This window comes from Fictibacillus sp. BK138 (assembly GCF_004216955.1).
In the GTDB taxonomy this organism is placed as follows: domain Bacteria; phylum Bacillota; class Bacilli; order Bacillales; family Fictibacillaceae; genus Fictibacillus.
In genome coordinates this window covers 229,387-285,757 of record NZ_SGXL01000001.1, presented here as the reverse complement: position 1 = coordinate 285,757, position 56,371 = coordinate 229,387, and the positions used below count along the sequence as shown (strand labels likewise).

The following is a 56,371-nucleotide window of genomic DNA, read 5'->3' as shown; positions in this document are numbered from 1 at the left end:
CACGCCAAGCACGATCATCGGGAATGTCATCACGCCTGGTGATTCGTGAACGCCTTTTTGCTCATGTTCTTCGCCGCGTGCTTCCCCTGTAAACACGAGGAAAAACAAACGGAACATATAGAACGCCGTCATGAATGCAGCGATGACAGCGAGCCAGAACAGCCCGTACTTGCCGTCTGCATAGGTGCTTGCCAAAATCTCATCTTTTGAGAAGAATCCGGATAAAAGCGGAACACCTGAGATCGCGAGTGCCCCGATCAAGAAGAGCGGTCCCGTTACCCGAAGCTTCTTCCAAAGTCCGCCCATTTCTTCGATGTTTTGTGTATGTACAGCATGAATGACACTTCCTGCTGCTAAGAACAGCAATGCTTTAAAGAAAGCATGTGTCGTCAGATGGAAAATTCCAGCCACATAGCCTGATGCTCCGAGCGCGAGCATCATGTATCCTAACTGGCTGACAGTAGAATATGCTAAAACGCGTTTGATATCTTTTTGCATGAGACCGATCGATGCTGCGAATATCGCTGTCAATCCCCCGACAACTGCAACAACCGTCAATGCTGCTTCTGATGCTTGAAAGAGCGGATACATCGCTGCTACTAAGTACACCCCAGCTGCTACCATCGTGGCAGCGTGGATGAGCGCCGAAACGGGTGTCGGACCTTCCATCGCATCCGGTAGCCATGTGTGAAGCGGCAGCTGACCTGATTTCCCGACCGCTCCTACAAAAATACAAAGCGCCGTGAGTGTCAGCATCCCTGATGAGATGTCGCCATTTTTTACAGAAGTAAAAATCTCGTCATATTCGAAACTGCCAACCTGCCAAAATAGCAAAACCATCCCGATAAACAGACCAACGTCCCCGATACGGGTCATGACGAAGGCCTTTTTCGCAGCGGCCTTTGCTTCTGGCTTAAAATAATAGAATCCGATCAATAGAAACGAACCGAGTCCGACTAGCTCCCAAAACATATATAGCTGTAATAGATTAGGAGATAGAACCAGTCCGAGCATCGCGAATGAAAACAATCCTAAATAGGCGAAGAATACCGGGAACCGTTCGTCCCCGTGCATGTACCCTTTCGAATAAAGGTGTACTAAAAAACTGACGAGTGAAACGATGACGAGCATGAGCGCGTTCAGTGGATTTACCTCAAATCCCATTGTGATCGCCCGCTCGCCGATCTGAAACCATGTTCCTTCCGTCTTTATCCCCTCACCTTGCCAGACAGCTAAAAATACGCCGACAGACATGACGAGCGAAACTCCTGTTAAAAGCACTCCAATCCAAGCGGTGCTTTCACTTTTGGATTTTCTGAACAGCAATAAAAGAATGAAGGATAAAAGCGGGAACAACGGTATAAGCCAACTCATCTGCAACATAATTGTCCATCTCCTCTCTTATCGCTTCATCGTATCCATTTCATCCACATTTACCGTTTGACGGTTGCGATACAGCGCGATCAGGATCGCAAGCCCGACTGCCGCTTCTGCAGCCGCTACCGTAATGGTGAACAAGGAGAAAATCTGTCCGGTAAGTCCCGGATTAATCGAGTATTTCGCAAAAGCTACTAAATTAATATTTACGGCATTCAGCATCAATTCTATTGAAATAAGCACGATAACCGCGTTTCGTTTTGTAAGTGCACCGAACAAACCGATGCAGAACAGAATCAAGGCAAGCATCAAGTAAGCTGTTAAAGGTACAGCGCTCATTTTTTTGCCTCCTTCTCATCATCGGCGCGTTTGGCGAGGATAATGGAGCCGATCAGTGCTACCAAGAGCAGAACTGATGTTAGTTCAAAAGGGATGACGTAATGGGAATACAGCTCGATCCCGATCTTTTTCGTATTATCAACGTGCAGTTCCACGTCCTGCTGGCCGAAGTTTAAGTCCTTGATCTTTCCGTACATGATCAGAAAGAAAAGACCGATCGCAAGGCCTGTCAGTATAATTTTCAGCCGCGGTGCCCGTTTCTCTTTTTCCTGATGCCTTGTCAGCATGATTCCGAACAGCATGATGATCGTAATGGCACCAGAGTAGATCAGCACTTGAACAACTGCTACGAATTCAGCAGACAACGTAATATAAATACCTGCAATCGCAATAAAAGTAAAAATAAGAGCGACAACCATGTGTACGACATTTGTCAGGTTGATCAGAAGAACACCGCCGGTAATCGCTGTCAGCGCTAGCAGGAAAAAAGCTATCATTTCACCGGTCATGCTTTGTTCTCCTTTCTGACGTTCTCATCGTTTTCGTCCAGCCACTCCAGATTCTTAAACAGATCGTCCCGGCTGTACTCGGCGAGTTCAAACTGGTTTGTCATGACAATCGCTTCTGTCGGACACACTTCCGTACAGAGATCACACAAAATGCATATTTCAAAGTTGATATCATACGTATCAATGATTTTTCCTTTTTTTGCTGGATCCGGATGCGGCTTACCCGTTAACTGGATGCAGTCTGTCGGGCAGATCTGTGCGCATTGGTTGCACACGATGCACTTTTCCGGATAAAACTTTTGGATACCGCGGAAACGGTCAGGCATTTGGATCGGCACGTCCGGGTAACTTGTCGTTACGTTTTGCTTCGTCAAGTTCTTAACGGTGTAGCTTAAACCTTTCACAAGACCTTTCATCCTGAGATCACGCTCCTTATGCTTTGGTCTATCTATTGAGTGGGCGATTTTGTTGAAGATGCTTCGCTGCTTTTGAAAGTGTTGATTTCCGCTCCAGGTTGCTCGCTTTCCGGGGGGTGTGCGGTGAGCCCACTCGTCGCTTTGCGACATTGAATGGTCTCACCTGTCACACTGATCCCCCAGGAGTCTCGCACCTTGCGCTCCAATCAACTTTTCAATGAAGTTGTTTACAAAACCATAACTTGCAAGGTAAATATGATAGATTCAACCTCAAACTAGCAAAAGCGAAGTCCTCTTTTTTATAAAAATAGTTCCTTTACTGCTGCACTTACGAAGATATTCAGCAGTGCTAGCGGTAGAAGGACTTTCCATGCAAAGCCCATCAGCTGATCAGCACGGAGTCGTGGAAGTGTTCCGCGAATCCAGATCATGAAAAATACTACTAGACTGAATTTCAAGCCGAACCATAACATGCCTGGTATGAATCCTAAGAACGGGATCGGCATCCATCCTCCGAGAAAAAGTACCGTTGTGAGTGATGCCATCGCGAACAGGTACACGTACTCTGTCAGCATGAAGAACGCCCAGCGGAAGCCGGAGTATTCTACGTGGTAACCGGCAACGAGCTCTGATTCTGCTTCTGGCAAGTCGAACGGCGTACGGTTCAGCTCGGCGATCGAGGAGATCAAAAAGACGAAAAATCCGATCGGTGTCAGAAAGATGTACGCGATATTTTCTTGTCCTCGTACGATGTCGTTTAAGTTCAGGCTGCCTGCAAAAAGGATAACTCCGATCACCGAGATAACGAGCGGGATCTCATACGAAATCATCTGTGCCGCAGCACGCATGCCGCCGAGTAATGAGTATTTATTGTTAGACGCCCAGCCGCCCATCAGGATTCCGATCGTTGATATCCCTGAGATGGCTACATAATAGAGCAGGCCGACGCCAAGATCTGCGAACTGCATGTTTTCCGAGAACGGAATCGTCGCGAGCACCATGAACGCCGGTGCGAACGCGATGACCGGAGCCAGTATAAACAGCGGACGGTCAGCAAGTTTTGGAATGGTATCTTCTTTTATTAAAAGTTTAAAAACGTCAGCAACGGTTTGCAGGAGACCGAATCTTCCCCCAACCCGGTTCGGTCCTGTACGCATCTGCATGAATCCGAGCACTTTACGCTCGGCTAAGATCGCGTAAGTTACAAATCCCAACACGGTCATAAGCAAGGCTGCACCGAGTGCGAAGAAGATGGCCACATGCGTCCAGCCAGGCTGTGCGTATAATATATCCTCCATCATCAGCCATCAACCTCCCCGAGCACAATGTCGATTCCGCCTAAAATCGTTATCAAGTTGGAAATGTTTTCGCCGACTAAAAGCTTAGGCAGAATCTGCAGGTTGTAGAAAGAAGGTCTGCGGAACTTTAAGCGGTAAGGTTCTTTTTTACCCTCGGACGCGATGTAGCAGCCAATCTCTCCCCGCGGCGATTCAATTCGGACGAATGCTTCACCTTTTGGCGGCTTGATGATTCTTGGCACTTTTGCCATGACAGGACCTTCTTCAGGGAATTGTTCAACAGCTTGTTCTAAAATCTTTAATGATTCTTCTATTTCCTGCATGCGGCACTGATAACGCGCCCATGCATCGCCTGTATGAAACACCGGGACATCAAAATCAAATCGTTCATAGATCGAATAAGGCTCATCTTTTCTTAGATCCCAACTCGTGCCGGTGCATCTGAGGTTCGCTCCGCTCAATGAATAATCGAGTGCTTCTTCCTTCGAGTAATAGCCGATTCCTTTTACACGGTTCAAGAAGATTTCGTTTCCTGTCACTAGATCGTGATAGCCTGCGAGTTCTTCTCTCATATATGGAATAAAATCGCGAACCTTCTCGATCCAGCCATCCGGCGCATCCCATTTCACGCCGCCGACACGCATATAGTTGAACGTTAGTCTCGCGCCGCAAATTTCGTTCAGCATGTTGATGATTGCTTCTCTTTCACGGAACGCGTATAAAAACGGGCTCATCGCACCAATATCGAGTAAATATGTACCGAACCAAACGAGGTGGCTCGCGATTCGACCGAGTTCCATCACAATCACGCGCAAGTATTCGGCACGTTCAGGAATCTCGAGACTCATCATCGTTTCAACGGCATGGCAGATCACATAGTTGTTCGTCATCGCCGCCAAATAATCCATTCGGTCTGTGTACGGGATGATCTGTGTATATTGCAAGTTTTCAGCAAGCTTTTCAGTCCCGCGGTGCAGATAGCCGATTACAGGTGTTGCTTCAATAATCGTTTCACCGTCGATCTTTAGTACGATCCGGAATACGCCGTGTGTACTTGGATGCTGAGGTCCAACGTTGAGGAGCATCTCTTCTGTTCTGATCATTGTCTACACCTCCACGTCATGCGGTTCGTAATCTTTTCTGAGCGGATGGCCAACCCAATCATCTGGCAGCATGATGCGTGTTAAGTTCGGATGACCTTCAAATTGGATGCCTAAAAGATCATACGTTTCACGCTCTGGCCAGTTTGCGCCTGCCCATAACGGGGTAATAGATTGGGTAACGGCACTATTTCTGTCTATTTTTACTTTTAACGCAACCGATTGGCGGTTTACATACGAATATAGATGGTTATACACTTCAAAATGTGTTTCAAAATCTGTCCCATGCATTTCAGACAGATAATCAAAACAAAGCTGATCGTTGTGTTTTAAAAACTCAGCGACTTTGTAATAAGTATCGGGTTTTGCGACTAATGTCGGCACGTCTTTTGAGAGTCTGTTGATGTAAGCATCTTCTAACGTCTCTTCTCCTAAGTGCTCTTTGATGACTTTTATGTAGGTATCGAGGATCGGCTGGTTTGGAGATGGTTTTTCTTCTTCTGCTGGTTCTGCTGCAGCACCTTTTGCGTTTGCTGCGGCACGCGCTTTTGCAGCGGCAGCGGCCTTTGCTTTCGCGGCGGCGATGGCTTTTGCTTTTTCATCGTCACCGGCTGGAGCTTCTCCGCCCGCTTCTCTTGCTGCTTTTGCTTTCGCGGCTGCGGCTGCTTTCGCCTTTGCTGCTGCAGCGGCCTTCGCTTTTGCTGCTGCTTTTGCTTTTTCGTCGTCGGATGCTGGTTCTCCACCCGCTTCTCGTGCTGCCTTTGTCTTCGCGGCAGCTGCTGCTTTCGCCTTTGCAGCTGCAGCGGCCTTTGCTTTTGCTGCTGCTTTTGCCTTTTCGTCGTCGGAAGCTGGTTCGGATGCTGTGTCTCCACCTGTTTCTCTTGCTAGTTTTGCCTTTGCGGCAGCGGCTGCTTTGGCTTTCGCAGCTGCGACAGCCTTCGCTTTTGCTGCTGCTTTTGCCTTTTCGTCATCACCGGCTGGTTCGGTTGCATTCCCTTTTTCCGACTGGCGTTGTTTTGCGAGTTCAAGCGCCTTTGCCTTTGCTTCTGCAGCGGCCTTCTTTTTAAGTTCTTCTTTTGTTAATTCTGGTTCTGACGTTTCATCAACTTTCGCCTTTTCCGCCTGACGTTGTCTTGCTAGTTCAAGCGCTTTTGCCTTCGCTTCAGCTGTTGCTTTCTTTTTCAGCTCTTCTTTTGTTAATTCTGGTTCTGCAGCTGGTACGGTTGCTTCTTCAGCTTTCGCCTTTTCCGCCTGGCGCTGTTTCGCAAGCTCAAGCGCCTTTGCCTTCGCTTCAGCTGCAGCCTTCTTTTTCAGCTCTTCTTTTGTCAATTCAGGTTCTGCAGCTGGTTCGGTTGTTTCTGCTGCTTTTGCTTTTTCTGCCTGACGCTGCTTTGCGAGCTCAAGCGCCTTTGCCTTCGCTTCAGCTGCCGCTTTTTTCTTTTGTTCTTCTATCGATAACCCCTCATTTGGGTTTTGCTCATTTTTGTCGGTCATTCGCTCATCACCTTCTTGCCGGTCTTCGCTTCATAACGGATTTTTTCCTGAAGCTTGTTGATGCCGTAAATAAGCGCTGCTGGATTTGGCGGGCAGCCTGGTATGTACACGTCAACAGGGACGATCTGATCGACCCCTTTTACAACGGCATATGATTTGATATATGGACCGCCTGCGGTTGCACATGAACCCATCGCGATAACCCACTTCGGCTCAGGCATCTGCTCATACAATCTTTTTAAAACAGGTGCCATTTTTTTCGTAACCGTTCCGGACACGATCATCACATCAGATTGACGCGGTGACGTACGGAAAATACTCCCGAATCGATCTAAGTCATAATGCGATGACCCCGTTCCCATCATCTCGATCGCACAGCAAGCGAGTCCGAATGTCAGTGGCCAGAGCGAGTTGCTTCGTGCCCAAGCTTTGACTTGTTCGAGTGTTACCATGAAGACATTGCGTTCCAGCTCTGAACGTTCTTCTGCCGTAAGCTCCCATTTTATGTCCATTTAAGCACCTTCTTTTTCCAAGCGTATACGAGACCTAACGTTAAAAGAACAACGAATATTCCCATTTCTATCAGGGCAAATACACCTAGCTCTTCATAAGCGACCGCCCATGGATATAAAAACACGGTTTCAACATCAAAAATTACAAATATAAGCGCAAACAAATAATAGCGGACATTGTATTGAACCCAGCTTTGGTGAAAAGGTTCGATTCCGCTTTCGTAAGTGGTGTATTTTTCTGCCGACGGTTTATACGGACGCAGAATACGACCCGCTGTCAAAGCGACTACCGGCAACAGGATCCCTAAAAAAAGAAATACAGCCACGATGAGGTAATTGTTCTGATATAAATTGTAAAAATCCATTCTGACTACCCCCATAAAAACTCAGAATTTTTCAAATTGTGTAACCGCTTCAATTATAACAAATTCCATTTTTTGTGTCGATGATGCCTTTTGTGACTTACCTATGAACTATAAAAATGTTGTATTCTTATTTTTCTATAGAAATGTTCATAATCCTGTAAATTTTTGCATGTGAATCGCTGAAAGTTAGGAGTATGATAAAAGTGAAAGAGGAGGTTGATTGAATATGGACTTTTGGTGGATTGCTTATTTCTTAATTGTTGTGATTTCAATAGCAGGATTAGTGGGAACAATCATGATCTCCAGAACGCAGGATGAAAAATACGGAAGTTCCACAAAACAGAACCTCGTTCGTTTAACAGCCATTTACGCTGTATTGATTCTTGTTTCATTAGTGGCGCTTGCTCTGTACGTCTATATTTAATAAAATGCCTAAAAAGAGGATGTGATCTCGATTTTGAAAAAAGAGACCGAACTGCTTTGGGCTAGTGAAAAGTATTCTGTGATGGCCAAGGGCTATAATTACTATAAAGATATTCAGGGAAAAATGAGAGAAGCACAATTTGAGAAAGATTATGACGAGATCCAAAAGCTGATCTCTGAATATAAGTTAAAACGTTACGATAAAAAAGCACTTATCAATACATTGGAACATATCTGGGGTTACTTTAAAAAAGAGGCAGAAGAAGTTGATAAAAAGCACTTTTTTTCACTGTTGGATGAGTTGAAGCGAGTTGAGGAAGAGCACTTTGAAGAGATTCCTTATGAAATTCAGCTATATTTGCAATATCTGCTTCAAAAATACCCGTCAGACTACTTAAAACAATCTACTTTTATAAAATAGTAAGGATGCTGCCCGGCGTTTTAAGGCTGCATCCTTTTATTATGTAAAAAGTGATGCAATTTTCGCTGACTGAAACTGTTGTAGTTATATACCCAAACTGGTATCCATCCCAATAATCCCACGTTAGATCAAAAAATCCCACATTAAATTGATTTTTCCCACGTTAAATGAAATAATTGCACGTTATTTTAAAAATAACCACGAGTCGACATACCACGACAAATTTCGCCGGCTATAATACCGCTATATACCCTCCCACACTCACCTAACCACCACCTATACAAACAAAAGAGCCACCCCGCATTCAAACGGGATAGCTCTCAACACAACTTTATTCGTTAACCGGCTCAACCGATAATCTCAGCTGCTCTTCAAATTCTGCTGCGTAATCACGCTTCTGTTCGTCATTCCAGCCTAATTTATCTGCCATGCAAATAATTACGTTTTCCTTCCACTTGTACACCGTATCGATGTCAAAGTATAGAGCGGAAATACGGCGGATCAAGAAGTCAGATGGAGTTGAAGTCATCTCGTACTCCAGCGCATATAGAAGAGATGCGTATAGACTCTTCGGCAAGTTATATTTTTTCGCTTCCTCACCGTGCTCTTTCATAAATCCATAAACTACATCAATATTCGTTCCGTAACGCTGAACTAGTTCACTAGCTTTTGCTTCATCAAGTCCTAATCCTAGACCCTCTTGCACTTTCGTACGTAAAAAGTCTCCGAAGTTCACGCTGCCGCCCATTTTACCCCCGGACAGTTCCAGGTGCTGTGTTCTGCAGTCTGGGAACTTTGCATCCTCTTCGTCTGCAAGCTGGTCACGAACGATATCGACTACTTTTTCCGCCATTTTTCGGTATCCTGTAAGCTTTCCGCCTGCGATCGTCAATAGACCTGACGGAGAGTGGAAGACTTCATCTTTTCTCGAAATTTCAGATGGGCCTTTTTTCGGCTCATGAATCAACGGACGCAGCCCTGACCATGAGGACTCAACATCATCACGGGTAACCTTCACTTCTGGGAACATAAAGGAGATCGTGTTGAGGACGTAATTTAGATCTTCTTCAGTCATACCTGGGTTTGCAAGGTCTCCTTTATAGTCCGTATCTGTTGTTCCGACATACGTTTTGCCCGCTCTCGGAATCGCGAACACCATGCGGCCGTCTTCTGTGTCGTAATAAACAGCCTGTTTGAGCGGGAACTTCGACTGATCGATAACAAGGTGGATCCCTTTTGTATGGTGGATCTCTTTTCCTGTTTTCGAGCGGTCTTCCTCGCGGAGTTCATCGACCCAAGGGCCAGTTGCATTCACGATTTTCTTTGCATAGATCTCATGCACTTCGCCAGTCAGCTGATCTTCAACTTTTACGCCGACTGCTTTTTTTCCATTATAGATAAAACTTGTAACCTTCGAATAGTTAACCGCTGATGCACCACGGGCAACGGCCTCTTTCATGATCTCAAGAGTCAGGCGAGCATCATCTGTTTTGTATTCTACATAATAGCCGCCGCCTAGAAGACCGCTCTTTTTCAATAATGGTTCATGCTTCAATGTATCTGAAGCTGAGAGCATTTTTCTTCTTTCTTTTTTCTTAACGCCTGCTAAAAAATCGTATACTTTTAAACCGATCGATGTGGAGAATTTACCGAACGTTCCATTTTTATAGATCGGCAGAAGCATCCATTCTGGTGTTGTGACGTGCGGGGCGTTCTCATACACAATAGCGCGCTCTTTTCCGACTTCTGCTACTAGCTTCACTTCGAATTGCTTCAGATAACGCAGTCCGCCGTGAACGAGTTTCGTTGAACGGCTTGAGGTTCCCGCTGCAAAATCCTGCATCTCAACGAGCCCAACCTTCATTCCGCGCGTCTGGGCATCGAGCAGTATACCTGCTCCTGTAACACCGCCGCCGATTACGAGCAGATCGAGCTTTTGTTTTTTCATATTATCCATGATTGTATCTCTATTATAGGTTGAAAATGCTGCTGTCATTTTCCTCTCACTCCTTCTGTTAGAACCGCCGGACCTGTAAGGCTATGGGTAGTTTTCCCGTAAATTTGCGCTGCAACACGCAGAATTCAAGATCGATGCGTTTTTTGGCGCAAAAAAAGACCACAAGAACCCCGCAAGTGTTTACGAGGTTTTGTGGTCTCTCCTGATCTCCAACCGGTTCAATATCAACTTGGTTTTAGTATAACGCAAATTTGAACTTTTTCAAGGATTAAGCCTTAGGTTTATAAGCAATCGTTGCTTCAACAGCTTTTTTCCATCCGCCATAAAGTTCGTCGCGCTCTTCTTCTTTCATGTTTACGTCGAAATCTTTGTCCACTTTCCACTTATCTGCGATTTCTTGACGGTCACTCCAGAAACCTACTGCAAGGCCTGCTAGATACGCTGCTCCAAGTGCCGTCGTCTCATTAATCTTTGGACGTTCAACTGGAACATTTAAGATATCACTTTGGAATTGCATCAAGAAATTATTCTTAACCGCTCCGCCATCAACACGCAGCTTTTTCAGCTCGATCCCGGAGTCGGCTTCCATCGCAGTGAGTACGTCTCTCGTCTGATAAGCAAGTGATTCAAGAGTTGCACGAATAAAGTGCTCTTTCTCTGTACCGCGCGTCAAGCCGAAGATCGCTCCTCGCGCCTCAGAATCCCAATAAGGCGTGCCAAGGCCTACGAATGCTGGCACCACATACACGCCGTCAGTTGACGAAACGCGATCCGCATATGCTTCACTGTCTGCAGCATCTTTCAGCATGCGCAATCCATCACGAAGCCATTGAATCGCAGAACCTGCCACAAAAATACTACCTTCTAGTGCGTATTCTACTTTTCCGTCGATGCCCCAAGCGATTGTTGTAAGAAGCCCATGTTCTGACGGTACTGCCTTCTCACCCGTGTTCATGAGCATAAAGCAGCCTGTTCCATACGTGTTTTTCGCCATTCCTTTTTCATAGCACGCTTGTCCGAAAAGTGCAGCCTGCTGGTCTCCGGCGATTCCTGCGATCGGAATGTTTTGGCCAAAGAAATGATAATCGATCGTTTCTCCATAAACTTCTGAAGAAGATTTTACTTCTGGAAGCATGGATTTTGGAACGCCTAAAATATCGAGCAATTCATCGTCCCATTTCAAGTCATAGATGTTGTACATCAGTGTTCGTGATGCATTTGAATAATCGGTCACGTGAGATTTTCCGCCAGTCAGCTTCCAAACGAGCCATGTATCGATCGTTCCGAAAAGAAGATCCCCTTTTTCCGCTTTTTCTCTTGTTCCGTCAACGTTATCAAGAATCCACTTTACTTTTGTTCCAGAAAAATAGGCATCGATCAATAGTCCAGTTTTGTCGCGAAACTTGTCATTATGACCTTGTTTCTTCAATTCGTCGCAAATATCAGCTGTCTGGCGTGATTGCCAAACAATCGCATTGTGAACAGGCTTCCCTGTGTTCTTGTCCCACACAACAGTCGTTTCACGCTGATTCGTGATTCCGATCGCCGCGATCTCAGCAGGATCTGTATCTGTTTTATGAAGAACTTCTGCAACAACCGCTAAAATCGTTCCCCAGATTTCCTGTGCGTCATGTTCCACCCAGCCTGGCTTAGGAAAGTGCTGTTTGAATTCTTTTTGAGAGATTTCAACGATTTCTCCAGCTTGATCAAATAGAATAGCTCTTGAACTTGTTGTTCCTTGGTCGAGTGCGATAATATATTTTTTTGCCATTTCTAAAACCCTCCCGAGTGTCTTTTTATACTTTATAGTTTAGTTTTCGATTCTATCTCCGTGCGGTATTGCATGTGTTCCTTTTTGTCCTAGCATGAATGTGATTGCCAATACTCCTGCACATACCACGGTCCAGATCCAAAATAGCGAAGTAACTTTCCCTGTGAAAACAGCTTGATAGAATAACGCTCCAAATACTCCTCCAAGTACTGGTCCTACAACCGGAATCCATGAATATGTCCAGTTCGAGCCACCTTTACCTGGAATCGGCAAGATCGCGTGTGCGATTCTTGGTCCTAAGTCACGTGCAGGGTTGATCGCGTAACCAGTAGTACCACCGAGTGATAAACCGATTGCCACAATCAGGAATCCGACGATCAGCGGATTGAGTCCTTCTGAAAATTTATTCGCCCCGATCGATAATAATCCTACCAGCAAAACAGCTGTTCCAATAAATTCTGAGAGCAAGTTCGAGAATGTGTGCGGGATCGCCGGGTCTGTTGAGAATACCCCGAGCTTAACCGCTTTGTCTTCAGTCGCTTTCCAATGCGGCAGGAAGTGGAAGTATACAACAATTCCTCCAAGCATTCCGCCGATTACCTGAGCGGTAATGTACATCGGTACATCGCTCCAAGCAAATTCACCGATTGCGGCAAGCCCAAGTGTTACAGCCGGATTAATGTGCGCACCGCTGAAACTTCCGACCGCGTAAACTGCTACTGCTACGGCAAGCCCCCAGGCTAAAGCAACAACAATCCAGCCGCCGCCTTGTGCCTTGGATTTATTCAAGGAAACGTTTGCAACAACGCCCCCTCCAAAAATAATGAGAATCATTGTACCGATTAATTCTCCCATAAATGTAGACATCATTTTTTCCTCCTTTATGCTAACTGACAAGATGATTTTGTATAATAGCTTTTTATATCGTGAAGGAAGCAAACAAAAAAAGACCCAGCAAAAGATACCTATAGTTTTGCTATAAGTTACCCCTTGTGGATCTCCATGTTCTCCGTCACGTTTATGAACTTGTCTCTATTATAGCAAGGATGTAAACGTTGTCAAACGTTATTCAGGAAAAATATTAGATCCACAAATCCGGGTTAGATGTCGTAACAGCTTCTGCCCCTGCCTCAAGGGCTTGGAGGACATTCTCTTTCGTACGGATAAGTCCGCCAGCAATTATTGGTATTTGAGCTTGCTCTCTCACTTCTTTAATTATTTCCGGCATGATGCCAGGCAAAACCTCTAAATAGTCTGGCTGAGCACGTTCGATTACCTTGTAACTTGTTTCTAGTGCTAATGAATCTAATAAAAATAAGCGCTGTACAGCAATCATGTTCCTCTTTTTCGCCCGGATGATACAGTTTGAGCGTGTTGATATAATCCCCGCCGGTTTCATTTCCTGAGCTAAAAAATCTACGGCATACTCATTCGCTTTCAGGCCATTGATCAGATCCAGATGAACCAGAACTTTTTTATTTCTCTCGTTTGCCATGGCGATCATAAACTTCAGCTGGCTGATATGCGTATCCAAACAAACGATGTATGTATATTTGCTTTTTAGCAGCTTCTCAAAATCCTTCATTTTTCGGGCAGCAGGTAAAACTTTTTGACCATGAAAGCTCATCGTGCACACTCCTCTTATACTTCTTATCATTTTCATTTCATTGTAATTTTATTGCTGTGTAGCCCTTTTTTATATTCTGTGATATTAACACATACGAACTGCCGCGGACGAGCATTTAATGTGGTATGGCTTCTTAAAAGCAGCTGCTTTATGTAAAGGAGATGATTATGATGATATATAAAAGAATAAAACATCAATTCGTTCCTTACAGCATGTTTCCAAACCCTTATGGAGACGAAGTTGCTGAAAAAGCGGAGTTAGAAGACGCTGATATGATTTTAGATGAAAACGGAGAACAGATCTGGCTAAAAAAGAAAAATGACCTTCCATCGGTGTTCGGAAAATCCTGAATCTGATCCTCAAAATAGTATTTCTTCATTTCAACCTCCCTCAAATGAAATGAACGTGATGTATATGTCCCTTCTGAGTTATTTTCAGAAGGGATATTTCAATTTTCCGGGAGAAAATGAGGTGATTCTTCAAAAAAATAAGCTAGACGGGATGGACCAGACTTAAAATGCTTAAATCAGGTGCTGTTTCGGGTGCCGAAACAGTTAAAAGATGATACCTAAAGGGGTATTTCAGCTTGTTCAAGTGGTCGAATCCAGACAAAAAGCGCACCAATCCAGAAAATTGGGCAGTTTATCCACGAGTTTATGCCCTCAATCCAAAAATTTTAGTTATTTATCCACGAGTCTACATTCCTCGACAAATTTCGCACCCCCCATATACCCACTTATAACCTCTTATTCCCGCAAAAGAAAGCTGAATACCCTCACCCACCACATCAAATAACAAACAAAAAAAGCCTCCCAGCTCATAAAGAGCTGAAAGGCTTGAAAAATTAACGTTTTGATGCGATGTCGATACGGTTGATTGCACGTTTAAGTGCAAATTCCGCACGAGTTGCGTCAACGTTATCTTGCTTGTTGCCTGCAAGACGCTTCTCGGCACGTTCTTTTGCTGCACGTGCGCGATCCACTTCGATGTCGCCAGCAATTTCAGCAGCTTCTGCTAAAATAGTGACTTTTTCAGGTCGCACTTCAATAAATCCACCGCTAACGGCCACGTATTGTGTTTTCCCATCAACGTCGTGAACACGCACGGCGCTGATCGTTAAAGGAGCTACAAGAGGGATATGGCCTGGAAGAACTCCAAGCTCCCCGCTTTTTGCTTTCGCGCTGACCATTTTCGCATTTCCTTCAAACACAGGACCATCAGGGGTTACTACGCTGACTTGAATGGTTTTCATCCAATCTTACCCCTTTCAGGCATTAGGCCAAAGTTTTTGCTTTTTCAATAGCATCCTCAATAGAGCCTACGAGATGGAACGCTGATTCCGGAAGATCATCGTATTTTCCTTCAAGGATTTCTTTGAATCCACGAACTGTATCTTTAACAGGAACGTATGAACCTTTTTGTCCTGTAAATTGTTCTGCAACGTGGAAATTTTGAGATAAGAAGAACTGGATACGACGCGCACGGTGTACAACTAGCTTGTCATCTTCAGAAAGCTCGTCCATACCAAGGATCGCGATGATATCTTGAAGTTCTTTATAACGCTGTAAAGTCGCCTGAACTTTACGCGCTACTTCGTAATGCTCTTCTCCAACGATCTCAGGAGAAAGTGCACGAGAAGTTGAAGCTAGTGGATCTACCGCTGGATAGATACCCATAGCCGTTAATTTACGCTCAAGGTTTGTTGTTGCATCTAAGTGAGCGAACGCTGTAGCTGGAGCCGGATCCGTATAGTCATCGGCAGGTACATAGATCGCTTGGATAGATGTTACAGAACCTTTTTTCGTAGATGTGATACGTTCTTGCAGCTGACCCATCTCAGTAGCTAGAGTCGGCTGGTAACCTACCGCTGATGGCATACGGCCAAGAAGGGCAGATACTTCAGAACCTGCTTGCGTGAAACGGAAGATGTTATCTACGAAGAAAAGAACGTCTTGTCCTTGTTCATCACGGAAGAATTCAGCCATTGTCAAACCAGAAAGAGCGATACGTGCACGTGCTCCAGGCGGCTCGTTCATCTGTCCGAATACCATTGCCGTTTTCTTGATAACACCAGAGTCGCTCATCTCGTGGTAAAGGTCATTACCTTCACGAGTACGCTCACCAACACCTGCGAATACGGAGATACCACCGTGCTCTTGTGCGATGTTGTTGATTAGCTCCTGGATAAGAACGGTTTTACCTACACCCGCACCACCGAAAAGACCGATTTTTCCACCTTTTACGTATGGAGCAATAAGGTCAACTACCTTGATTCCTGTTTCTAGGATCTCAGTTTTTGTTGTTAATTCATCAAAAGAAGGTGCTGAACGGTGAATTGGGTCACGGCGAACATCTGCCGGTACTGCCTCACCAAGGTCAATGTGATCACCTGTTACGTTAAATACACGTCCAAGTGTTGCTTCACCTACTGGTACTGAAATCGGCTTACCTGAGTCAGCGATTTCCATCCCACGAACAAGACCATCCGTTGAATCCATTGCGATTGTACGAACCATGTTATCACCAAGGTGAAGTGCTACTTCTAGTGTTAGATCAACACCCTCAGCGCTAACAGTTAAAGCGTTAAGCAATTCTGGAAGCTGGCCTTCAAACTTTACGTCAACGACCGGTCCAAGAATTTGAGTAATATAGCCTTTATTCATCGGTTTCCCTCCTATCTTACTTTGCACATGATGCACTTCAATCAACTTTTATAAAGTTCTATTCAAGTGCTGCTACACCGCCGACGATTTCCGTAATTTCCTGAGTGATAGCTGCTTGACGCTCACGGTTATAAGAAAGTGTCAATTGGCCGATCAGTTCATTAGCGTTATCCGTTGCATTTCTCATCGCAGTCATACGAGAAGCATGCTCGGCTGCTTTCGCATCAAGTAAAGCACCATAAATCAAGCTCTCTGCATATTGAGGAAGAAGCACTTCAAGGATCTCATCCTCTGAAGGTTCGTACTCATAAGAAGATTTTGATTTCGTTTCAGCGATATCCGTTAACGGAAGAAGCTTCTTCTCCGTAAGATCGCTCTGAATGGCACTTACAAAATGGTTGTAATACATGTAAAGCTCATCAAACGTACCGTCTGCATAAAGGCTGACTGCCTTAGATGCGATCGCCTTAATTTCAGCAAAGGATGGCTGGTCTGCCACACCTGTGATGCTGTCCAATATAGACATCTTACGGCTCTTGAAAAAGTTTACACCGACTTTACCGATGACGATCAATGCGTACTCATCAGGTGACTTGTGACGCTGTTGAATCGTGCGGTAGACGTGACGTAAAACATTTGAGTTATAAGCTCCTGCCAATCCACGGTCAGCTGTGACGACGAAGTAACCCGTCTTCTTCACTGGACGTGTTAAAAGCATGGAATGTTTCGCGTTGCTACCAGACGCAATGCTTCCAACCACTTCTTGGATCTTGTCCACGTAAGGGCCGAAAGATTTTGCATTCTGCTCAGCACGGTTTAGCTTTGCAGCTGAAACCATCTCCATCGCTTTCGTGATCTGCATCGTCTTTTTAGTAGAATCTATTCTAGCTTTTATGTCTCTTAATGCCATTCATTTTCACCACCTTTATGGGTAGTTTAAAAATCGGTAATCCTCATTTTAAACATAGTAAGCTGGTTGCACGGTTCTAAGCCTCATTTGTCTTAGAACCGTACTTAATTTAATCTATAAAATCTTACGCGAATGTCTTTTTGAATGCTTTGATCGCTTCGTCCAGGCTGTCGTCGCCAGGAAGTTTTCCAGATGTCTTGATTGCATCAAGAACGTCTTTAGAGTTAGCTTCCATGTGTGCGTAAAGCGCTTCTTCAAAGCGGCTTACATCTTCAACAGCTACATCATCGATGTATCCGCGAGTCAATGCATAAAGGATCGCAACTTGGTGCTCAACTTTTAGTGGCTTGTGAAGTCCTTGCTTAAGTACTTCTACAGTACGTGCACCACGGTTAAGTTTTGCTTGAGTTGCTTTATCAAGGTCAGATCCGAACTGAGCGAATGCTTCAAGCTCACGATATGAAGCAAGATCCAGACGAAGTGTACCAGATACTTTACTCATCGCTTTGATCTGGGCTGCTCCCCCTACACGAGAAACGGAGATACCTGCGTTGATCGCCGGACGAACACCGGAGAAGAACAAGTCAGATTGTAAGAAGATCTGTCCGTCTGTGATAGAGATAACGTTTGTCGGGATGTATGCAGATACGTCAGATGCTTGCGTTTCAATGAACGGAAGCGCTGTGATAGATCCGCCACCCAACTCGTCGTTTAACTTCGCTGCACGCTCTAAAAGGCGTGAGTGAAGGTAGAAAACGTCCCCTGGATAAGCTTCGCGGCCTGGAGGACGGCGAAGTAGCAAGGAAAGTTCACGGTATGCAGCAGCTTGCTTAGAAAGATCATCATAGATGATCAATACGTGCTTGCCAGCCCACATGAATTCTTCAGCCATAGAAACTCCAGAGTAAGGAGCAAGGAACAACATTGGTGCAGGTTGAGAAGCAGATGCTGATACAACGATTGTGTAATCAAGCGCTCCGTGTGAACGAAGTGTTTCTACAACGCCCGCAACTGTTGATTCTTTTTGTCCGATCGCTACATAGATACAGATCATATCTTGATCTTTTTGGTTAAGGATCGTATCGATCGCTACAGCTGTTTTACCTGTTTGACGGTCACCGATGATAAGCTCACGCTGTCCGCGTCCGATTGGCACAAGTGCGTCAATCGCTTTGATACCAGTTTGAAGCGGCTCATGTACTGATTTACGAGCCATTACACCTGGTGCTTTTTGCTCGATTGGGCGAGTCTTTGTAGTAGCAATTGGACCTTTGCCGTCGATAGGCTGTCCAAGTGGGTTAACTACACGACCAAGAAGCTCTTCACCTACAGGAACTTCCATGATGCGTCCTGTACGTTTTACTTCGTCACCTTCACGAATTTCTTGGTAAGGCCCAAGAATGATGATACCTACGTTGTTTTCTTCAAGGTTTTGGGCCATACCCATTACACCGTTAGAAAATTCAACTAGCTCACCAGCCATTACGTTATCTAATCCATGGGCACGGGCAATACCGTCACCGACCTGGATAACTGTACCCACATCATTCACTTCGATCTCAGATTGATAGTTTTCAATCTGCTTTTTTATTAAAGCACTGATTTCTTCAGCTTTAATGCTCATGAATTTCACCCCTATCCTCTCAGCTTCCGTTAGAAGCTAATTGACGTTCCATTCGATTCAACTTTCCGCTGATGCTTCCGTCAAAAATACGGTTGCCGATGCGGATCTTGATTCCTCCAACTAATGAAGGATCTACAATATTATTAATGCGCAACGCTTTTTTGCCGACTCGGGCAGCAAACGTCTGCTCCAGCTTCTGTATTTCTGTGTCAGATAAAGGACGAACAGAGAATACATTTGCGTCAGCAATGCCTTGTGCCTCATTTGCTAATTCAATGAACTGCGCTGCCATCTCTGTGATGTATGTGTAACGATTGCGGTCTACCATCAAGTAAACAGTGTTCATTACAGCAGGAGAAAGGTCAGCTCCAACGCTCTCTTTGATCAATTCTTTCTTTTGATCTTTAGATACTTTTGGATGTGCTAAAACTTTTTGAAGATCTTTGTTCATCTCCAGAACGTTTTTTACAAGACGCAATTCTGAAACTGTTTCTTCAAGTTTCGTAACACCAACTACTTCAAATAGTGCTAATGCATAACGTTTTGCTACGATTGCTTGATCTTTGCTCATCGAGACTCGCCTACCTCTTTGAGGTATTCGTTAATAAGCTTCTCTTGTGAGTTTTCGTCAAGTTCTTTTGCAATAACTTTAGAAGCGATCTTAACGGATAGAGCAGCAACTTCTTGACGAAGTGTAGCAACTGCTTTTTCTTTTTCAGAAGCGATCTCAGCCAATGCAGCTTCTTTCACGCGCTCAGCTTCGTCACGGGATGCTTTAATAATCGCTTCACCTTGAGCTTCGCCTTGCTTTTTCGCATTGTCGATAATTGCTTTTGCTTCTTCACGGGCTTTCTTCAACTCTTCAACTTGAGTCTCAAGATAAGTCTTAGCTTCTTGACGGGATTGTTCAGCCGCATCAATTTCGCTGTTGATATGTGATTGGCGCTCTTTCATGATTCCCATTAACGGGCCCCATGCGTATTTGCGCAGCAATACTAATAGGATGATAAATGATACTAACTGGAATGCGATATCTCCAGTGTTAATTCCACCTGTAGCAGCACCTAGAATTAAGGATTGCACAGCATTTCCTCCCTTCAATCGATCATACATAAGGAATGGCGAAGGGGAGTCCCTTTACGGAAACTTGCTTCGCCATTATAAAAATCGTAATAAACAATGCTTGTTATGATTACTCAGCGCCAAGAGCGATGAACGCGATAACTACACCGATGATTGGAAGTGCCTCAACTAATGCAACCCCGATGAACATTGTTGTTTGAAGAGTACCACGTAGTTCTGGTTGACGAGCGATCCCCTCAACTGTACGACCTACGATTAAACCGTTACCAATACCAGCACCAAGTGCCGCTAGACCTACCGCGATTGCAGCTGCAATAAGATTCATGATAAAATTTCTCCCTTCTGAATTCCCTTAAAATTTTTATGAAAATTGGCTCCTATGTATAGAAGCTTGATTTTTCCCGATAATTAGTGATCGTGGCTTACTTTATGTGCTAAATAAACCATTGTCAGCATTGTGAAGATAAACGCCTGGATCGCACCGACAAAGATCGAGAACCCTTGCCATACCATCATCGGCAACAATGCGAATACTCCTTGGAAGATACCGCTTGTACCAAGTCCTGCTAATAGTGCTAAGAGCATCTCACCAGCGAAAATGTTTCCGTAAAGACGAAGACCAAGTGTCAGAGTGTTTGCAAACTCCTCAATAATCTTCAACGGGAACAAGAACTTCATTGGCTTGAAGAATTCTGCTCCATATTCTTTGAACCCCTTCATTCTCACACCGTAATAGTGTGAAAGCGCCACTACCATAACTGCTAGAGTCAACGTAATGGTCGGGTCTGCAGTAGGTGATTTCCACCATAAGTTATGGTCGACTACTACTGCAAAAGGTAATCCCAGCATGTTGGCTACGAAAATATACATGATAAGCGTAAGTCCTAAAGCAAGAAAACGTCCGCCAGTATGCCAGTCCATCGTGCTGCCTATGATTCCTTTTACGAAATCGACTACCCATTCAAGGAAGTTTTGCATTCCTCCTGGTCGCATTGACAAGGCTCGAGTAGCGAGTACCGCAATTAGGAAAACAATAACGGATGAAACTGTGATCATCAGTACGTTCGACATATTAAACGTCAAACCGAGAAAATCTTTAGTAACTGCACCATGTTCCACCTATGTTCACCTCTTTTCCTTTGGAGTGCTAAAGCTTTGAGTTAGTGAATCTATTAACATGATAATGTAGACTGCCATCAATCCCACTACCACACTTAATAAATGAAAATGTTCCGGGTATTTCATTGCGATGAGCACCGCTAACCCTGCTAGTAGGAGTCTGGAAAGTGAACCGAGTGTCTTCACCCTTTTTTGCTGGATTACTGCTTGTCCCATTCTTTCAATCTTCGAATACATGCTCCAAAGATTGTAGAGACTGAACAGAGCACCAAGAGCCAGTCCTAAAAAGATGGTTTTGTAAGGAGTGACAGCATAACCGATGAAAAGAAGCGATAGCAGATACAATGTGTACTTTATGTATTTAAAAAACACCGTTTTGTACTCATTCATCATTGCCCGTCTCCTGAAAACTTCGATATTAAGCGGATCATCCCGTAAACACCTGCTCCAAGACCAAGAAACAACCCGATGATGAGGAAGATTGGAAATTCATTGCCGATGTACGCATCAAGCCATTTCCCTCCAAAAAGTCCGATCAGTATGCAGCCAACAAGCTGAGAGAGAATGCCAGACATTAAAGCCATTGCTTTATAAGGGCGTTTCCCATTGCTCATAGATGTGGACTCCTTCCTTCTGGAAACAGGTAATTTTTTCTGTGAAAACCCTTGAAAAGACAAGAATGTAAACCTTACCATATTCCCTTTGTAAGAATACAATAGTGACATTTCTATGTCAACGACTTCCGGGACGGTTTATTAAATAAATTGTGGAAATTTTGTGGCTTGTTTCAAAGGTTTATAGTTAACATTGTGTACTATCTCTTCCTTCATTTTCCAATAATCCGAATAATTCCACCCATTTGATAAATACTTACATTAAATATATGGAAGGAGCTTGGTCATAATGAAACAAAAAGTACTAATTTTGTTTATGGTGGTGGCAGTCTTTGCTGCAGGATGCATGAACAACGACAAAAAACCTGTGGAAGAGTCCCGCGATATGAGAAATAATGTCGAGAATGATCGTGACAAACCATTGAATGTACAATATAACGATCAGACACCAACGGGCATGACACAGGTTGATTATGCAAAATGGGGCAAAATGGCCTTAGAAGAAACAAAAAAGAAGTATCCTGAAAGCCGCGTCAGCGATTATCAATATGACACGCGCAGAATTGCCCCAGATGGAACGATCACAGATTACTTTGATTTTACGGTGTTTCAGAAGAACAAGAAGCATCTTGTGAAAGTCGGCGTGATGCATGATGATGAGAAACTGATCGATATGAAGTTTGAGGAAATGGGCTAAATCGATTTTTGACGAGGGTGGCTGACGGTTGTCAGCCTTCTTTTTTTTGATTTTACGGTACGTGTTATTTTATTTATTACACGTTCGCTCAAGAATATCTCATTTCACGCAAACATTACTTTGTTTCACGCATAAACTTATGACTTCCACGCAGAATCTCTATCTGTTCACGCAGGATTGTGCTAGTTTCACGCACACAACTTATATTCCATAAAAAAACTGACCCGACAGAGGTAGTTTCACCCTCAATCGAGTCAGTTTCATCATTTTTCCGGCTTATTTTGTTCCGAACAAACGGTCACCAGCGTCACCGAGACCTGGAACGATGTATCCGTGGTCGTTTAACTTCTCATCTAATGCAGCCAAGAAGATATCTACATCTGGGTGCTCGTCCTGGATCACTTTTACACCTTCTGGAGCAGCAACTAAGCACATAAGCTTAATGTTTTTTGCGCCGCGGTTTTTAATAGAAGTAATCGCTGCAGAAGCGGATCCGCCTGTCGCCAGCATCGGATCGATCACGATAAAGTCGCGCTCTTCTACATCAGAAGGAAGCTTTACGTAATATTCGATCGGTGTCAGCGTTTCAGGATCGCGGTAAAGACCAACATGTCCTACTTTTGCCGCTGGGATCAGTTTAAGAATACCGTCTACCATACCAAGACCGGCACGAAGGATAGGTACTAGCCCTAATTTTTTCCCGGCGATTGTTTTCATTGTCGCTTCAGCAACCGGCGTTTTCACGGTAACTTCCTGTAATGGAAGGTCACGCGTGATTTCAAAAGCCATCAGCCCAGCCACTTCGTCTACAAGCTCGCGAAATTCTTTTGTACCCGTTCTTTCATCTCGAATGTATGTCAATTTATGCTGAATTAACGGATGATCAAGGACATATACATTGCTCATGTTTAAAGCACCTCTCCTTTATGTAACTTTTATTGGCGTTTCTAAAAAAGCATCTCTAGAATTGTACAGAAAAACATGATGCACTTCAAGGAAAATCAGCGGTAATCTTACCGCAATGTGGACTCCAAATATTTCTTGTTCAGCTCACTTGTTACTATTCCCCTTTTTGTGGGATGAAACCATGAAAAAAAGGATAAAAATTGATGCTAGTACACATCATTCTTTTTCACAAATACATTTTCTTTCTATTTATTGATGTAAGTACAAATTGGAATGTTAGACCGAACAAAAATTTGCCGGAACCGAACAAAAATAGCGCGTAACCGTACAAAAAGTAACGGCCACCGCACAATAATGAATGTAATAAAATTTCGTGTCCGCCTTAGAAAGACAGCAGACATCATTATCATTAAAAAGAGACCGCACTCTGCGATCTCCTCATACATCTTAATTTAATTTTTTCTTATCTTTGCTGCGGATTGTGATCGTATAGGAATCGCCTTTTACCTTTTCTTTCATTTCGTCTGTTTTCAGATAGTCTTCAATCACTTTCTCCAGCTGTTCTGCATGCTCTTTTGCATCAGGATCCGTGCTTTTTAAAGAAGTTTTAAAAATGATCTCAGGGGATGGATAGACAGAGTACGCCAGACCGGTTACCTTATACACTTTCTTGCCCATCAGATCCTCGCCAACGGTTGTAAGAATCTCTCCCCATCTCCAATCCTGATCTCTTTTCTTCATATTTATTTTCTTAATCTTAACCGTGTAAGACTCATTCGTATGAGAGCTAACAATCTGCTGAACTTTTTGTTTCATTTCATCTGTTCCCTCAACCGTGTCTGGAACTTCTATCTCGATTATTTTTTTATTGGAGTCGATTCCTAAACCTTCTAATTGAAACTCTTCACGCTTCTCATTGATAGCCGTTAATATTTTTTCATCTTGTTCTGCTTGTTTTTCCTGCTCTTGCATAAACTTTTTGTCTTCTTCAGTTAAGATTCGTTCCTGATATTTACCGACCTTAACGGAATAGGCATCATAGTCTCGGGATTTCAAAATCTCTGTTGCCACCGATTCGACTTCGCTTTTTACTTTTTCAAAATATTTATCATCGCCTTGTATATCAATAAATATTTCTTTTTTTCCTTGATAAGAAGCACCTACTCCGTTTATGCGATACCCCTTTTCTCTCAGTTTTTCATGTATGATATAACCGATATTTTCCGATTCGAAGTACTGTCCTAAATACGGGATCTTTGCGGCCATTTTTGCCATTGCCGGAGAAACGAAAGCTGAACCGATAAATAATGCAAAAAGAAGTACGGCTGCTGCAGAGACGTACATGAACCTTTTTCCAAGGAGGTTCTTCTTGCCAGTAAAGCTCCGTTTTTCAATTCGGTCATGTATTTTTCGTTCCAGGTTTTGATCGAATGTAACATCTGATAAGACCGTACTCGTCATGCTTTCTCTTAACTTTTTCAGCTTATCTTCCATGACTCCCACCTCTTTCATACATGTTCTTTAAAAGCTCTCTGCCTCTGTGCAGTCTCGTCTTTACCGTGTTTGTTTTTATTGACAGAAGGTTGCTGATCTCATCCAGTTTCAAGTTTTCGAAATAATAAAGGTATATCACTTCTCTGTACTTGAGAGGTAAAGCCAGGACTTTTAGTGAGAGCTCATTTTCATCTGACTTCTTAATATAGGATTCTTCTGGTGTCTGGTCAGTAGAAAAATAGTGATCAAATAAAGATTGTGTGAGTTTCTTATACTTGTATGTCCGTGATTTCATGACATCTTTACAGCGGTTGCTCGCAATTCGGTATATCCATGTTTTGATTGAAGATTCTTCCCGAAAAGTATCCATCTTTTCGTAACAGCTGATAAATACATCCTGTGTAATCTCTTCTGCTAGATTTCTATCTTTTACATAGGAATAAGCTAACCACAAAACACTTTGTCCGAACTCTTTCATAAGACTGTCCAGGTCGCATTCTTTTCTTTGTATGAGATCATAGCCGGCATGCTGACCAGCTTCAGACTTTATGTGATTGATCAAAGTCGTACCTCCTTTTCTACAGATACAGACGACATTTTTTAAAGACGGTTCCGTAAAATATGAATTTTTTCAAAAAAAAAAGAAGCGTCGTTTAAAAAACCGACACTCCTAACATACACTTTTTTACAGAAAGGTGTAATGACCCCTATTCCGCCTTCCCGCTCCATCTGAAAAATTTACTCGACAACACGACCGAAACGACTGAAATACCCAATAAAACATACACAGGCGTCATGTTTTCCCAGATCGGGGAGGTGTTCCATGTTGCACGTAGAAGCTCGATCACATAATACAGCGGAAGGATTTTCGCCACGTATTGCAGAATGTCAGGCATCATCTCTAACGGGAACGTTGCACCAGATAAAAACAGCATCAGATTAAGAAAAAGTGAACTGATCGCCGCGGCCGTTCCTACGTTTTTCGCCAATGACGTAAGAAATAGTGCAAACGGAAAAAATGAGAGAATGCTGATTAAGAGAGCGAGCAACGTGCTCCCCAGATACTCTGGCATATGCAAATCAAATACGAGCATACCAAACACGACGAGAACGACTGCCGAAAAACTAAAGATCACCGTTCCTTGGATGGTGTGTGCAAAAAGAATCTTCCAAGGTGCTAGAGGAGTAGATTGGTATCTTCTGAGGACCCCCGTTTCCCGGTAGCCTGCAAGCACGGTGCCTAACGTAAAAAACGCGGTGGTAACGATGTTTACTCCGATCCAAGACGGAACGTAAAGACTCGCAAAAGTTAATTCTCCCATATCTTGGCCTTGAAACATCGATCCAAAAAGCCAGATCATGAGCACAGGAAATAAAAAAGTCCAAAAAACCTGGAGTTTATCCCGGAAAAACATCTTCGTTTCAAGCTTAGTTAGCTGCCATAATGCCGTCATGCTGTTTGCCCCCCTTCTAAATAATGAACAAACAAGTCATCGAGCGTGCCTCGTTCGAATTTGAAATCAGAAATGTGATAGTTGTCATCTTGAGCGTTTTTAAAAAGATGATACGACGTTTCTTGAAGATTTTCCGTATAGATTTTGTAAGCATCTGCCTCTATATCCTGCTCCACTTTTATGATGCCAGGAAGTGCGTGAAGCTGATCCAGGGGGAAATCTGGACTGCTAAAACTTACGTAATGAGCAGAAACATCCTCCACTAGCCGAGCGGGTTCATCCAATGCACGAAGCTCTCCGTTATAGATCATCGCAACACGATCGCACAGCTTTTCCGCTTCTTCCATATAATGCGTCGTTACAACGATGGTCGTCCCTTCGTCTCGAAGTGCACGAATGATATTCCACATCTCGCGTCTCGCATGCGGGTCGAGCCCCATACTCGGTTCATCGAGAAAAACAATCTCAGGCTGATGTAGAGTAGCCAACGCTAAAGTGAGCCGCTGCTTCTGGCCGCCGGATAAGTCATCGAAATATGTATCCATCTTTTCTTCCAATCCGAGCAGCTTTAACATATGGTCACTGGAGCTTTTTTTATGATAGATCGCTGAAAACAAGCTTAAAGCTTCTTTTACTTTCATCTTCTTTTGGATAGAGGTCGCCTGAAATTGTACCCCGATCCTGCTGTTCAGTTCTTTCCGGTCTTTTTCCGGATTCAGCCCTAGAACGGAAACTTCACCAGAGCTCTTTTTTCGAAGTCCTTCCATGATCTCGATCGTAGTTGTTTTCCCCGCGCCATTTGGTCCGATAATACCGAATATTTCTCCCTTTTTCACAGAAAAAGATAAGTTGTTAACCGCTTTTTTCGTTCCGTAATTTTTGCATAACGCCTTAACGGAAATAACTTCTTCCATATCCCACACCGCTTTCCTGGATTTTCAAACACCTAACATCTTTATTCAAAATTTTCCCATTATATGAGTTTCATTAAAAAAGCAAAAAACCCTTCTGCTAATTAGCAAAAGGGTTCGAATCAAATCTATTTATTATTCGTAAAGTTTATATTTACCTGCCAGCTTCTCAACGCGTGCTTCTGCATCTTTCAATACGTCTGCATCCTCAATGTTCTTTAGTACGGATGCCATGATCGATGCGATCTCATCCATATCTTCTTCAACAAAACCGCGGGAAGTAACGGCTGCTGTTCCGATACGGATTCCGCTCGTTACAAATGGACTTTCTTGATCAAATGGAATCGTGTTTTTATTGACTGTAATACCGATATCATCAAGCGCTTTTTCCGCAACTTTCCCTGTTAACGCAAGCTCACTCACGTTGATCAGGATCAAGTGATTGTCCGTGCCGTCAGATACTAGTGTAAGTCCTTCTTTTTTCAGAGATTCAGCAAGGCGCTTCGCGTTTTTCACGATCTGCTCAGCATATCCCTTGAATTCATCTGTTAACACTTCGCCGAACGATACCGCTTTTGCAGCGATCACGTGCATTAAAGGACCGCCCTGGATGCCCGGGAAGATGGATTTATCAATTTTTTTCGCGAATTCTTCTTTACATAAAATCATTCCGCCGCGCGGTCCGCGAAGCGTTTTGTGTGTTGTCGTCGTTACAAAATCAGCATAAGGAACTGGATTCTGGTGAAGACCTGCTGCTACAAGACCAGCGATATGGGCCATATCCACCATAAGGTAAGCTTCTACTTCATCCGCGATCTCACGGAACTTCGCGAAATCGATCGCACGCGGATACGCGCTCGCTCCAGCTACGATCAGCTTCGGACGATGTTCAAGTGCTTTTTGACGAACATCTTCGTAATCGATGACATTCTTCTCTTTATCCACTCCGTACTCTACAAAGTTGTATTGAATACCGGAAAAGTTAACAGCACTACCGTGAGTCAAGTGGCCGCCATGTGAAAGGTTCATACCAAGAACGGTGTCCCCTTGCTCTAAGATTGTGAAGTAAACCGCCATGTTGGCTTGTGCACCTGAGTGAGGCTGTACGTTGGCATGTTCTGCACCGAAGATTTTTTTCGCACGGTCTCTTGCCAGGTTCTCAACTACATCCACATGCTCACATCCGCCATAATAGCGTCTTGACGGGTAACCTTCTGCGTATTTATTCGTTAAAACGGAGCCTTGAGCTTCCATTACGGCTAGGCTAACAAAGTTTTCAGAAGCAATCAATTCTATTTTTGTACGCTGGCGATGCAGTTCATCCATGATGGATTGGTAGACTTCTTGATCAGCTGTTTTCAAATGGTTCATTTTCGCTTCCCCCTTACCTTATGTGAAAAATATTTTTGATTGTAACATACCCTTCTATCTTACACATTTATGTCTTCAGTTGTAAGAGGAAATGCACAATCTTTCACAAAGTGCGAAAATTCATTTTATTTGATAGGGATGAACATGGTATGATGATACATAATAGAGAGAAACAGTAGATTTAAAAGGGGTGTCATACAGCATGAAGAAAAAGTGGTTTGGAGCGAGTCTTCTTGTCCTAGTGCTTGCATTAGCTGGCTGCAGCGAGGAAAAAGCTAAGCCGGAAAAAGAGCCAAAAACAGAGCAAAGCGAAGAGAAAAAAGCTTCTGACGACATGGCAGAACAGCAGGCAAAAATTATTAAAAACATGCAGGAGAAAGCTGTACAGTTAGATCCTGCAACATTAGAAGCTGATCCAAAAGCTTATGAGAAAAAAATCATCAAAGCTGTTGGAACCGTAAACGCCGACGTTAAAAAAGGCATGGGCGGAAGCTTCGAGCTTAAAGTTGGAGAAACGAACTTTAAAGTGATGAACTTTACGATGGGTGAAGTAGCACCAGGTTCTGATATCATCGTCTACGGAAACGTGAAGACTGGAAAAGATGCCAAATCAGGTCTTCCGTTGATTAATGCTACTTATATTGAATAAAAAAGAGCGGGTTGCTTTTGCCCGCTCTCTTTTTTCGTAAACAGATGTAGCTTGGAGAAGATGTTGATCTCCGCTCCAGGATGCTCGCTTTCCGCGGGGCGTGCGGTGAGCCCTCTAGGCTAACCAAGCCTGTCGTGGTCTCACCTGTCCCGCTAATCCCGCAGGAGTCTCGCACCTTGCGCTCCAACCAACAAGGCAATGAAGCGTATTCAACAAAAATCTTAAATAGCATCCATTTATTTTGAAAATCGAAATTGAAACTCATGAATCGCTTTATATTGAGATGCCATCGCTTCGGATAAATTCTGATAGATTCCAAACAGCTCTCTATACATTGCTTCTTGTCCTGCGTTCGGTATCACGGTTCCATATTGCTTCGCTTCCTCATACACTTCCTGTAAAACATTTGTTTCGCCGATCGCAAATCTTCCAAGCTGAACCGCTCCAAGACATGAGCTTTCAGTATGCTCTGGAATGCTGACTTCCTTCTGGAACACGTCCGCTAAAATCTGTTTCCATGCCGGTGAATTCGTAAAACCGCCAGTAGCGAAAATCTTAACGTCTGCTTTTTCCTGTGCTTGCGTTTTAACAAGGCTATAAACCTGATACAGATTGAAGATCGTGCCTTCTAATACCGCTCGAACCAGTTGATCTTTTTTATGGCGAAGCGTCAATCCGATAAAAGAACCTTTTGCCTGCGCATCCCATAAAGGTGCACGTTCACCCGTTAAATGAGGCAGAAAAATCAATCCATCACTTCCTGGAGCCGCCGCCTCAGCCCGCTGGGAAAGCTCTTCATATGACCCTTCTGTTTCCTCTTCTGTAAAAAGGTCATGAATCCACTGAAAAGCGATACCTCCATTATTCACCGGCCCGCCTGATACCCAATGCTTTTCGGTCAGCGGATAGCAAAACGTCCTTCCCTCTGCATCCAATATCGGAGTCTTTGAAATCGTCCTGATCGCCCCACTCGTCCCGATCGTTACCGCAACATCCCCAGGTGAAATTGCACCCACTCCAAGATTAGATAGCGGACCGTCAGTCGCTCCGATTACTACTTTTACAGATGAATCGAGTCCGCTCAATTTTTCCAGTGTTTCAGAAAGGCTGTCCCAGTAAAATGTCGTAGGCTGAATTTCTGGAAGTCGTTCAGGGGTAACTCCCGCCATCTGCAATGCTTCTTTATCCCACATGAGTGTGTTCATGTTCCATAAGCCCATTGCAGCAGCGGACGCATAATCGGTTGCCCATTCACCGAACCAGCGGTAAAGTATGTAATCTTTTATGCCAACAAACTTCGCTGCTTTTTGAAAAATCTCCGATTGCTCATTCTTAAGCCACTGCAGTTTAAACAGAGGTGTCATCGGATGCAGCGGTACACCTGTCCTTTTATAGAGGTCTAATCCTTCAGCACTGGATCTCACAGCAAAAGCATATGACTCACTGCGCGTATCTGCCCATGTGATGCTATTCGTCAGCGGCTTTCCATCCGAATCCACCGCGATAAGCGAATGCATCGCCGTACTAAATGATATAAAGCCGATTTTTTCCGCCAGGTCCCCGCTCTTTCTCACCGTCTCTCTTAAAGAATAAACGACGGCTTCATAGATCTCATCAGGTCTTTGTTCCGCAGCACCGGGAACCTCTGAGAGCAAGGGATAATTTTTTGCATGATGAGCAACAGCCGCTCCTTTTTCGTCAAAAAGGACGACCTTCGTGCTCGTTGTTCCGATATCAATGCCGATCGCATAACTTTTCAACATACATTCTCCTTCCAAAACGTTCACAAAAGGGAGCAGCATTAGTATGCCCTCCCTCTTCAAACCACTATCCTAATGTATAAAGAATCCTAATACAAACACGACCGTAAAGCCAGTCAATGCAATAATCGTCTCCATCATTGTCCATGAACGCAATGTATCTTTTACATCTAATCCGAAGTACCGGTTTACAAGCCAGAAGCCTGAGTCGTTAACATGTGAAAGAATCGTAGCACCGGCTGCGATCGAGATAACGATCAAACCTAGCACTGGTCCTTCTAACCCTAATGTGTCGATGAGCGGTGAAATCAATCCAGCTGCTGTAACCATCGCAACCGTTGCTGAACCTTGTGCAACTCGAACGACCGATGCAATCAGGAACGCTAGTAAGATCGGAGGCAATGCGGAACCTGCCATCATGTCACCTAAAACTTCCCCAACACCTGAATCGATCAAGATCTGTTTGAAAACTCCACCTGCACCTGTAACTAAGATGATAATTCCCGCTGGCTCAAGTGCTTTCGTCGCGATGCTCTGAATCTCGTCACCACTGTACCCTCTTCTTACACCTAAGAAGTAGAATGCTAGCAATGTCGCAATGATCAACGCTACGAACGGATGACCAAGGAATGTTAATACAGAACGAACTGTATTTCCTTCTTCTAATAAAACACCTGAAACTGTGTTCGCTAAAATCAATACGAGTGGAATAAAGATTAAGCTCGCAATCATCGCAAAGCTTGGAAGCTCTTTGTCATACTGCTTTTCTTCAAGTTCCATGTAATCCGGCACAGATACGTGAATCTTTTTCGCAATGTATCTACCAAATACAGGTCCTGCCAAGATTGCAGAAGGAATACCTGCTAGAACACCAAATAAGATAACCCATCCAAGCTCAGCTCCTAAAAGGTCAGCAACAGCGATCGGTCCTGGTGTCGGCGGTACAAAACTGTGTGTTACCGCTAATCCTGCTAAGAGAGGAATTCCGTAGTAAAGCAATGAACGGCCAGTCTTTTTGGCTAAACCGTAAACGATCGGAACTAAAATAATGAAACCAACATCGAAAAATACCGGAATCGCAACAAGGAAACCTGTCAGTGTAAGCGCCCATTGTGCCTTGTCCTGACCGAACTTTTTTACCAATGTCTGTGCAAGCCGTTCAGCACCGCCTGACACTTCAAGCATCTGTCCAAACATTGCACCAAGTCCAACAACGACGGCAACAAAACCAAGAGTCCCACCCATTCCGTTCGTGATCGACTCTATGACTTTATTAAGCGGCATCCCAGCAGCGATCCCTACAAGCAAAGAAACGAGAAGGAGTGCAACAAAGGCATGCAGCTTTGTTCGAATAACTAAAAATAAAAGTGCAAAAACACCAAGTAGTGCAACGAGAATCAATGTAGATCCTGACATTCTTATCATCCTTTATATATTAAAATTTTTTTCATGTAACGGTATCTTATAATAAAATTTTTTTATTGTAAACGTTTTCAAGAAAATTATTTTCAAGTGGCCCTTTCTGAGCTAAACTGAAAGTAACAACTTTCTTTACCCGAGGTGCTAGTCTATGAATCACCAGTCTTGTATTTTACGAATAAAATCGTCCTATTTTTCTTTCAGCGAAAAAGAAAAGCAAATCGCAGATTACGTTCTGAAGGATCCAAAACAGATGGTTCATAAAAGCATCAATCAAGTCGCAGATGATCTCGATGTGGCGGATGCGACGGTGTTCCGGTTCTGTAAGCGATTGGGCTATAAAGGCTATCAAGCGATGAGGATCGCCCTTGCCGCCGACATCGTGACACCGATAAAAGATATCCACGAGCAGATCCTGGAATCCGATGCTGAGATCGATATCGCATCAAAAGTAGTAAAGTCCAATATACGCACGTTAGAAGAAACGCTCAACATCATGAACAGCGAAGTTTTAGAACGTGCTGTTTCTGTCTTGAATGCGGCCCGGAAAATCGATTTCTACGGAAACGGTGGCTCAGGTGTCATCGCGATGGACGCTCATCATAAATTTATCAGGACAGGCAAAAGCAGCTCCGCATACAGTGACACACATATGCAGCTCATGTCCGCTTCCCAGCTGACTGATCAGGATGCAGCGGTTTTCATCTCTCATTCAGGCACGAACAAAGATCTTCTGGATGTTCTTTCCGTTGCAAAGGAAAACGGCGCTGTATGCATCGCGATCACAAACTATGCCACTACCCCTTTAAGCAAGCAGGCTGACCTTGTTTTTTATACGGTCTCAGAAGAAACCGCTTACAGATCAGAAGCGTTGTCTTCGAGAATCGCACAGCTGACGATTGTCGATCTGCTGTTCGTGAACTTTATGATGAAAAATAAAGACAGAGTGCAGGATTCTATTCAAAGAATGCGGAATGCTATCTCTATTAAAAAAATGTAAAAGGGGAAATTACAGATGGCCGCTTTTCAAATACGCCCTGTCGTAAAAGAGGATCTCGAGCAGCTGAAAAATTTGATGCTCGCTTATATTGTGGATTTTTATAAAGGTAAAAAGCCGGAAGATACGCAATTGGAGAATCACATCCTGCACCTGCTGAACTCCGAGGAAGCAGGAACACAGTTTGTTGCAGTCGGGGAGAACGAAACGCTTGCCGGGTTCGCAACACTTTATTTCTCATTCAGCACCACTCGAGTGCAGAAAATCGCCATTTTGAACGATCTTTTTGTAGATTCAGCGTATCGCGGATCAGGACTCGGCGAAAAATTGTTTCAGCATGTCGTGGATTATACGAAAAAGGAAGGCTATGCGTACATGACCTGGCAGACCGCAGTTGATAACACATCTGCACAAGCACTTTACAAGAAAATGGGCGGAAAAAACATCAATTCAGAGTGGATTCACTACGAGATCGAACATAATTAGGAGGCTTGGCCGGTGCAAAGCTTCAGATCATCTGTTTTGAGGGTACCAGAACGGCGTGAAAGAAGCCTTGTTAACCGTAATCCCACGAAAAACACCCATGAATCCACGAGTTTTGGCCTTGAATCCAAAAATTATGGTGCTGAATCCAAAAGTTTTGGCTGTTTATCCACGAGTCTACAATCCTCGACAGGGTTCGACAGCCCCACACTCCAACTAAAACTAAAAAAGCCCTCACCAAGAGGGCTTTCCTTCGTTAAAAACATCGTATGTCTTCTTTGCTCGGATAGACTGCGCGTTCGCCGCCGATCAGCTTCGGGCGGGTCTTAGCCAGTGTAACGTGTGCTTCGCCGACCTTTTTCACTTCGCTTCGAACCGGTACTGCGACATGTTTCAGATGCATACCGATAAAGGTGTCACCGATGTCGATGCCTGCGTCGGCTTTTATATATTCAACGATCACGGGTTCGTTCATATGGTGAAAGGCATGTGTCGCTAATGCACCGCCGGCTGATCGAGCCGGAACAACCCGAACTTCTTCATAGCCTCTTCTTTCTGCTTCCGCCCGCTCCATGACGAGGGCGCGATTCAAGTGTTCACAGCACTGAACGGCAAGTGCCACTCCTGTTTCTTCTTGAAACGCTATGATACCGCGGTATAGTGCACCTGCTGTATCCATCGTGCCTGATGTGCCAATTCGTTCACCAATTACTTCGCTCGTACTTGCGCCTACTACTAATAATTGTGAAGATTTTAATTGTGCATGCTTTTGCAGATCTTGCAAAACATTCAGGACTTGGTCTTGAATCTGTTGGAGCTCGTCGCTCATTTGATGGTCTTCCCTTCATATTATGGGTTTATTGCTATTGGCCTTCGTATTGAGAGATTTTACCCACACGGCGTCCGTGACGTCCGCCTTCATATTCTGTCGTCAGCCATACTTTTGCGATTTCCAAAGCAAGACCCGGACCGATCACACGTTCACCCATGGCAAGTACATTGCTGTCATTATGCTGTCTCGTTGCCTTTGCACTGAACAGATCATGAACAAGTGCGCAGCGGATTCCTTTAACCTTGTTTGCTGCGATACTCATACCGATTCCCGTTCCGCAAATTAAGATTCCACGATCAGCTTCACCGTTTGCTACTTTTTCTGCAACAGGAATCGCATAGTCCGGATAGTCTACAGATGTCGTGCATTCGCAGCCAACATCTTCTACTTCCATTCCAAGCTCTTCTATCATGGCTATTATTTCTTTTCGTAATTCAACTCCGGCGTGATCTGAACCTATTGCTACTTTCATGTTGTCTGCACCTGCTCTCATATACTTTTTTCCATTATATTCTTAACTAGTACCCTATTCAATGTCGCTTCACGCCTATTTAGGACAGCCTCATCAGAATATGATTCACTCTTTAGTCTTATCGTCTTTTTTCACTAATTTTTCAATAAGCGCTTCGATTTCGTCCCTTGTTTCCTGATAAAGATGCAGCGGACCGCCGAACGGGTCTGAAATGTCGAGTGACGGCACAGAGCTCTCAAGCTTCATCCGTTTTTCAACGAGCGGCCGTACTTCTTTTTCGAACTCTTTTTTCACGTCTTCACTATTATGATCTTTGGACATATATTGCAGTTTCAGCATTTCAATTTCTGTATACAACTCGTAGATTTCTTCAATTTTCTTCAGATCCTCGTCGTCCATCACGTATTCTTTTAGCGTATATGTTTTGTTGACAGCATCGGGCCATCTTCCAACGAGGGCATGCTTATGGTTTTCTGTCATCGTTAAAATGAGATCCGCCCACTCGACCAAGTAATCAGAAACACCCTGTGACTGGTGGTTCTCTTTGATCCTCCTCTCAGAAAGAGCCTGTGTTGCATTCGAACTCATAACGGCGCCGTTCCCAGCAAATACTCCTGCAGATTTCACGTGGAATCTACCTTTTCCTTTTTCCCGTAAAATCGCTTCAGCCATCGGACTGCGGCAAGTGTTTCCTGTACAAATAAATAACACGTTCATGGAGTGTTCACCTCATATTCTAGCTTTCCCCATTTTTATAGAGAGTAACGTTTTTTATTAGTATATCACCGGACTCTATTGTAAATAAATCCTCTTGTTCTGTATTAAAAAGGAAAAAGAATCTTCACACCAAACGCGAGCAGGATGCAGCCTCCTAAAGCCTCGCTGTAGGACCCAAGCCACTTCTGCACTTTCTTTCCCATCATCAGCCCGCACCATGTAAGAAGCATGCTCATCATTCCGAACATAAAAATAGTCAGCCACGTTTTTGCGCCATAGATTCCTAAACTTAGGCCAACAGAAAAGCTGTCGAGAGAAGCGCTTAATGCAAAAACGAGCAGACCGAAGCCAACTGGCCGAACAAACGGCTCATCATCTTTTGAAAAAGAAGAGCGGATCATCGTCATTCCCAATATAACGAGAAGGACCCCTCCCACTATGCCTGCGATACCCCCAAAATGAACAGATATTTCTTTGCCGATCGTCATTCCGCCAAGGGGCATCAACATATGGAACAGACCGATCGTGATTCCTATTTTCATAATCTGCTTAATTCGAAGTGAAAGCATCCCCATTCCCAGCCCGATCGAAAAGGCGTCCATACCGAGTGCGATGGACATAAACCACAGTGTCATCCATTCCCCCATCGTTGCCAAATAGTTCCCACTCCTTTATCCATCATACTTTCAGCCTATGCATGTCTACTTTTAAAAAGACTAAAAAATATACAAGCTCCTTTAACGTTTAAAAATTGCACACTTTACTGCGGCATAGGAAGGGAAAGCGCAAGTGAGTATCGTATATAAAAGAGATATAAACCTGTTCGAAAAAAGGGAGGAACAAGCATGGTCCATAACGCACCGGCCATTCCGGCAGCAGGGGAAAACATATGGCGGTTTTCTCCGTTCAAAACCGGTATTTCCCGCCAAAAAAGCATGACCTTTCGATTTATAAAGCAGGATGAAGAGATTATCATGACCGAGAGCCAAGGTGAGCTTTTTGACATGTTCGGCCTCAAACAGGAAAACGTACTGCAAAAAAGAATAGAAGATATCTTTCCGCCAGAGATGGCCGTTTTTAAGAGAGAAGTTTACGAGAGAGCGTTAAAAGGAGAAAGTCTGACGTACGAATCGAAGCTGAACGGCATACCGTTTCTAGCAGCGATCGGACCAATCTATAAAGATGGGGTGGTTTCTGAAGTTTACGGATTCTGTGTGGACCTAAGCGAGAGAGTTCAGGTCGAAACGCAGCTCGCAGAAAGTGAACAACGGTTCAGATCATTGATGGACCATAACATCGATGCCTTGTTCTCTTTGGATCTGGACGGTAAATTCACGACTGTCAACAAAGCTTGTACCGATTTGACAGGCTACAGCGAAACAGAGCTTCTTAGCATGACGTTCGACCCTCTTATGATGCCTGAGCGAAAAACGATTGCGATCGATCAGTTTAACGATGCATTAAAAGGCAATTCCAAAATGCACGAAACACGCATACGCCAAAAAAACGGTGAGATCCGCCAGATCACCTTTACCCTTACTCCTATCATCGTGCTCAACAAAATACATGGTGTATTTGGAATCGCGAAGGATGTTACAGCCAAAAGAGAAGCGGAGAAAGAACTGAGAGAAACAAAGGACCTGCTCGAGTCAGTTATCTATCATTCTAGTGACGCCATCTCAGTCGTGCATCTAACGAATTATTCCGTGAAAGTAAATCCAGCCTTCGAGCTGATCTACGGATGGTCGCAAAGTGAATTGAACAACAACCTTTCTTCTCATATGCTGCCGATCGTCCCTGAAGACAAAGCTGCTGAATCTGAAAGACTGATGACCATTGTGAAGCATGGCGGCTATGTAAAAGGCGTCGAAACAATCCGGCTGACGAAAAGCGGTAAACGTCTCAATGTGAGTCTTTCCCTTAGCCCTATTTACGGGGAGAATGGTGATGTCGTTGCTTTATCCGCTATTTCACGAGATATTACAGAGAAAAAATTAAAAGAAAAAGCGTTGAAAGAAAGCGAAGAAAAATACCGGATTATCGCTGAGAACACAACGGACTTAATCGGAGTAGTAGATCTTCAAGGGGACGTAAAATACTTCTCTCCTTCTAACAGGCTGCTGCTCGGCTTCGACCCGTCCATTTATGATGGCAAAAAGATTCAAGGCTTCTTCCATTCAGACGACAGACCCAAAGTGAAATTCGCGATCAACGAGATGGTGCAAACGCTAAAGCCCGTAAAATTTGAGGTGAGATGCAAGCATGCACACGGTCACTGGGTAACCCTTGAAGCGAACGCAACACCGATTATCAATGACCTCGGCCAGCCAGAATCGTGCGTGGTTGTAGCACGTGACCTTACTGAACGGAAACAAACGGAAGAAATGCTCAGAAAATCAGATAAGCTCTCCGTACTCGGGCAGCTCGCAGCCGGTGTGGCACATGAGATCCGCAACCCGCTGACTTCAATCCGAGGATTTCTGCAGCTACTTCAGTCAAAAGCATCGGAAGATAAAGATTATTACGAGATCATGCTTTCAGAGATCGACCGCATCAACAGTATCGTAGGAGAGTTCATGCTGCTCGCGAAACCGCAAGCCATGAATTTCACGAAGACAGACTTACGGGATCTGCTCAGGCATGTTATCTCAATCCTAGATACCCAAGCCATATTGACGAATGTTCAGATCTACTTTGAAAGTGAACCTGAACTTCCTGAAATCTGGTGTGTAGATAATCAGATTAAACAAGTCTTTGTAAACATGCTGAAGAACGCAATTGAAGCAATGCCGACAGGCGGCTCTGTACATATTCACCTGCGAAAGCAAGAAAATCATGTAATCGCATCCTTTATCGATCATGGCTGTGGAATTCCTGAAGAGCGTTTGGCTACTCTCGGTGAACCTTTTTACACAACAAAGGAAAAAGGAACAGGTCTCGGGCTTATGATCTGTTATAAAATTGTGGAGAACCACCACGGAAAAATTTTAATCGACAGCAAGATTGACGAAGGAACGACCTTCTCGATCATGCTGCCCATCCACAAAAACAAGCCTGTGTCGCAATAGACACAGGCTTTTGTATGCTTAATAAAGGAGAAGTGGGTGGTTGATCTCCACTTCAGGATGCTCGCTTTCCGGGGGGCGTGCGGTGAGCCTCCTCTGCGCTTTGCGCACTTAGGAGTCTCACCTGTCCCGCTCATCCCCCAGGAGTCTCGCACCTTCCGCTCCAATCAACTAGCAAAGAAGCAATTTTCCTTATATGTTCTATAGCAACCACCTTAAAAATACAAGATCTTTCAGAAAAAGACTTTTACTCTTTTATGATATTCCCGCCAGCTGATTTTTCGAGCCTGTTCATAATAGCGACTCCCACTCCTGTTTTCGGAAACACCTCGCCAAAAATCTGATCGACACCTGCTTCATTAAATGAGCGGAGTGCTTCATATAAATGCTGAGCAACCGTTTCTGGATTCTTTCTTCTTCCAGCAGGAATTACGCAATCTGCTTGATAAAAAATCACTCTTTCATCCGTAGTCAGAATTCCGATTTTCTTCCCGGCAGCTTTTTCTTTATCCACAAGCTGCTGCAAAAATTCGGGACTTCCATCCACAAGAACAAACGGAGCATCTGGCGCATAGTGCGTATATTTCATACCTGGTGACCGCGGAGCCAGTTTTTCGTTCTGAATGCCCGGGTCTATCGTGACATTTCCTGCTCCAACAACGTGTTCCAAATCTTCAAAAGTTACGCCGCCCGGTCTTAAAATAGTTACTTTCTTATCCGTACACTCCACGACGGTCGATTCCACACCAACTCCTGTAGAGCCTCCGTCCACAATTCCAGGAATTTTCCCTTTTAAATCTTCGTATACATGGTTCGCTGTTGTCGGACTAGGCTTCCCCGACAAGTTAGCGCTAGGCGCAGCAAGCGGAACACCGGATGCCTCAATCACAGCTAATGCAACGGGATGATCAGGCATTCTTACCGCAACTGTGGATAACCCTGCCGTTACTTTTTCGCTTACGTCTTCACCCTTCGGCAGTACAATCGTCAGAGGACCTGGCCAAAAAGCATTCATCAGCTTTTCAGCATTTTCTGGTATGGAAGAAACAAGCCCCTCAAGCTGCTTTCTGTCTGATATGTGTACAATGAGCGGATTGTCACTCGGTCTGCCTTTTGCTTCAAAAATTCGTGCTATCGCTTGGTCGCTTTGTGCGTTACCTGCCAGTCCGTAAACTGTTTCAGTCGGCAAAGCAACCACTTCATTTTGTTTTATCCACAAGGAAGCCTGAATAACATGTGGATGTTTTATTAAATTTTCTTCAAAGTTATCCACAGTCCAGCGTTCCGTTTGGAATGATTTCATCGTTTGAATCCCTTTCTACTACTCAGGTCGACCAACTTTTATATGGTCGATTTACAAAACTTTTATATCCACAGAGTTATGCACAATTTGTCGTGAATTGTGGACAAGTTGTTGACAAACTCTTAAGAATCTAACGCATAAGCTAAAAGTTCTGCTCCTGATGCTGCATTATTTTTAACATGATCGGCATTTTCGATATGTGGAGGCACTTTATCTTTCGGAATGACTTTAAAAGATAGTGCTTCAAACATATGCACCGCTTTTGTGAGTAAATAAAGTGTTTCGACTCCTTTATCTTTTGAGTATACCAAAATTTTATCGATGAGTTTAAGGAGAAGGGATTCAGAAGAATATTTCTGCTTTAATACGAAAGAACGCAACAACCCGTCGTTACCGATTCGTTCAAGTCCAACCGTTCCAATGGTTTCCCCTTCATCATTCACCACGACAAGATAGTTTTCAATGCTGTCTTTGATTCCTTCTGACTGAAGTCCAGCTTTCCCAACAAGCTGCAATAAATCCTTTGCTTCATGTTGCATAGCCTGCCTTAAAATAATCGTCATCTTCAACTCTCCCCTGCTTTATATAGATTCTTTTCTAAAAGCATTCATTAAAGTAAGTTTAAAGGTTCTTGGGTTGTTGTTTTTGAATGGTTTTTTCATTTTCATCGTTGGAAATTGATTGGAGTGCAAGGTGCGAGACTCCTGCGGGATCAGCGGGACAGGTGAGACCAATCAATGTCGCAAAGCGACGAGTGGGCTCAACGCACGCCCCGCGGAAAGCGAGCATCCTGAAACGGAAATCAACAATTTTCAAGGGCTGCAAATTTTACTGAAACAACCTAGTTAAAAAAGAAGGCACACCTTTTAGGCTTACCTTCTTCTTTTTCTATAATCTATGAAAATAGGGAGGAACTTATGCACATTTTAAGAGAATAACGATCCGACTGCGCTTACTAGGCTATTAAACAAATCTACGACAAAGAATTTCGTCTGGATTTCTTCTGTTTCATCCGCTTCTTCTGCAGAAGCTGTTTCGGCTTTGTCACTCTTGCCTTCTTTGTTTTCTTTTACAGCATCTCCGTTTTCAAAGTCCAGGAAGCATAATGGCGGGAAAAGTACACACCACCAGTTCTTCCCTTCTCCTTCTCCAATCGTGATTAACACTGCTTCGTATTGGCCTGCCGGATAAATGTAGTCGCCATACATTTTAGTAGGAAATGCTACTTTGTTCAGTTCTACTGAAAATGTCTTATCGACGCCTGCTTCGTTCAATTTGTTCTGAACGATCTCTTCAATTGCTGGCAGCTGTTCACGAATGATTTCGCGAGCTTCGCTTAATGTTGATAATTCGGCTACCCATGTTGTGATTTGTGCGTTTACTTCATCACGGATATCACGCTTCAGCTTTTGGTCGGCAGCCGTGTTGCTGTTTGCCAAAATGCGAAGTCTGATCGATTCTTCCGGTATCTTAACAGAGGCATTCATCGTCGCGTTTGCCACTTTTGTTTGCGTTTCAAAAAATAAGAACATCACCGCTAAAGATATAAGAATAAGAATAAAGAAATGATTGCGTTTTTTCATCGTTTTTTCCTCCCCTTCGTCTCTAACCACAGTTTGGTCAGTGTGAGAAAAAAACATACTAGTAAACTACTAAAATCTTTTCTGTCTGTTTCGACAAGGTTTGTTTGTCAACTACTTTATGAAGAAGTTGACATCCGCTTCAGATGCTCGCTTTCCGCGGGGTGTGCGGTGAGCCAACAGGAGTCTCGCATCTTCCGCTCCAATCAACTGCAAAGTTTTATAAAACCATTAAAAAGATGCTTAAACAAAAGAAATAATTACCACCTTGCTTTACGCTAAAAAGCATGTTACTTTAAATGTGTAAACGGTTACATACATGAAGGGAGGCGAAGATGCTGGCTACAATTCGAGATGTTGCAAAGGAAGCAGGAGTATCTGTTGCTACGGTTTCCCGTGTTCTGAATGAAACAGGATATGTTCACGCAGATACACGAAAACGCGTAACGGAAGCGATGAAGCATTTAAACTACAGCCCAAATGAAGTGGCCCGCTCCCTTTATAAGAAAAAATCAAAACTGATCGGTCTTTTGCTGCCCGATATTACAAACCCCTTCTTCCCTCAGCTTGCAAGAGGTGTGGAAGATGAACTTCAAAAAGGCGGGTATCGGATTCTTTTTGGAAACAGTGATGAGAATGCTGCAAAAGAACTCGAATACTTGAACACTTTTATTCAGAACAATGTCGTAGGTATCATTTCTGCGACCAATAATAAAAGCAAAACAAATTATGATGGTTTGTCCATTCCCGTAGTCTTTTTAGACCGTACATCGAGCGATTATCCTTCCGTTTATGCAGACGGTAAAGAAGGCGGCAGAATTGCAGCCGAGGAAATCGTAAAACGTGGAAGTAAACGCATCACCCTTTTAAAAGGACCAGCTCACATACAGCCGGCGCAAGATCGATTTCAAGGAGCACTTGAAGAGTTAAGCCGGTCAGATATAGATTTTCATGTTATGTCCACTACATCATTTGCCTTTGAAGATGCAGAGAAATGGGCAAAAGAGCTTTTTTTTATGTATCCTGACACAGACGGAGTGCTTGCAAGCAACGATATCGTCGCAACGGCTATCCTGCATGAAGCTCTAAGACTTGGAAAGAAGATACCGGAAGACATTCAGATCATCGGATTCGATGATATCCCACAGAGCAGTTTGCTGTTCCCTTCCCTCTCGACCATACGCCAGCCGGCATACGAGATGGGGAAAGAAGCGGCTCAGCTACTCATTAAACACATTAACAAAGAGCGTGTGCATCACCAGCATATTCAGATGCCGGTTACTTTTATAGAAAGAAATACCACAAGAAAGGTTTGATACGAATGGTTAAGATTGCAGTAATCGGAAGTTCTTCGATGGATCTTGTCGTTACTTCTGATAAACGTCCTGGTGCGGGTGAAACGGTATTAGGCACATCATTTAAAACCGTACCCGGAGGAAAAGGAGCGAATCAAGCTGTAGCAGCCGCACGATTAGGTGTAGACGTATCCATGATCGGCTGTGTCGGCTCCGATCATTACGGGTCAGCTATCTTGGAGAACTTTAAACAAAATGGTGTTGATGTAACAAATGTGGAACCGGTTACAGATACAGAAAGCGGAACCGCTCATATCATCTTGGCTGAAGGCGATAACAGTATCGTAGTTGTAAAAGGCGCAAACGACCATGTGACACCTGAGTATGTTGAAAAATCGCTAGAAATTATTGAGCGAGCAGACATGGTTCTCATTCAGCAGGAGATCCCTGAGGAGACGGTTGAATACGTTAGTGAACGCTGCAAAGAGTATGGGGTACCTTTATTATTGAACCCTGCCCCATCGAGACCAATATCACAAAAAGTGATCGAAAATGCTGCTTATATTACTCCAAACGAACATGAAGCATCCGTTTTATTTGATGGTTTATCCATAACGGCAGCTTTAAAACAGCATCCGAACAAAGTTTTTATTACAGAAGGAAAACTAGGTGTCCGCTATTTTGACGGTAAAAAAGAAGTGCTTGTTCCCTCTTACGAAGTGGACGCTGTCGATACAACGGGAGCTGGAGACACGTTCAATGCGGCACTATCTGTTGCCTTAGCCGAAGGAAACAACATCACAGACAGCCTTCGATTCGCAAATCGTGCCGCTTCCCTTTCTGTTACAAAATTCGGCGCACAAGGCGGTATGCCATTCAGAAAAGAAGTGGAGGAAACATTATGAAGAAACATGGAATCCTAAACAGTCACATCTCAAAAGTCTTAACGGACCTTGGGCATACGGATTCAATCGTCATTGCCGATGCCGGGCTTCCGATTCCGTCTCACGTTCCTAGGATTGATTTAGCACTGACTCTCGGTGTACCAAGCTTTAAGGACGTGGTAAAAACCGTAACTGACGACATGGTTGTTGAACACATTATTATGGCAAGTGAGATTCAGGAAAAGAACGAAAAAACACTTCACTACATGAATCAGGCTTTTTCAGATAGAGACATAGAATTTGTGTCACATGAACAATTTAAAGAACTTACAAAGCACGCGAAAGCTGTTATTCGAACAGGCGAAGTGACTCCGTATGCTAACTGTATTTTAAAAGCTGGTGTAATCTTCTAGAGAGGAGTGGTTGGGATGCACATCCAGATGAACGATATTTACAAAGCATTTGGTACGAACCAAGTATTATCCGGAGTGGATTTTGAACTCCAAGAAGGTGAAGTTCACGCTCTTATGGGTGAAAACGGTGCTGGCAAATCTACCATCATGAACATTCTAACGGGTCTTCATAAACGAGATTCCGGAACGATTCAGATTGATGGACAGGAAAAGTATTTTGACAATCCGAAAGATGCAGAGAGACATGGGGTTGCCTTTATTCATCAAGAACTGCACGTTTGGCCGGAAATGACGGTGCTTCAAAACCTATTTATCGGCAAGGAACTGCGGTCAAAGTTTGGTCTTTTAAAAACAAACGAAATGAAAGCGCTGGCAAAAAAGCAGTTTGAAAAACTTGCTGTAAACATTCCATTAGATAAAAATGCAGGACTTTGTTCAGTCGGACAGCAGCAGATGATCGAGATCGCGAAAGCTCTTATGACAAATGCAAAAGTGATCATTATGGACGAGCCGACCGCTGCCCTTACGGAACGTGAAATTGAAAAGCTGTTTGAAGTCATTAACGCTCTTCGGAAAGAAGGAGTTTCGATTGTGTACATCTCCCACCGGATGGAGGAGATCTTCGCCATCTGTGATCGTATCACTGTAATGCGCGACGGAAAAACAGTCGATACAAAAGTTGTTTCAGAAACAAACTTTGATGATGTGGTCCGTAAGATGGTCGGCCGTGAACTGACGGATCGCTTTCCAGAGCGTCAGTCAAGTGTCGGCAAAACGATGCTCGAAGTCAAAAACGCTGCAAGAAACGGCGTGTTTGAGAATGTAAGTTTTTCTGTAAAATCTGGTGAAGTTGTCGGGGTCGCTGGTCTTATGGGAGCCGGCCGCACCGAAATCATGCGGGCACTGTTCGGACTCGATAAGCTCGATAGCGGCGAGATCTGGCTGGATGGTAAGAAGGCTGTGATCAAAAACCCTTCTGAAGCAGTAAAACTCGGTATTGGTTTTATTACAGAAGACCGCAAAACCGAGGGGCTTGTTCTCGATTTCTCCATAAGGGATAACATGGCTCTTCCGAACTTAACGAGCTTTTCGAAAAAAGGATTCATTGATGATAAAACGGAGAATGAATTTGTGGATCTGCTGATTAAAAGGCTTCGAATCAAAACGCAATCTGGTGAAACGAATGCGAAAGACCTTTCAGGCGGGAATCAGCAGAAGGTCGTTATCGCGAAATGGATCGGCATCGGACCAAAGGTTTTGATCTTAGATGAACCAACAAGAGGTGTCGACGTTGGTGCTAAGCGTGAAATCTATCAGTTGATGAACGAGCTTACCGATCGCGGTGTCGCGATCATCATGGTATCTTCTGAACTTCCTGAAGTCATCGGGATGAGTGACCGGATCCTTGTGGTTCATGAAGGCAAGATCAGCGGTGAACTGGCGAAGAGTGAAGCAACACAAGAAAAAATTATGACGTTTGCAACTGGAGGACAGTAATATGAAAACATCACCTGCAAAAGTTAATCATGTCGATAATATCACACAGAAGCTGGGACCATTCTTAGGCTTAATCATCCTTGTCGTTATTGTCTCAGTCCTGAATCCAAGTTTCTTAGAGCCACTGAATCTATTAAATCTACTGCGCCAAGTGGCGATTAACGCACTTATTGCATTCGGTATGACGTTCGTTATTTTAACAGGAGGAATAGATCTTTCAGTAGGATCGATCCTCGCCCTCTCCAGCGCCTTGATGGCCGGCATGATCGTATCGGGTATGGACCCTATGCTCGCGATCTTAGTTGGCTGTTTGCTCGGAGCTGTTATGGGAGCAATCAACGGTCTTTTGATTACAAAAGGCAAGATGGCACCTTTTATTGCAACACTCGCAACAATGACGATCTTCCGTGGTCTGACACTCGTATATACAGACGGAAACCCGATCACAGGTCTTGGGGAAAATTATTTATTTCAACTTTTCGGACGCGGCTATTTCTTAGGTATTCCTGTACCGGCTGTCACGATGATGCTTACCTTTGCAGCGTTCTGGGTGATTCTTCACAAAACGCCGTTCGGACGTAAGACATACGCGATCGGTGGAAATGAGAAAGCAGCTATCATCTCTGGAATTAAAGTAACAAAAGTAAAAGTAATGATCTACTCTCTCGCTGGACTTCTTGCGGCGCTAGCAGGAGCAATCTTAACATCCCGTTTGAACTCAGCACAGCCAACAGCAGGTACTTCGTATGAATTGGATGCGATCGCTGCGGTTGTATTAGGCGGGACAAGTCTATCAGGCGGAAGAGGTCTTATCATCGGTACATTGATCGGTGCTTTGATCATCGGAACACTGAACAATGGTCTGAATCTATTAGGTGTCTCATCCTTCTTCCAAATGGTAGTAAAAGGTGTTGTAATCTTGATCGCCGTATTAATTGATCGTAAAAAAGCAGCATAGGAGGGTTTCAGATGAAAAAAGTTTTAATCTTAATTCTATCGTTGTCGGTGTTTCTTTTAGGAGCTTGTTCAATGGAACCTCCTTCATGGGCAAAACCTTCAAAAAAAGGTGAAGGAGAAAAAATAAAGATCGGTCTATCTGTTTCTACTTTAAACAATCCGTTCTTCGTTTCATTGAAAAATGGAGTAGTGAAAGAAGCAAAAAAACGAGGTGCTGAAGTTGTGGTGGTCGACGCACAGAACGATTCTGCTAAACAAGTGAATGACGTAGAGGATTTATTGCAGCAAGGTGTTGATGCCTTACTGATCAACCCAACTGATTCAGCAGCTATTTCAACAGCGGTTCAGTCTGCAAACAGCATCGGTGTCCCCGTTGTCACGCTGGACCGTTCGACAGAAAAAGGTGATGTAGCCTCGTTCGTCGCATCTGATAACGTAAAAGGCGGACAGATGGCAGCCGATTATATTGTAGAACAAGTTGGTGAAGGCGCAAAAGTCGCTGAGCTGGAAGGCGTGCCAGGCGCATCCGCTACACGTGAACGCGGAAAAGGATTCCATAACATCGCTGATCAAAAGTTAGACGTGACTGCGAAACAAACCGCTAACTTTGACCGCACAAAAGGCTTAAATGTTATGGAAAACCTGTTGCAAGGAAATCCAGACATTAAAGCCGTATTCGCTCATAACGATGAGATGGCATTAGGAGCACTAGAAGCAATCAACAGCTCCGGCCGTGATGTGATTGTCGTTGGCTTTGACGGAAACGAAGATGCCGTGAAAGCTGTAGAAGCTGGTAAGCTTGCTGCAACAGTCGCTCAGCAGCCAGAACTCATCGGAAAACTAGCTGTCGGAGCAGCATCTGACGTATTAGCCGGCAAAAAAGTAGAAAAGAAGATATCCGCACCGCTTAAATTGATGGTGAAAGAATAAAAAAAGAGGCTGACTCTGTAAGCATTAACTTAAGAGTCAGCCTTTTTTGCGGGGAAAACTGACTCTGAAAAACAGTTATGATCCTTCAACCGGATTTATGAGCCTCCAAATTTTTTTATGAGCCTTTAAAAATTTTTATGGTCCTTCAAAATTTTTTATGAGCCTTCAAAAACATTTATGAGCCTTCACAATAAAAGTTAAAAAAGGGGACAGACCCGGGTCTGTCCCCTTTTCCCAAATTATTTCCCAACCACTGCAAACACCATGCGGTCCTTCCCGCTGATGTCATACTTCACATAAACGGTCGCAGCCGGAAAGGTATCTTTCAGCATACTGGCAACGGTTGCTCCCTGTCCTGCTCCTACTTCAAAGCCAACAAGCGCTCTTCCCTTCAGAACTAGCGGCAGCTCTTCCATGAACCTTCTGTAGAAGTCATAGCCATCTTCCCCGCCGCTCAACGCGCGCATCGGTTCTTTATCTTTTACGATCGTATCGAGAACCGCGATCTCACTATCAGGGATATATGGTGGATTTGATACCACCACGTCTAGCTTGATTCCCTTTTCTATAAAAGGCTTCAGCAGATCTCCGTGAAGAAACTCAACATCTGCCCCAAGCTTTCTCGCATTACCACGTGCTACTTCTATCGACTCTTTCGCAATATCCACTGTGTATACTTTCAAATCCGTATTCTCAAGTGCCATCGTAACGGAAATCGCACCGCTTCCTGTCCCGATATCTGCAACAGCGACTTGTTCGCCATCCGGAAAATGCTCCTCGATCAGTGTCAGCGTATGCTTCACTAACTCTTCTGTTTCAGGACGAGGAATCAGAACTTCTTCATTCACAGAAAACGTGCGGCCGTAAAAATCTTCCCTGCCGGTAATATACTGAACCGGCTCACCATCAACGTGACGATCTACTGCCGCTCTCAACTCTTCATACTTTTCTTCGCTTATTGGATCGTGAAGACGCATCAGCATATCCGTACGGCTTACATCACCGAGGACGTGTCTCATCAGAATCTCTGCGGCAAAGGCTTCCCGATTATGGTCTGCTAAAAAAGAAGAAGCCCAAGCGAGGGCTTCATGAACTTTCGTACTCATTTTAGGCGTCCGCCTGTGCTTTCATCTTGCTTGTTTGATCCTCTGTGATAAGCGCTTCTACAAACTCATCCATTTTACCAAGAAGGATCTGATCAAGCTTTTGAATCGTCAGGCCGATACGGTGATCGGTAACACGGTTTTGCGGGAAGTTGTACGTACGGATACGTTCAGAGCGGTCACCTGATCCAACTGCGGTCTTACGTGTCTCATCGTACTCTTTTTGTATTTCTCGCTGAATCTTATCATATACACGCGCACGAAGAACCTTCATCGCTTTTTCTTTGTTCTTGATCTGTGATTTTTCATCCTGACACGATACAACTGTGCCTGTAGGGATATGTGTTAAACGAACCGCAGACTGAGTCGTGTTTACAGACTGACCCCCAGGACCAGAAGATGTAAACGTATCGACACGCACATCTTTTTCATGAATTTCAACTTCTACCTCTTCCGCTTCAGGAAGAACCGCTACTGTAGCTGTGGATGTATGAATACGTCCGCCAGATTCAGTTGCTGGTACACGCTGAACACGGTGTGCCCCGTTCTCATACTTCAGCTTCGAGTAAGCGCCAGCACCGTTGATCATAAAGATAATTTCCTTATAACCGCCAAGTTCAGTGTAAGAAGCTTCGATTACTTCAGACTTCCATCCTTGCATTTCCGCATAACGGCTGTACATGCGGTAAAGATCTCCGGCAAACAATGCTGCCTCGTCTCCGCCTGCAGCACCACGGACTTCGACGATAACGTTCTTGTCGTCGTTCGGGTCTTTCGGAAGCAATAAAATTTTCAGCTTGGCAATGAACTCTTCGATCTGATCAGAAAGACCAGAGATCTCTTCTTTTACCATAGCTGTCATTTCGGCATCAAGCTTTTCCTCAAGCATCATCTTTGCTTCGTCCAGCTGTTCTTTTGCCTCTTTATATTCACGGTAAACCGCAACAGTCTCCTGAAGAGAAGATTGCTCTTTTGAATACTCGCGCAGTTTGTTCGTATCATTAATAACTTCCGGATCACTCAATAATTCATTCAATTTATCATAACGCTGTTCGATCGTTTCTAAACGTTCTAACATGGTTTTTCACCTCTGCTTTATATGCATAACATTATAATTATAGTCGTTATCAGCTAAACTCTCAATCTTTTTCAGCAAACTCTCGCTTCATCATTGTAACTATTTTCTACCCGTTTAATTCCACTTTATCAACATGATTTCTTCCCCACTCACTCATAAGATGCAGGGTCGCTTCTAAATTCTTTCCGTACTCCGTCAAAGAATACTCTACTTTTGGAGGAACTTGCGGGTATACTTCACGATTGATCAAGCCATCAGCTTCTAATTCTCTTAGTTGAAGCGTCAATGTTTTCTGTGACACTTTAGGAAGCAGTTTTTTCATCTCACCAAATCGTAAAACATCGTTTTGCTGCAAATGGCATAGAATGACACCTTTCCATTTTCCGCATACCACATCCATCGTCACTTCAATTGGATGAGAATATTCTTTTCTCAATCGAAAACACCCCTTAGTTTCATTTCGTGCCCTTAGTTACATTAATGTACCTTCTTGCGTATAGATACTAACTCTCATTATAATAACTACGATAAGAAAAGACTATAAAAATATTGGGGACCTGCCGATGTCTAAAACGATTCGAATCGTAAAGAACGGAGAAAAAAGGAAAGTACATCCAGAGGACTTGCCTTGGGTCATCCTTCAGCTAGAAAAAGGTATGGAAAATGGTCTGATTGAAATTGTTCAGCATACCCCCTCCATTCGGGCTTTCAGAAAAAAAGATTATGTATTCGGTTCAACCATCTTCAGCTGGAATCATAAAGAGGAAGACCAGCTGTATTTTGATTACTATCAGTTTAAAGTATTTTGTGATGACTTGGATGTGAAGGTCAGATACTTAGAAGTAAGATAGAAGAAGGACCAGCATAAAAGGAAGATGGATTTCTACCATCTTCCTCTTTGTTTTTTATCTCTTGGAGAGTGTTATCGGTTTTACGGTACGTGTTCTTTTATTCATTACACGTTCGCCCGCTAACAAGAAGGTTTCACCCGATCGAGTGCCGGTTTCACCCCAACATAACTGAGTTCCACCCAAAATCTAACTCGTTTAACCCCGCAACCCCTCTTTTTCACCCCATAAAGCTTTTGGCATGAAATTTCAAAAAGTTTACCTCATAAAAAAGAGGCCCCAGTCAGGGACCTCTTTTTATATGATCAAAAGTTATCTAGTCGCTGCGTAAACATCAATTACGCCTTTACCGTAATAGAATGAATCGCCAAGCGGTTTTGCCGTATTCACTAGCTTTTGACGGACTTGAACGTTCGTCAGTCCTGGGTTGCCAGCCATAATAAGCGCTGCTGCTCCTGCTACGTGCGGAGAAGCCATTGACGTTCCGTTGTAGCTGTCATAGCCATTTCCTGGAACTGTGCTTAAAATGTTTACTCCTGGCGCCATAACTTCAAGTTCAGAACCTACACTTGAAAATGATGCACGGTTGTTGCTGGAATCAACTGCTCCAACAGCCATAACTGAAGCATACTTTGCTGGATAGCCGATTGTATTCTGCTTTCCTCTTGTTCCAGAGTTTCCTGCAGCTGCCACTACAAGAACGCCAGAGTTATATGCATTATCACAAGCTTGCTGAAGCGCTGTTGAACCAGAGCTTCCACCTAAGCTCATGTTGATGACATCCATATTGTTTGCTACAGCCCACTCAATCCCTTGAATGATGCCGCTGTATGTTCCACTTCCAGAACTGTCTAATACTTTTACCGCATAAAGGTCAGCTGAATAAGCTACACCAAGAACACCTGTTGTGTTATTAAGAGCCGCTACTGTACCTGCAACGTGTGTACCATGGCTGTTGCCGTCTGTCAGTGCATTCGGCTCACCTGCCACGAAGCTCGCACCTCCGCGAACGTTTAAATCTGCGTGACTAGCATCGATACCTGTATCTAAGATAGCCACTTTCACCCCAGATCCTGTGTTTCCAGTCGCATGCACTTGATTTGCTTTAATATGAGTAATACCCCATGGCGTTGTTTGAGCTGTTGCATATGCCATGTGATCTTCTTCCACATATGACACATTCGGGTTCTTCTTAAGCGCTTCTGCTGCCGCTTCTGGCATAGAAACAAGCATCGTATCCATAAACTTGAACTGATGCTTAACCTGTCCACCCATTTTTTTAACATCATTAACTTGAGCTGTTTGAATATCTGATTTAAAACCAACGAGGAAGTTCTTCGGTCCTTTATCAACCGTTGCAGCAGATGCAGAGAAATGGAGATTTCCTACCAATAGGGATAGGACAAACAACAAACTGAAGATAGCACTAAACGTACGCAATACAGTTTTTTTCATTTCTTTTCCCCCAATCATGATTTTATAACAATCAAACCATGTGCTCTTGGTGGTCAGGTCCCGGGCCCGTATGTATATTTCTGAATTGTTTGACTATTACTGGATAATTGTAACACGATTAGGAGGTTTCAAATATTGGGAAAAAAGTGTTCATTTGTATGAAATGAACGACCTTAATAAAGAACAGTTTTCCCAAGTCCATACATCAGGGAAAACTGTTATAATAAAAGTTTTAAGTTTTCTTTAATAAAGACTGCCTCATATTTTCTGCCAGTTCCTTCACTTCGATCAGCCGCTGTATTTTTACAGGATCTTTTTCAAAACCATATTTGATCTTGTTGGCTTCTGTTACCGTAATTCCAGCAGAATGCCTTTCTATCCTGACCATTTCATCACCGGCTTGAACTAGCCCCTCTTTCAATACACGAAGGTAGTATCCGGTACGGCCGGTATCCACGACTCTTTTTATCATATCGGGACGACAGAGTATCGATGCCAAAGTGTTGCACGGCTGTCTCGGCTGGGTAATCTGCACGACCGCTTCCCCCATCTGAATAACGTCTCCGATACACACATCGTCTTCTAAAAATCCGAGCGGAGTAATATTTTCGCCGAATGAAGGGATCACAAGCGGTGTATCAAGCTGTAATTCAGCGTTCCATTTTTCATAGTACTCATAAGGATAAACACACACAGCTTGATCGAATCCGCCATGATGAACGGTATTCCCCACCCCGTCGCCTTCAAAATGTGTTTTATGAAGGAAAACGGATTCCTTCTGGGGAATTTTATGATATCCGGTAAAAAATGATCGGCCCGATGCAGTGACTTGTTCAGGAAGCTTGATATTTAAAGAAACAACTTTTCCGTTCATCATCCTCACCTCAAAAAGAGCATAGCATAGGACAAAAGGAAATTAATAGGAAAATATATTTTTGCGCAGCTGCTCGTAATCCAAGCGCTCCTGATTTATTCTGATCGCTTTTGTAAGCTCTTCAATAATCACTCGTTCATCTGTAATCACATTGAACACGTATGGGATCGTCGCAAAATGCCCCAAGAAATGCGTACAGCCCACATAACGAGGGTTATCTGTATGTTTTTCCGTTTTGTATTTTATAATAAAATTCCCCATCCCTTCATAAACAGGGTCTAAAGGTTTCTGATCCAATTTTTTTAGCAATGTATGTATAGGTTGAACTGGAGCATTCCAGTCTGTTCCGTTCGATTTAATCTCAAGCACACAACCACCTCTTTCTACTATCATATTTCGTTTTTGGAACCGGCTTCTTGTTGGTCCGTTGCTATATTGGCGAGGCTTTTGGATACTTCACGTTACTTTTTTGAAGCCGATGGGAATAATATAAGGATAGATACATGGAAAGGAGCTGACGAAATGAAATATTGCATAATTGGAGGAGACGCAGCCGGGATGAGCGCTGCGATGCAGATCGTTCGAAACACGGACAAGGCTGACATTACTGTTCTGGAAAAAGGCGGGATCTATTCATACGGACAGTGCGGTCTTCCTTATGTCGTCGGCGGGCTGATCCCTTCAACTGAAAAATTAATCGCAAGAAGTATCGACACGTTCCGAGAAAAATACGGAATGGATGCACGTACTTTTCATGAAGTAAATGCAGTAGACACAGCTTCTAAAACCGTTTCCGGTGTTCATACAAAGAGTGGTGAACCTTTTGAGGTAACCTATGACAAACTTCTGATTGCGACAGGCGTCAGTCCGATCATGCCTAAAGAATGGACAGGTGTTCATTTAAAAGGAATCTACCCTTTAAAAACAATTCCTGATGCAGAAAAGCTGATGGATGGCCTTAACGACGTTCAGCATGTAACGATCATCGGCGGCGGATACATAGGTTTGGAAATGGCTGAGAACGTGGCGAGACTCGGAAAAAAAGTTCGTATCATTCAACGCAGCAAACAGCTTGGAAGCATCTTTGACGAAGACCTTGCGCCGATGATTCATGAAGAAGCTGAAAAACACGGAATCGAACTATGCCTAGAAGAGGATGTGATCGGCTTTAAAGGTGATGATCACGTTCAATTTGTAAAAACAGCGAAAAAAGATTATCCGACTGATCTCGTTATCGCAGCAGTCGGTGTTAAGCCAAATACCGATTTTTTGAAAGATACCGGGATTTCTTTGAATGAACAAGGCGTGATCGTCGTTAATGAGCGGATGGAAACGAACGTTGCGGATGTATATGCTGCAGGAGACTGTGCTACTCACTATCACAGGGTAAAAAAGCTGAACGATCATATCCCACTCGGCACAACCGCAAACAAGCAAGGCAGAATCGCTGGCTTGAACATGGCTGGTGTGGATAAAACGTTCAAAGGAATCGTTGGGTCTTCAATCATTCAATTTATGGATCTGACTTTAGGAAAAACAGGGCTTTCTAACAAAGAAGCTGAAAAACTGGGTATTCCTTATGACGAAATTCGAATCACATCAAAAAGCCATGCCGGTTACTATCCGGATGCTAAAAAACTCGAAATAAAAATAACCTATCATAAAGAATCAAAGAAACTGTTGGGGGGACAAATTATCGGTGCTGAGGGCGTTGATAAACGAATTGATGTTCTTGCAACCGCACTATATCACGAGATGGATGTGGAAGAGCTGATTGATCTAGATTTGTCATATGCACCACCCTACAATGGTTCGTGGGACCCGGTTCAGCAGGCAGCCCGACGACTAAAATAGGATTTAAAAAAACCGGTCTTAGAGGACCGGTTTTTATATTTAATTATCTTTTGAACCTTGGTTACCTGTGTGATCGGGTTTATCGGGATCACGCTGGGGTTCTACATCCTCATTCGACCGTTCCTTCTCCTCTTGTTCTGGAGAGTCCTCAGACTTTCTTTTTTTAACCATTACAATCCCTCCTCTCATCAAATACGTACTTATTTCCCTATCAGATGAGAAGAAAACATGAAATGAAAAGTTGATAAAAGAAGTTATTGATCGATTTTAAGGGAGAAGTTATACCTTGGAACCGCACGTTCTACTGCATTTGTGATTTTTCGATACAATGCAGCGCGTTCGCTTTTCGACATATCGTCAGGTACGTTCACATGTATGTGAGCGTAGTTCCCGTTGATTGTAACCATTTGCGGGTTGATCCCCGAAACATCTTTTACGGTCTGACGAATCAAATCCTGATCATCCGATAAATCAAAACGCGATTGATTCATGCTTCTGTAATCACTTGGATTCATGTTCGTGTCAAAACTGTAATTGATGCGGGGTTCGTTTTTGGTCAGGTGGTAATTTATAATTCCATGTCCAAACATGTTGTCACGGATCTCCCCATTTTCACTATGAGCTGCCGGCTCCGTTTTCGCTCCTTCTTCCTTATACGACTGCATAGGAGAACAAGCCGTAACAAGCAGCACTAAAAATGGTGTAAGGATAGCCTTTTTCACTACAAACACCTCCCATATCAATAGGATTTCCTGACTGGGAAGTGATTATGAACAAATAGGTGCAGTTTTGCCGGGCAAACTGGTTTGATACTCGGGTCTGGGGCGGGGAAAGAGGACGGAACCAGACGTTGGAAGACTCAATCCAAAAGTTTGATGCTCCAATCCAAAAATTTTGGGTCTGAATCCAAAAATTTCAGCCCTGAATCCAAAAGTTTTTATAGTTTATCCACGAGTCGACATTCCACGACAGCGTTCGACACCTCCATCTCCCTCCCCAATCAAAAAAGCCCGGGAGCAAACAACTCCCGGACTCAACATACTAATTTAGTTAGAACGTCCTTCCAAGCCCTCTACGCTTGAAAGAAGGTTTCTTTTTTTCCCTGGTACTTCATGACAATGACGGCAGCGGGGCTCGTATGATTCAGATGCGCCCACTAAAATAACAGGATCGTCATAAGAAGCTGGTTTGCCGTTGATCAAACGCTGTGTACGGCTTGCAGGAGAACCGCAAGACATGCAGATCGCTTGAAGCTTCGTCACGTGCTCAGCTAGTGCCATCATTCTTGGAACAGGTCCGAACGGCTCACCTTTAAAATCTTGGTCAAGACCTGCTACGATCACGCGCAGTCCTTGATCGGCAAGCTCTTGAGCGACTGGAATAATATCTTCATCGAAGAATTGCACTTCGTCTATCGCAACCACTTCTGTTTCAGGCAGTACATTTTTTAA

At 43.8% G+C, this 56,371-nt stretch carries 63 protein-coding genes (2 of these 63 running past the window's edge); 16 read left to right on the top strand and 47 right to left on the bottom strand.

Translation table 11 applies throughout. The features are described from left to right. The 9 genes from nuoL to EV282_RS01435 all read right to left on the bottom strand — a co-directional run. Nucleotides 1-1,383, bottom strand: partial view of an NADH-quinone oxidoreductase subunit L gene (gene nuoL / locus EV282_RS01475; protein ID WP_130293145.1) — the 5' portion only. 495 nt of this gene lie to the left of the window's left edge; the window shows 1,383 of its 1,878 coding nt (coding positions 1-1,383); it begins with the start codon at nt 1,381-1,383; the stop codon falls past the left edge of the window. An 18-nt stretch (nt 1,384-1,401) separates the two neighbouring features. Then, nucleotides 1,402-1,716, bottom strand: coding sequence for an NADH-quinone oxidoreductase subunit NuoK (nuoK, locus tag EV282_RS01470; protein WP_130293143.1), 315 nt, complete (start codon nt 1,714-1,716; stop codon nt 1,402-1,404). Beyond that, nucleotides 1,713-2,225: an NADH-quinone oxidoreductase subunit J gene (locus EV282_RS01465; protein ID WP_130293142.1), complete on the bottom strand. Its 513-nt coding sequence runs from the start codon at nt 2,223-2,225 to the stop codon at nt 1,713-1,715. Before EV282_RS01465 ends, nuoK begins: the two co-directional genes overlap by 4 nt. After that, entirely contained in the window at nt 2,222-2,641 is a 420-nt protein-coding gene (gene nuoI / locus EV282_RS01460) for an NADH-quinone oxidoreductase subunit NuoI (protein ID WP_077360573.1), read from the bottom strand. The genes EV282_RS01465 and nuoI overlap by 4 nt, the downstream gene beginning before the upstream one ends. Before the next feature lie 299 nt (nt 2,642-2,940). Beyond that, nucleotides 2,941-3,942: an NADH-quinone oxidoreductase subunit NuoH gene (gene nuoH, locus EV282_RS01455; protein WP_130293140.1), complete on the bottom strand. Its 1,002-nt coding sequence runs from the start codon at nt 3,940-3,942 to the stop codon at nt 2,941-2,943. Continuing rightward, nucleotides 3,942-5,042 (bottom strand): NADH-quinone oxidoreductase subunit D, encoded by a 1,101-nt coding sequence (locus tag EV282_RS01450; RefSeq protein ID WP_130293138.1) that lies wholly within the window; start codon nt 5,040-5,042, stop codon nt 3,942-3,944. Before EV282_RS01450 ends, nuoH begins: the two co-directional genes overlap by 1 nt. A gap of 3 nt (nt 5,043-5,045) precedes the next feature. Then, entirely contained in the window at nt 5,046-6,533 is a 1,488-nt protein-coding gene (locus EV282_RS01445) for an NADH-quinone oxidoreductase subunit C (RefSeq protein WP_130293136.1), read from the bottom strand. After that, a complete protein-coding gene (locus tag EV282_RS01440) occupies nt 6,530-7,045 on the bottom strand; it encodes a NuoB/complex I 20 kDa subunit family protein (RefSeq protein WP_066293864.1) in 516 nt (171 codons plus the stop codon). The genes EV282_RS01445 and EV282_RS01440 overlap by 4 nt, the downstream gene beginning before the upstream one ends. Next, nucleotides 7,036-7,410: an NADH-quinone oxidoreductase subunit A gene (locus EV282_RS01435; protein WP_130293134.1), complete on the bottom strand. Its 375-nt coding sequence runs from the start codon at nt 7,408-7,410 to the stop codon at nt 7,036-7,038. The genes EV282_RS01440 and EV282_RS01435 overlap by 10 nt, the downstream gene beginning before the upstream one ends. Nucleotides 7,411-7,636: 226 nt before the next feature. On the opposite strand from EV282_RS01435, the gene EV282_RS01430 reads away from it, so the two are divergent. Then, on the top strand, nt 7,637-7,834 hold the full coding sequence (locus EV282_RS01430; protein ID WP_130293132.1) for a hypothetical protein: 198 nt from the start codon (nt 7,637-7,639) through the stop codon (nt 7,832-7,834). A 33-nt stretch (nt 7,835-7,867) separates the two neighbouring features. After that, nucleotides 7,868-8,254, top strand: coding sequence for a DUF1722 domain-containing protein (locus EV282_RS01425; protein WP_130293130.1), 387 nt, complete (start codon nt 7,868-7,870; stop codon nt 8,252-8,254). Between the two features lie 331 nt (nt 8,255-8,585). Here the strand turns inward: EV282_RS01425 and EV282_RS01420 are convergent, their stop codons facing one another. From EV282_RS01420 to EV282_RS01405, 4 genes are all read right to left on the bottom strand, one after another. Further along, nucleotides 8,586-10,250, bottom strand: a complete 1,665-nt coding sequence (locus tag EV282_RS01420) for a glycerol-3-phosphate dehydrogenase/oxidase (RefSeq protein WP_130293128.1) — start codon at nt 10,248-10,250, stop codon at nt 8,586-8,588. A gap of 229 nt (nt 10,251-10,479) precedes the next feature. Further along, nucleotides 10,480-11,982 (bottom strand): glycerol kinase GlpK, encoded by a 1,503-nt coding sequence (glpK, locus tag EV282_RS01415; RefSeq protein ID WP_130293126.1) that lies wholly within the window; start codon nt 11,980-11,982, stop codon nt 10,480-10,482. Between the two features lie 39 nt (nt 11,983-12,021). Next, nucleotides 12,022-12,849, bottom strand: coding sequence for an MIP/aquaporin family protein (locus tag EV282_RS01410; RefSeq protein ID WP_130293124.1), 828 nt, complete (start codon nt 12,847-12,849; stop codon nt 12,022-12,024). Between the two features lie 214 nt (nt 12,850-13,063). Continuing rightward, nucleotides 13,064-13,609 carry a glycerol-3-phosphate responsive antiterminator gene (locus EV282_RS01405; protein WP_130293122.1) on the bottom strand — a complete coding sequence of 182 codons (546 nt, stop codon included), beginning with the start codon at nt 13,607-13,609 and terminating at the stop codon, nt 13,064-13,066. A gap of 170 nt (nt 13,610-13,779) precedes the next feature. On the opposite strand from EV282_RS01405, the gene EV282_RS01400 reads away from it, so the two are divergent. Then, on the top strand, nt 13,780-13,959 hold the full coding sequence (locus EV282_RS01400) for a hypothetical protein (protein ID WP_130293121.1): 180 nt from the start codon (nt 13,780-13,782) through the stop codon (nt 13,957-13,959). Nucleotides 13,960-14,453: 494 nt separating this feature from the next. On the opposite strand, the gene EV282_RS01395 is transcribed toward EV282_RS01400, so the two are convergent. The 10 genes from EV282_RS01395 to EV282_RS01350 form a co-directional block, all read right to left on the bottom strand. Then, nucleotides 14,454-14,861: a F0F1 ATP synthase subunit epsilon gene (locus EV282_RS01395; protein WP_130293119.1), complete on the bottom strand. Its 408-nt coding sequence runs from the start codon at nt 14,859-14,861 to the stop codon at nt 14,454-14,456. Between the two features lie 22 nt (nt 14,862-14,883). Continuing rightward, nucleotides 14,884-16,272 (bottom strand): F0F1 ATP synthase subunit beta, encoded by a 1,389-nt coding sequence (atpD, locus tag EV282_RS01390; RefSeq protein WP_130293117.1) that lies wholly within the window; start codon nt 16,270-16,272, stop codon nt 14,884-14,886. 58 nt (nt 16,273-16,330) lie between these two features. Next, nucleotides 16,331-17,182: an ATP synthase F1 subunit gamma gene (gene atpG, locus EV282_RS01385; protein ID WP_077360598.1), complete on the bottom strand. Its 852-nt coding sequence runs from the start codon at nt 17,180-17,182 to the stop codon at nt 16,331-16,333. Between the two features lie 124 nt (nt 17,183-17,306). Beyond that, nucleotides 17,307-18,806, bottom strand: a complete 1,500-nt coding sequence (gene atpA / locus EV282_RS01380; protein ID WP_130293115.1) for a F0F1 ATP synthase subunit alpha — start codon at nt 18,804-18,806, stop codon at nt 17,307-17,309. A gap of 19 nt (nt 18,807-18,825) precedes the next feature. After that, entirely contained in the window at nt 18,826-19,377 is a 552-nt protein-coding gene (locus EV282_RS01375; RefSeq protein ID WP_130293113.1) for a F0F1 ATP synthase subunit delta, read from the bottom strand. Further along, nucleotides 19,374-19,919, bottom strand: coding sequence for a F0F1 ATP synthase subunit B (gene atpF, locus EV282_RS01370; RefSeq protein ID WP_130293111.1), 546 nt, complete (start codon nt 19,917-19,919; stop codon nt 19,374-19,376). The genes EV282_RS01375 and atpF overlap by 4 nt, the downstream gene beginning before the upstream one ends. A 79-nt stretch (nt 19,920-19,998) precedes the next feature. Then, a complete protein-coding gene (gene atpE, locus EV282_RS01365) occupies nt 19,999-20,214 on the bottom strand; it encodes a F0F1 ATP synthase subunit C (protein WP_130293109.1) in 216 nt (71 codons plus the stop codon). An 83-nt stretch (nt 20,215-20,297) separates the two neighbouring features. Next, entirely contained in the window at nt 20,298-21,008 is a 711-nt protein-coding gene (gene atpB, locus EV282_RS01360) for a F0F1 ATP synthase subunit A (protein ID WP_130293107.1), read from the bottom strand. A gap of 6 nt (nt 21,009-21,014) precedes the next feature. Continuing rightward, nucleotides 21,015-21,398 carry an ATP synthase subunit I gene (locus EV282_RS01355; protein ID WP_130293105.1) on the bottom strand — a complete coding sequence of 128 codons (384 nt, stop codon included), beginning with the start codon at nt 21,396-21,398 and terminating at the stop codon, nt 21,015-21,017. Then, the gene (locus EV282_RS01350; RefSeq protein ID WP_066293897.1) at nt 21,398-21,622 is read right to left on the bottom strand and encodes an AtpZ/AtpI family protein; all 225 of its coding nucleotides are present in this window, start codon (nt 21,620-21,622) and stop codon (nt 21,398-21,400) included. The genes EV282_RS01355 and EV282_RS01350 overlap by 1 nt, the downstream gene beginning before the upstream one ends. Nucleotides 21,623-21,911: 289 nt before the next feature. Between EV282_RS01350 and EV282_RS01345 the strand changes: the two genes are divergently transcribed. After that, on the top strand, nt 21,912-22,319 hold the full coding sequence (locus tag EV282_RS01345) for a DUF3889 domain-containing protein (RefSeq protein ID WP_130293103.1): 408 nt from the start codon (nt 21,912-21,914) through the stop codon (nt 22,317-22,319). 276 nt (nt 22,320-22,595) lie between these two features. On the opposite strand, the gene upp is transcribed toward EV282_RS01345, so the two are convergent. The 6 genes from upp to glyA all read right to left on the bottom strand — a co-directional run bounded on the left by upp (nt 22,596) and on the right by glyA (nt 28,455). Then, nucleotides 22,596-23,225, bottom strand: coding sequence for a uracil phosphoribosyltransferase (gene upp, locus EV282_RS01340; protein WP_066293906.1), 630 nt, complete (start codon nt 23,223-23,225; stop codon nt 22,596-22,598). A gap of 447 nt (nt 23,226-23,672) precedes the next feature. Further along, nucleotides 23,673-24,719 (bottom strand): DUF4030 domain-containing protein, encoded by a 1,047-nt coding sequence (locus tag EV282_RS01335; protein ID WP_165389313.1) that lies wholly within the window; start codon nt 24,717-24,719, stop codon nt 23,673-23,675. Further along, on the bottom strand, nt 24,709-25,281 hold the full coding sequence (locus EV282_RS01330; RefSeq protein ID WP_242611805.1) for a sigma-70 family RNA polymerase sigma factor: 573 nt from the start codon (nt 25,279-25,281) through the stop codon (nt 24,709-24,711). The genes EV282_RS01335 and EV282_RS01330 overlap by 11 nt, the downstream gene beginning before the upstream one ends. Nucleotides 25,282-25,426: 145 nt before the next feature. Then, nucleotides 25,427-26,173, bottom strand: a complete 747-nt coding sequence (locus tag EV282_RS01325; RefSeq protein ID WP_130293099.1) for an ABC transporter permease — start codon at nt 26,171-26,173, stop codon at nt 25,427-25,429. Then, entirely contained in the window at nt 26,170-27,087 is a 918-nt protein-coding gene (locus EV282_RS01320; RefSeq protein ID WP_130293098.1) for an ABC transporter ATP-binding protein, read from the bottom strand. The genes EV282_RS01325 and EV282_RS01320 overlap by 4 nt, the downstream gene beginning before the upstream one ends. A 132-nt stretch (nt 27,088-27,219) precedes the next feature. Further along, nucleotides 27,220-28,455, bottom strand: coding sequence for a serine hydroxymethyltransferase (glyA, locus tag EV282_RS01315; protein WP_130293096.1), 1,236 nt, complete (start codon nt 28,453-28,455; stop codon nt 27,220-27,222). 202 nt (nt 28,456-28,657) lie between these two features. Between glyA and EV282_RS01310 the strand changes: the two genes are divergently transcribed. Next, on the top strand, nt 28,658-29,104 hold the full coding sequence (locus EV282_RS01310) for a hypothetical protein (RefSeq protein WP_130293094.1): 447 nt from the start codon (nt 28,658-28,660) through the stop codon (nt 29,102-29,104). A gap of 236 nt (nt 29,105-29,340) precedes the next feature. On the opposite strand, the gene EV282_RS01305 is transcribed toward EV282_RS01310, so the two are convergent. Continuing rightward, nucleotides 29,341-30,906: a gluconokinase gene (locus EV282_RS01305; protein WP_242611804.1), complete on the bottom strand. Its 1,566-nt coding sequence runs from the start codon at nt 30,904-30,906 to the stop codon at nt 29,341-29,343. A gap of 30 nt (nt 30,907-30,936) precedes the next feature. After that, entirely contained in the window at nt 30,937-32,280 is a 1,344-nt protein-coding gene (locus tag EV282_RS01300; RefSeq protein ID WP_130293092.1) for a GntP family permease, read from the bottom strand. A 154-nt stretch (nt 32,281-32,434) separates the two neighbouring features. On the opposite strand from EV282_RS01300, the gene EV282_RS01295 reads away from it, so the two are divergent. Continuing rightward, complete coding sequence (locus EV282_RS01295; protein ID WP_130293090.1) at nt 32,435-33,283, top strand: MurR/RpiR family transcriptional regulator; 849 nt, start codon at nt 32,435-32,437, stop codon at nt 33,281-33,283. A 15-nt stretch (nt 33,284-33,298) separates the two neighbouring features. Next, nucleotides 33,299-33,766 carry a GNAT family N-acetyltransferase gene (locus EV282_RS01290; RefSeq protein WP_130293088.1) on the top strand — a complete coding sequence of 156 codons (468 nt, stop codon included), beginning with the start codon at nt 33,299-33,301 and terminating at the stop codon, nt 33,764-33,766. Between the two features lie 253 nt (nt 33,767-34,019). On the opposite strand, the gene EV282_RS01285 is transcribed toward EV282_RS01290, so the two are convergent. The 4 genes from EV282_RS01285 to EV282_RS01270 all read right to left on the bottom strand — a co-directional run bounded on the left by EV282_RS01285 (nt 34,020) and on the right by EV282_RS01270 (nt 36,431). Beyond that, complete coding sequence (locus EV282_RS01285; protein ID WP_130293086.1) at nt 34,020-34,592, bottom strand: TIGR01440 family protein; 573 nt, start codon at nt 34,590-34,592, stop codon at nt 34,020-34,022. Between the two features lie 34 nt (nt 34,593-34,626). Continuing rightward, a complete protein-coding gene (gene rpiB, locus EV282_RS01280) occupies nt 34,627-35,067 on the bottom strand; it encodes a ribose 5-phosphate isomerase B (RefSeq protein WP_130293084.1) in 441 nt (146 codons plus the stop codon). A gap of 105 nt (nt 35,068-35,172) precedes the next feature. Then, the gene (locus tag EV282_RS01275) at nt 35,173-35,784 is read right to left on the bottom strand and encodes a low molecular weight protein arginine phosphatase (RefSeq protein ID WP_130293082.1); all 612 of its coding nucleotides are present in this window, start codon (nt 35,782-35,784) and stop codon (nt 35,173-35,175) included. 104 nt (nt 35,785-35,888) lie between these two features. Next, nucleotides 35,889-36,431, bottom strand: a complete 543-nt coding sequence (locus EV282_RS01270) for a manganese efflux pump MntP family protein (protein WP_242611899.1) — start codon at nt 36,429-36,431, stop codon at nt 35,889-35,891. Between the two features lie 198 nt (nt 36,432-36,629). On the opposite strand from EV282_RS01270, the gene EV282_RS01265 reads away from it, so the two are divergent. Further along, the gene (locus tag EV282_RS01265; RefSeq protein ID WP_130293080.1) at nt 36,630-38,852 is read left to right on the top strand and encodes a PAS domain S-box protein; all 2,223 of its coding nucleotides are present in this window, start codon (nt 36,630-36,632) and stop codon (nt 38,850-38,852) included. Nucleotides 38,853-39,096: 244 nt separating this feature from the next. Here the strand turns inward: EV282_RS01265 and EV282_RS01255 are convergent, their stop codons facing one another. The 3 genes from EV282_RS01255 to spoIIR all read right to left on the bottom strand — a co-directional run bounded on the left by EV282_RS01255 (nt 39,097) and on the right by spoIIR (nt 41,735). Then, on the bottom strand, nt 39,097-40,152 hold the full coding sequence (locus tag EV282_RS01255; protein WP_130293076.1) for an L-threonylcarbamoyladenylate synthase: 1,056 nt from the start codon (nt 40,150-40,152) through the stop codon (nt 39,097-39,099). Between the two features lie 122 nt (nt 40,153-40,274). Further along, entirely contained in the window at nt 40,275-40,715 is a 441-nt protein-coding gene (locus EV282_RS01250; RefSeq protein WP_077360637.1) for a GNAT family N-acetyltransferase, read from the bottom strand. 363 nt (nt 40,716-41,078) lie between these two features. Then, the gene (gene spoIIR / locus EV282_RS01245; protein WP_130293074.1) at nt 41,079-41,735 is read right to left on the bottom strand and encodes a stage II sporulation protein R; all 657 of its coding nucleotides are present in this window, start codon (nt 41,733-41,735) and stop codon (nt 41,079-41,081) included. 335 nt (nt 41,736-42,070) lie between these two features. Between spoIIR and EV282_RS01240 the strand changes: the two genes are divergently transcribed. From EV282_RS01240 to rbsB, 6 genes are read left to right on the top strand one after another with little or no spacing between them, the layout of a single operon-like run. Beyond that, on the top strand, nt 42,071-43,048 hold the full coding sequence (locus EV282_RS01240) for a LacI family DNA-binding transcriptional regulator (RefSeq protein WP_130296864.1): 978 nt from the start codon (nt 42,071-42,073) through the stop codon (nt 43,046-43,048). A gap of 5 nt (nt 43,049-43,053) precedes the next feature. Next, entirely contained in the window at nt 43,054-43,932 is an 879-nt protein-coding gene (gene rbsK, locus EV282_RS01235) for a ribokinase (protein ID WP_130293072.1), read from the top strand. Continuing rightward, the gene (gene rbsD / locus EV282_RS01230; protein ID WP_130293070.1) at nt 43,929-44,324 is read left to right on the top strand and encodes a D-ribose pyranase; all 396 of its coding nucleotides are present in this window, start codon (nt 43,929-43,931) and stop codon (nt 44,322-44,324) included. The genes rbsK and rbsD overlap by 4 nt, the downstream gene beginning before the upstream one ends. 15 nt (nt 44,325-44,339) lie before the next feature. Further along, entirely contained in the window at nt 44,340-45,821 is a 1,482-nt protein-coding gene (locus tag EV282_RS01225) for a sugar ABC transporter ATP-binding protein (RefSeq protein ID WP_130293069.1), read from the top strand. A 1-nt stretch (nt 45,822) separates the two neighbouring features. Then, the gene (gene rbsC, locus EV282_RS01220) at nt 45,823-46,779 is read left to right on the top strand and encodes a ribose ABC transporter permease RbsC (RefSeq protein ID WP_066293953.1); all 957 of its coding nucleotides are present in this window, start codon (nt 45,823-45,825) and stop codon (nt 46,777-46,779) included. An 11-nt stretch (nt 46,780-46,790) separates the two neighbouring features. Then, entirely contained in the window at nt 46,791-47,708 is a 918-nt protein-coding gene (rbsB, locus tag EV282_RS01215; RefSeq protein ID WP_130293067.1) for a ribose ABC transporter substrate-binding protein RbsB, read from the top strand. Nucleotides 47,709-47,947: 239 nt separating this feature from the next. Here rbsB and prmC read toward each other — a convergent pair whose 3' ends face one another. From prmC to EV282_RS01200, 3 genes are all read right to left on the bottom strand, one after another. After that, complete coding sequence (gene prmC / locus EV282_RS01210) at nt 47,948-48,814, bottom strand: peptide chain release factor N(5)-glutamine methyltransferase (protein WP_130293066.1); 867 nt, start codon at nt 48,812-48,814, stop codon at nt 47,948-47,950. A 1-nt stretch (nt 48,815) separates the two neighbouring features. Next, nucleotides 48,816-49,889 (bottom strand): peptide chain release factor 1, encoded by a 1,074-nt coding sequence (gene prfA, locus EV282_RS01205; protein ID WP_130293064.1) that lies wholly within the window; start codon nt 49,887-49,889, stop codon nt 48,816-48,818. Between the two features lie 106 nt (nt 49,890-49,995). Next, entirely contained in the window at nt 49,996-50,325 is a 330-nt protein-coding gene (locus tag EV282_RS01200; RefSeq protein ID WP_130293063.1) for a winged helix-turn-helix transcriptional regulator, read from the bottom strand. A gap of 127 nt (nt 50,326-50,452) precedes the next feature. Here EV282_RS01200 and EV282_RS01195 point away from each other — a divergent pair, with 127 nt between their 5' ends. Continuing rightward, nucleotides 50,453-50,740: a hypothetical protein gene (locus EV282_RS01195; protein WP_130293061.1), complete on the top strand. Its 288-nt coding sequence runs from the start codon at nt 50,453-50,455 to the stop codon at nt 50,738-50,740. A gap of 309 nt (nt 50,741-51,049) precedes the next feature. Here the strand turns inward: EV282_RS01195 and EV282_RS01190 are convergent, their stop codons facing one another. The 3 genes from EV282_RS01190 to EV282_RS01180 all read right to left on the bottom strand — a co-directional run bounded on the left by EV282_RS01190 (nt 51,050) and on the right by EV282_RS01180 (nt 53,435). Next, entirely contained in the window at nt 51,050-52,177 is a 1,128-nt protein-coding gene (locus tag EV282_RS01190) for a S8 family peptidase (RefSeq protein ID WP_413466150.1), read from the bottom strand. 247 nt (nt 52,178-52,424) lie between these two features. After that, nucleotides 52,425-53,066 carry an MOSC domain-containing protein gene (locus EV282_RS01185; protein ID WP_165389312.1) on the bottom strand — a complete coding sequence of 214 codons (642 nt, stop codon included), beginning with the start codon at nt 53,064-53,066 and terminating at the stop codon, nt 52,425-52,427. 42 nt (nt 53,067-53,108) lie between these two features. Beyond that, entirely contained in the window at nt 53,109-53,435 is a 327-nt protein-coding gene (locus EV282_RS01180; RefSeq protein WP_077360653.1) for a hypothetical protein, read from the bottom strand. A gap of 153 nt (nt 53,436-53,588) precedes the next feature. Here EV282_RS01180 and EV282_RS01175 point away from each other — a divergent pair, with 153 nt between their 5' ends. Next, complete coding sequence (locus EV282_RS01175; protein WP_130293056.1) at nt 53,589-54,920, top strand: CoA-disulfide reductase; 1,332 nt, start codon at nt 53,589-53,591, stop codon at nt 54,918-54,920. A gap of 39 nt (nt 54,921-54,959) precedes the next feature. On the opposite strand, the gene EV282_RS01170 is transcribed toward EV282_RS01175, so the two are convergent. From EV282_RS01170 to EV282_RS01160, 3 genes are all read right to left on the bottom strand, one after another. Beyond that, nucleotides 54,960-55,091: a 3-methyladenine DNA glycosylase gene (locus EV282_RS01170; RefSeq protein WP_130293055.1), complete on the bottom strand. Its 132-nt coding sequence runs from the start codon at nt 55,089-55,091 to the stop codon at nt 54,960-54,962. Nucleotides 55,092-55,174: 83 nt separating this feature from the next. Then, entirely contained in the window at nt 55,175-55,642 is a 468-nt protein-coding gene (locus EV282_RS01165) for a hypothetical protein (RefSeq protein ID WP_130293053.1), read from the bottom strand. A 324-nt stretch (nt 55,643-55,966) separates the two neighbouring features. Continuing rightward, nucleotides 55,967-56,371: the 3' portion of a thymidine kinase gene (locus tag EV282_RS01160; protein WP_130293051.1), read on the bottom strand. Its footprint extends 222 nt past the window's final position; the window shows 405 of its 627 coding nt (coding positions 223-627); its start codon lies beyond the right edge, outside the window; it ends in the stop codon at nt 55,967-55,969.

What these genes read in the sequence shown, in the direction of transcription:
- nuoK (WP_130293143.1), bottom strand. Translation starts at nt 1,716, where the DNA reads ATGAGCGCTGTACCTTTAACAGCTTACTTGATGCTTGCCTTGATTCTG.
- EV282_RS01465 (WP_130293142.1), bottom strand. Translation starts at nt 2,225, where the DNA reads ATGACCGGTGAAATGATAGCTTTTTTCCTGCTAGCGCTGACAGCGATT.
- EV282_RS01345 (WP_130293103.1), top strand. Translation starts at nt 21,912, where the DNA reads ATGAAACAAAAAGTACTAATTTTGTTTATGGTGGTGGCAGTCTTTGCT.
- EV282_RS01170 (WP_130293055.1), bottom strand. Translation starts at nt 55,091, where the DNA reads ATGGTTAAAAAAAGAAAGTCTGAGGACTCTCCAGAACAAGAGGAGAAG.
- nuoH (WP_130293140.1), bottom strand. Translation starts at nt 3,942, where the DNA reads ATGATGGAGGATATATTATACGCACAGCCTGGCTGGACGCATGTGGCC.
- EV282_RS01175 (WP_130293056.1), top strand. Translation starts at nt 53,589, where the DNA reads ATGAAATATTGCATAATTGGAGGAGACGCAGCCGGGATGAGCGCTGCG.
- EV282_RS01440 (WP_066293864.1), bottom strand. Translation starts at nt 7,045, where the DNA reads ATGGACATAAAATGGGAGCTTACGGCAGAAGAACGTTCAGAGCTGGAA.
- EV282_RS01375 (WP_130293113.1), bottom strand. Translation starts at nt 19,377, where the DNA reads ATGAGCAAAGATCAAGCAATCGTAGCAAAACGTTATGCATTAGCACTA.
- EV282_RS01405 (WP_130293122.1), bottom strand. Translation starts at nt 13,609, where the DNA reads ATGAGCTTTCATGGTCAAAAAGTTTTACCTGCTGCCCGAAAAATGAAG.
- EV282_RS01305 (WP_242611804.1), bottom strand. Translation starts at nt 30,906, where the DNA reads ATGCTGCTCCCTTTTGTGAACGTTTTGGAAGGAGAATGTATGTTGAAA.
- rbsD (WP_130293070.1), top strand. Translation starts at nt 43,929, where the DNA reads ATGAAGAAACATGGAATCCTAAACAGTCACATCTCAAAAGTCTTAACG.
- EV282_RS01195 (WP_130293061.1), top strand. Translation starts at nt 50,453, where the DNA reads ATGTCTAAAACGATTCGAATCGTAAAGAACGGAGAAAAAAGGAAAGTA.
- EV282_RS01420 (WP_130293128.1), bottom strand. Translation starts at nt 10,250, where the DNA reads ATGACAGCAGCATTTTCAACCTATAATAGAGATACAATCATGGATAAT.
- atpF (WP_130293111.1), bottom strand. Translation starts at nt 19,919, where the DNA reads ATGTATGATCGATTGAAGGGAGGAAATGCTGTGCAATCCTTAATTCTA.
- EV282_RS01430 (WP_130293132.1), top strand. Translation starts at nt 7,637, where the DNA reads ATGGACTTTTGGTGGATTGCTTATTTCTTAATTGTTGTGATTTCAATA.
- EV282_RS01290 (WP_130293088.1), top strand. Translation starts at nt 33,299, where the DNA reads ATGGCCGCTTTTCAAATACGCCCTGTCGTAAAAGAGGATCTCGAGCAG.
- rbsK (WP_130293072.1), top strand. Translation starts at nt 43,054, where the DNA reads ATGGTTAAGATTGCAGTAATCGGAAGTTCTTCGATGGATCTTGTCGTT.
- atpA (WP_130293115.1), bottom strand. Translation starts at nt 18,806, where the DNA reads ATGAGCATTAAAGCTGAAGAAATCAGTGCTTTAATAAAAAAGCAGATT.
- EV282_RS01395 (WP_130293119.1), bottom strand. Translation starts at nt 14,861, where the DNA reads ATGAAAACCATTCAAGTCAGCGTAGTAACCCCTGATGGTCCTGTGTTT.
- EV282_RS01400 (WP_130293121.1), top strand. Translation starts at nt 13,780, where the DNA reads ATGATATATAAAAGAATAAAACATCAATTCGTTCCTTACAGCATGTTT.
- EV282_RS01350 (WP_066293897.1), bottom strand. Translation starts at nt 21,622, where the DNA reads ATGAGCAATGGGAAACGCCCTTATAAAGCAATGGCTTTAATGTCTGGC.
- glyA (WP_130293096.1), bottom strand. Translation starts at nt 28,455, where the DNA reads ATGAACCATTTGAAAACAGCTGATCAAGAAGTCTACCAATCCATCATG.
- prfA (WP_130293064.1), bottom strand. Translation starts at nt 49,889, where the DNA reads ATGTTAGAACGTTTAGAAACGATCGAACAGCGTTATGATAAATTGAAT.
- EV282_RS01185 (WP_165389312.1), bottom strand. Translation starts at nt 53,066, where the DNA reads ATGAACGGAAAAGTTGTTTCTTTAAATATCAAGCTTCCTGAACAAGTC.
- atpD (WP_130293117.1), bottom strand. Translation starts at nt 16,272, where the DNA reads ATGAATAAAGGCTATATTACTCAAATTCTTGGACCGGTCGTTGACGTA.
- EV282_RS01355 (WP_130293105.1), bottom strand. Translation starts at nt 21,398, where the DNA reads ATGAATGAGTACAAAACGGTGTTTTTTAAATACATAAAGTACACATTG.
- upp (WP_066293906.1), bottom strand. Translation starts at nt 23,225, where the DNA reads ATGAGCAATGTATATGTCCTTGATCATCCGTTAATTCAGCATAAATTG.
- nuoI (WP_077360573.1), bottom strand. Translation starts at nt 2,641, where the DNA reads ATGAAAGGTCTTGTGAAAGGTTTAAGCTACACCGTTAAGAACTTGACG.
- glpK (WP_130293126.1), bottom strand. Translation starts at nt 11,982, where the DNA reads ATGGCAAAAAAATATATTATCGCACTCGACCAAGGAACAACAAGTTCA.
- rpiB (WP_130293084.1), bottom strand. Translation starts at nt 35,067, where the DNA reads ATGAAAGTAGCAATAGGTTCAGATCACGCCGGAGTTGAATTACGAAAA.
- EV282_RS01300 (WP_130293092.1), bottom strand. Translation starts at nt 32,280, where the DNA reads ATGTCAGGATCTACATTGATTCTCGTTGCACTACTTGGTGTTTTTGCA.
- EV282_RS01275 (WP_130293082.1), bottom strand. Translation starts at nt 35,784, where the DNA reads ATGAACGTGTTATTTATTTGTACAGGAAACACTTGCCGCAGTCCGATG.
- EV282_RS01445 (WP_130293136.1), bottom strand. Translation starts at nt 6,533, where the DNA reads ATGACCGACAAAAATGAGCAAAACCCAAATGAGGGGTTATCGATAGAA.
- EV282_RS01310 (WP_130293094.1), top strand. Translation starts at nt 28,658, where the DNA reads ATGAAGAAAAAGTGGTTTGGAGCGAGTCTTCTTGTCCTAGTGCTTGCA.
- prmC (WP_130293066.1), bottom strand. Translation starts at nt 48,814, where the DNA reads ATGAGTACGAAAGTTCATGAAGCCCTCGCTTGGGCTTCTTCTTTTTTA.
- atpG (WP_077360598.1), bottom strand. Translation starts at nt 17,182, where the DNA reads ATGGCATTAAGAGACATAAAAGCTAGAATAGATTCTACTAAAAAGACG.
- EV282_RS01225 (WP_130293069.1), top strand. Translation starts at nt 44,340, where the DNA reads ATGCACATCCAGATGAACGATATTTACAAAGCATTTGGTACGAACCAA.
- rbsC (WP_066293953.1), top strand. Translation starts at nt 45,823, where the DNA reads ATGAAAACATCACCTGCAAAAGTTAATCATGTCGATAATATCACACAG.
- rbsB (WP_130293067.1), top strand. Translation starts at nt 46,791, where the DNA reads ATGAAAAAAGTTTTAATCTTAATTCTATCGTTGTCGGTGTTTCTTTTA.
- EV282_RS01265 (WP_130293080.1), top strand. Translation starts at nt 36,630, where the DNA reads ATGGTCCATAACGCACCGGCCATTCCGGCAGCAGGGGAAAACATATGG.
- EV282_RS01325 (WP_130293099.1), bottom strand. Translation starts at nt 26,173, where the DNA reads ATGACGGCATTATGGCAGCTAACTAAGCTTGAAACGAAGATGTTTTTC.
- EV282_RS01255 (WP_130293076.1), bottom strand. Translation starts at nt 40,152, where the DNA reads ATGAAATCATTCCAAACGGAACGCTGGACTGTGGATAACTTTGAAGAA.
- EV282_RS01450 (WP_130293138.1), bottom strand. Translation starts at nt 5,042, where the DNA reads ATGATCAGAACAGAAGAGATGCTCCTCAACGTTGGACCTCAGCATCCA.
- EV282_RS01295 (WP_130293090.1), top strand. Translation starts at nt 32,435, where the DNA reads ATGAATCACCAGTCTTGTATTTTACGAATAAAATCGTCCTATTTTTCT.
- EV282_RS01410 (WP_130293124.1), bottom strand. Translation starts at nt 12,849, where the DNA reads ATGTCTACATTTATGGGAGAATTAATCGGTACAATGATTCTCATTATT.
- EV282_RS01320 (WP_130293098.1), bottom strand. Translation starts at nt 27,087, where the DNA reads ATGGAAGAAGTTATTTCCGTTAAGGCGTTATGCAAAAATTACGGAACG.
- EV282_RS01270 (WP_242611899.1), bottom strand. Translation starts at nt 36,431, where the DNA reads ATGGGGGAATGGATGACACTGTGGTTTATGTCCATCGCACTCGGTATG.
- EV282_RS01250 (WP_077360637.1), bottom strand. Translation starts at nt 40,715, where the DNA reads ATGACGATTATTTTAAGGCAGGCTATGCAACATGAAGCAAAGGATTTA.
- EV282_RS01335 (WP_165389313.1), bottom strand. Translation starts at nt 24,719, where the DNA reads ATGGAAGATAAGCTGAAAAAGTTAAGAGAAAGCATGACGAGTACGGTC.
- EV282_RS01435 (WP_130293134.1), bottom strand. Translation starts at nt 7,410, where the DNA reads ATGGATTTTTACAATTTATATCAGAACAATTACCTCATCGTGGCTGTA.
- EV282_RS01285 (WP_130293086.1), bottom strand. Translation starts at nt 34,592, where the DNA reads ATGAGCGACGAGCTCCAACAGATTCAAGACCAAGTCCTGAATGTTTTG.
- atpE (WP_130293109.1), bottom strand. Translation starts at nt 20,214, where the DNA reads ATGAATCTTATTGCAGCTGCAATCGCGGTAGGTCTAGCGGCACTTGGT.
- spoIIR (WP_130293074.1), bottom strand. Translation starts at nt 41,735, where the DNA reads ATGAAAAAACGCAATCATTTCTTTATTCTTATTCTTATATCTTTAGCG.